The 57,671-nt window shown below is 38.1% G+C and carries 49 protein-coding genes, 1 tRNA gene and 1 pseudogene; 30 read left to right on the forward strand and 21 right to left on the reverse strand.

The window, feature by feature from the left end; genetic code table 11:
- Positions 1-98: 98 nt before the first annotated feature.
- A complete protein-coding gene (gene pdxH, locus FVQ77_00005; protein MBW8048732.1) occupies positions 99-749 on the reverse strand; it encodes a pyridoxamine 5'-phosphate oxidase in 651 nt (216 codons plus the stop codon).
- Positions 750-1,182: 433 nt separating this feature from the next.
- Between pdxH and FVQ77_00010 the strand changes: the two genes are divergently transcribed.
- The 4 genes from FVQ77_00010 (at position 1,183) to FVQ77_00025 (ending at position 2,940) form a co-directional block, all read left to right on the forward strand.
- Positions 1,183-1,542, forward strand: a complete 360-nt coding sequence (locus tag FVQ77_00010; GenBank protein ID MBW8048733.1) for a GxxExxY protein — start codon at positions 1,183-1,185, stop codon at positions 1,540-1,542.
- 51 nt (positions 1,543-1,593) lie between these two features.
- Positions 1,594-2,148, forward strand: coding sequence for a YqgE/AlgH family protein (locus FVQ77_00015; GenBank protein ID MBW8048734.1), 555 nt, complete (start codon positions 1,594-1,596; stop codon positions 2,146-2,148).
- Between the two features lie 39 nt (positions 2,149-2,187).
- Positions 2,188-2,261 (forward strand) — tRNA-Thr (locus FVQ77_00020).
- Positions 2,262-2,328: 67 nt separating this feature from the next.
- Positions 2,329-2,940 carry a hypothetical protein gene (locus tag FVQ77_00025; protein ID MBW8048735.1) on the forward strand — a complete coding sequence of 204 codons (612 nt, stop codon included), beginning with the start codon at positions 2,329-2,331 and terminating at the stop codon, positions 2,938-2,940.
- Between the two features lie 31 nt (positions 2,941-2,971).
- Here the strand turns inward: FVQ77_00025 and FVQ77_00030 are convergent, their stop codons facing one another.
- The 3 genes from FVQ77_00030 to queF form a co-directional block, all read right to left on the reverse strand.
- On the reverse strand, positions 2,972-4,228 hold the full coding sequence (locus tag FVQ77_00030; protein ID MBW8048736.1) for a serine hydrolase: 1,257 nt from the start codon (positions 4,226-4,228) through the stop codon (positions 2,972-2,974).
- Positions 4,229-4,270: 42 nt separating this feature from the next.
- The gene (locus tag FVQ77_00035; protein MBW8048737.1) at positions 4,271-4,801 is read right to left on the reverse strand and encodes a hypothetical protein; all 531 of its coding nucleotides are present in this window, start codon (positions 4,799-4,801) and stop codon (positions 4,271-4,273) included.
- Between the two features lie 61 nt (positions 4,802-4,862).
- Positions 4,863-5,300 (reverse strand): preQ(1) synthase, encoded by a 438-nt coding sequence (queF, locus tag FVQ77_00040; protein ID MBW8048738.1) that lies wholly within the window; start codon positions 5,298-5,300, stop codon positions 4,863-4,865.
- Between the two features lie 439 nt (positions 5,301-5,739).
- Between queF and FVQ77_00045 the strand changes: the two genes are divergently transcribed.
- Positions 5,740-6,285, forward strand: a complete 546-nt coding sequence (locus tag FVQ77_00045; GenBank protein MBW8048739.1) for a CopD family protein — start codon at positions 5,740-5,742, stop codon at positions 6,283-6,285.
- Between the two features lie 494 nt (positions 6,286-6,779).
- On the opposite strand, the gene FVQ77_00050 is transcribed toward FVQ77_00045, so the two are convergent.
- The 4 genes and pseudogenes from FVQ77_00050 to FVQ77_00065 form a co-directional block, all read right to left on the reverse strand.
- Positions 6,780-7,112 carry a T9SS type A sorting domain-containing protein gene (locus FVQ77_00050; protein MBW8048740.1) on the reverse strand — a complete coding sequence of 111 codons (333 nt, stop codon included), beginning with the start codon at positions 7,110-7,112 and terminating at the stop codon, positions 6,780-6,782.
- A 943-nt stretch (positions 7,113-8,055) separates the two neighbouring features.
- Positions 8,056-9,825 (reverse strand): annotated as a pseudogene (locus FVQ77_00055) (regulator).
- Positions 9,826-10,073: 248 nt separating this feature from the next.
- Positions 10,074-11,714, reverse strand: a complete 1,641-nt coding sequence (locus FVQ77_00060) for an AMP-binding protein (GenBank protein MBW8048741.1) — start codon at positions 11,712-11,714, stop codon at positions 10,074-10,076.
- Between the two features lie 229 nt (positions 11,715-11,943).
- Positions 11,944-13,767, reverse strand: coding sequence for a Na+/H+ antiporter NhaC family protein (locus tag FVQ77_00065; GenBank protein MBW8048742.1), 1,824 nt, complete (start codon positions 13,765-13,767; stop codon positions 11,944-11,946).
- A gap of 348 nt (positions 13,768-14,115) precedes the next feature.
- Here FVQ77_00065 and FVQ77_00070 point away from each other — a divergent pair, with 348 nt between their 5' ends.
- Entirely contained in the window at positions 14,116-16,911 is a 2,796-nt protein-coding gene (locus FVQ77_00070) for a tetratricopeptide repeat protein (protein ID MBW8048743.1), read from the forward strand.
- Positions 16,912-17,098: 187 nt separating this feature from the next.
- Entirely contained in the window at positions 17,099-17,332 is a 234-nt protein-coding gene (locus tag FVQ77_00075; protein MBW8048744.1) for a hypothetical protein, read from the forward strand.
- A 129-nt stretch (positions 17,333-17,461) separates the two neighbouring features.
- Here the strand turns inward: FVQ77_00075 and FVQ77_00080 are convergent, their stop codons facing one another.
- The 4 genes from FVQ77_00080 to FVQ77_00095 form a co-directional block, all read right to left on the reverse strand.
- Complete coding sequence (locus FVQ77_00080; GenBank protein ID MBW8048745.1) at positions 17,462-19,012, reverse strand: LysM peptidoglycan-binding domain-containing protein; 1,551 nt, start codon at positions 19,010-19,012, stop codon at positions 17,462-17,464.
- Between the two features lie 7 nt (positions 19,013-19,019).
- Positions 19,020-20,327: an RIP metalloprotease RseP gene (rseP, locus tag FVQ77_00085; protein MBW8048746.1), complete on the reverse strand. Its 1,308-nt coding sequence runs from the start codon at positions 20,325-20,327 to the stop codon at positions 19,020-19,022.
- Between the two features lie 106 nt (positions 20,328-20,433).
- On the reverse strand, positions 20,434-21,597 hold the full coding sequence (locus FVQ77_00090; protein MBW8048747.1) for a 1-deoxy-D-xylulose-5-phosphate reductoisomerase: 1,164 nt from the start codon (positions 21,595-21,597) through the stop codon (positions 20,434-20,436).
- A gap of 80 nt (positions 21,598-21,677) precedes the next feature.
- The gene (locus FVQ77_00095; protein ID MBW8048748.1) at positions 21,678-22,001 is read right to left on the reverse strand and encodes a 4a-hydroxytetrahydrobiopterin dehydratase; all 324 of its coding nucleotides are present in this window, start codon (positions 21,999-22,001) and stop codon (positions 21,678-21,680) included.
- 106 nt (positions 22,002-22,107) lie between these two features.
- Here FVQ77_00095 and FVQ77_00100 point away from each other — a divergent pair, with 106 nt between their 5' ends.
- The 3 genes from FVQ77_00100 to FVQ77_00110 are packed head-to-tail and all read left to right on the forward strand — an operon-like array spanning position 22,108 to position 23,319.
- Positions 22,108-22,773, forward strand: a complete 666-nt coding sequence (locus FVQ77_00100) for a NifU family protein (protein MBW8048749.1) — start codon at positions 22,108-22,110, stop codon at positions 22,771-22,773.
- A 26-nt stretch (positions 22,774-22,799) separates the two neighbouring features.
- Entirely contained in the window at positions 22,800-23,051 is a 252-nt protein-coding gene (locus FVQ77_00105; protein MBW8048750.1) for a DUF4258 domain-containing protein, read from the forward strand.
- A 10-nt stretch (positions 23,052-23,061) separates the two neighbouring features.
- On the forward strand, positions 23,062-23,319 hold the full coding sequence (locus FVQ77_00110; GenBank protein ID MBW8048751.1) for a DUF2283 domain-containing protein: 258 nt from the start codon (positions 23,062-23,064) through the stop codon (positions 23,317-23,319).
- Here the strand turns inward: FVQ77_00110 and FVQ77_00115 are convergent.
- Entirely contained in the window at positions 23,302-23,574 is a 273-nt protein-coding gene (locus tag FVQ77_00115; protein MBW8048752.1) for a hypothetical protein, read from the reverse strand. The genes FVQ77_00110 and FVQ77_00115 overlap by 18 nt on opposite strands.
- Before the next feature lie 135 nt (positions 23,575-23,709).
- Between FVQ77_00115 and FVQ77_00120 the strand changes: the two genes are divergently transcribed.
- Complete coding sequence (locus FVQ77_00120; protein ID MBW8048753.1) at positions 23,710-29,121, forward strand: alpha-2-macroglobulin family protein; 5,412 nt, start codon at positions 23,710-23,712, stop codon at positions 29,119-29,121.
- Between the two features lie 22 nt (positions 29,122-29,143).
- Here the strand turns inward: FVQ77_00120 and FVQ77_00125 are convergent, their stop codons facing one another.
- From FVQ77_00125 to FVQ77_00135, 3 genes are all read right to left on the reverse strand, one after another.
- Complete coding sequence (locus FVQ77_00125; protein ID MBW8048754.1) at positions 29,144-29,785, reverse strand: response regulator transcription factor; 642 nt, start codon at positions 29,783-29,785, stop codon at positions 29,144-29,146.
- A 336-nt stretch (positions 29,786-30,121) separates the two neighbouring features.
- Positions 30,122-30,301, reverse strand: coding sequence for a response regulator (locus FVQ77_00130; protein ID MBW8048755.1), 180 nt, complete (start codon positions 30,299-30,301; stop codon positions 30,122-30,124).
- Positions 30,301-32,220, reverse strand: coding sequence for a T9SS type A sorting domain-containing protein (locus FVQ77_00135; GenBank protein MBW8048756.1), 1,920 nt, complete (start codon positions 32,218-32,220; stop codon positions 30,301-30,303). Before FVQ77_00135 ends, FVQ77_00130 begins: the two co-directional genes overlap by 1 nt.
- Positions 32,221-32,894: 674 nt before the next feature.
- Between FVQ77_00135 and FVQ77_00140 the strand changes: the two genes are divergently transcribed.
- The 9 genes from FVQ77_00140 (at position 32,895) to FVQ77_00180 (ending at position 42,494) form a co-directional block, all read left to right on the forward strand.
- Positions 32,895-37,130: a T9SS type A sorting domain-containing protein gene (locus tag FVQ77_00140; GenBank protein ID MBW8048757.1), complete on the forward strand. Its 4,236-nt coding sequence runs from the start codon at positions 32,895-32,897 to the stop codon at positions 37,128-37,130.
- A gap of 199 nt (positions 37,131-37,329) precedes the next feature.
- Entirely contained in the window at positions 37,330-37,470 is a 141-nt protein-coding gene (locus FVQ77_00145; protein MBW8048758.1) for a DUF433 domain-containing protein, read from the forward strand.
- 18 nt (positions 37,471-37,488) lie between these two features.
- Positions 37,489-37,806, forward strand: coding sequence for a nucleotidyltransferase domain-containing protein (locus FVQ77_00150; GenBank protein MBW8048759.1), 318 nt, complete (start codon positions 37,489-37,491; stop codon positions 37,804-37,806).
- On the forward strand, positions 37,803-38,207 hold the full coding sequence (locus FVQ77_00155) for a HEPN domain-containing protein (protein MBW8048760.1): 405 nt from the start codon (positions 37,803-37,805) through the stop codon (positions 38,205-38,207). Before FVQ77_00150 ends, FVQ77_00155 begins: the two co-directional genes overlap by 4 nt.
- A gap of 93 nt (positions 38,208-38,300) precedes the next feature.
- Positions 38,301-39,116 (forward strand): hypothetical protein, encoded by an 816-nt coding sequence (locus FVQ77_00160; GenBank protein MBW8048761.1) that lies wholly within the window; start codon positions 38,301-38,303, stop codon positions 39,114-39,116.
- 121 nt (positions 39,117-39,237) lie between these two features.
- Positions 39,238-41,553, forward strand: a complete 2,316-nt coding sequence (locus FVQ77_00165) for an OmpA family protein (protein ID MBW8048762.1) — start codon at positions 39,238-39,240, stop codon at positions 41,551-41,553.
- Positions 41,554-41,757: 204 nt separating this feature from the next.
- Positions 41,758-42,003, forward strand: a complete 246-nt coding sequence (locus tag FVQ77_00170; protein ID MBW8048763.1) for a hypothetical protein — start codon at positions 41,758-41,760, stop codon at positions 42,001-42,003.
- Positions 42,000-42,326 (forward strand): hypothetical protein, encoded by a 327-nt coding sequence (locus tag FVQ77_00175; GenBank protein ID MBW8048764.1) that lies wholly within the window; start codon positions 42,000-42,002, stop codon positions 42,324-42,326. Before FVQ77_00170 ends, FVQ77_00175 begins: the two co-directional genes overlap by 4 nt.
- Positions 42,327-42,365: 39 nt before the next feature.
- On the forward strand, positions 42,366-42,494 hold the full coding sequence (locus FVQ77_00180; GenBank protein MBW8048765.1) for a hypothetical protein: 129 nt from the start codon (positions 42,366-42,368) through the stop codon (positions 42,492-42,494).
- 115 nt (positions 42,495-42,609) lie between these two features.
- On the opposite strand, the gene lpdA is transcribed toward FVQ77_00180, so the two are convergent.
- Positions 42,610-44,001 (reverse strand): dihydrolipoyl dehydrogenase, encoded by a 1,392-nt coding sequence (gene lpdA / locus FVQ77_00185; GenBank protein ID MBW8048766.1) that lies wholly within the window; start codon positions 43,999-44,001, stop codon positions 42,610-42,612.
- A 54-nt stretch (positions 44,002-44,055) separates the two neighbouring features.
- Complete coding sequence (locus FVQ77_00190) at positions 44,056-44,289, reverse strand: hypothetical protein (protein ID MBW8048767.1); 234 nt, start codon at positions 44,287-44,289, stop codon at positions 44,056-44,058.
- 123 nt (positions 44,290-44,412) lie between these two features.
- Between FVQ77_00190 and fabG the strand changes: the two genes are divergently transcribed.
- From fabG to FVQ77_00215, 5 genes are all read left to right on the forward strand, one after another.
- Entirely contained in the window at positions 44,413-45,159 is a 747-nt protein-coding gene (fabG, locus tag FVQ77_00195) for a 3-oxoacyl-[acyl-carrier-protein] reductase (GenBank protein MBW8048768.1), read from the forward strand.
- 128 nt (positions 45,160-45,287) lie between these two features.
- Positions 45,288-46,346 carry a peptidoglycan DD-metalloendopeptidase family protein gene (locus FVQ77_00200; protein ID MBW8048769.1) on the forward strand — a complete coding sequence of 353 codons (1,059 nt, stop codon included), beginning with the start codon at positions 45,288-45,290 and terminating at the stop codon, positions 46,344-46,346.
- Between the two features lie 46 nt (positions 46,347-46,392).
- A complete protein-coding gene (preA, locus tag FVQ77_00205) occupies positions 46,393-47,760 on the forward strand; it encodes an NAD-dependent dihydropyrimidine dehydrogenase subunit PreA (GenBank protein MBW8048770.1) in 1,368 nt (455 codons plus the stop codon).
- Positions 47,761-47,839: 79 nt separating this feature from the next.
- The gene (locus tag FVQ77_00210; protein MBW8048771.1) at positions 47,840-48,718 is read left to right on the forward strand and encodes an ABC transporter ATP-binding protein; all 879 of its coding nucleotides are present in this window, start codon (positions 47,840-47,842) and stop codon (positions 48,716-48,718) included.
- The gene (locus FVQ77_00215; protein MBW8048772.1) at positions 48,711-52,448 is read left to right on the forward strand and encodes a hypothetical protein; all 3,738 of its coding nucleotides are present in this window, start codon (positions 48,711-48,713) and stop codon (positions 52,446-52,448) included. The genes FVQ77_00210 and FVQ77_00215 overlap by 8 nt, the downstream gene beginning before the upstream one ends.
- Before the next feature lie 27 nt (positions 52,449-52,475).
- Here the strand turns inward: FVQ77_00215 and FVQ77_00220 are convergent, their stop codons facing one another.
- The gene (locus tag FVQ77_00220) at positions 52,476-52,955 is read right to left on the reverse strand and encodes a hypothetical protein (GenBank protein MBW8048773.1); all 480 of its coding nucleotides are present in this window, start codon (positions 52,953-52,955) and stop codon (positions 52,476-52,478) included.
- Between the two features lie 105 nt (positions 52,956-53,060).
- Positions 53,061-53,270, reverse strand: coding sequence for a membrane protein insertion efficiency factor YidD (locus FVQ77_00225; protein MBW8048774.1), 210 nt, complete (start codon positions 53,268-53,270; stop codon positions 53,061-53,063).
- A gap of 35 nt (positions 53,271-53,305) precedes the next feature.
- On the opposite strand from FVQ77_00225, the gene FVQ77_00230 reads away from it, so the two are divergent.
- From FVQ77_00230 to FVQ77_00245, 4 genes are all read left to right on the forward strand, one after another.
- A complete protein-coding gene (locus FVQ77_00230; protein MBW8048775.1) occupies positions 53,306-53,719 on the forward strand; it encodes a nucleoside deaminase in 414 nt (137 codons plus the stop codon).
- A gap of 411 nt (positions 53,720-54,130) precedes the next feature.
- A complete protein-coding gene (locus FVQ77_00235) occupies positions 54,131-54,760 on the forward strand; it encodes a superoxide dismutase (protein MBW8048776.1) in 630 nt (209 codons plus the stop codon).
- Between the two features lies 1 nt (position 54,761).
- On the forward strand, positions 54,762-55,058 hold the full coding sequence (locus tag FVQ77_00240) for a hypothetical protein (GenBank protein ID MBW8048777.1): 297 nt from the start codon (positions 54,762-54,764) through the stop codon (positions 55,056-55,058).
- Positions 55,022-55,717 (forward strand): nucleotidyl transferase AbiEii/AbiGii toxin family protein, encoded by a 696-nt coding sequence (locus tag FVQ77_00245; protein MBW8048778.1) that lies wholly within the window; start codon positions 55,022-55,024, stop codon positions 55,715-55,717. Before FVQ77_00240 ends, FVQ77_00245 begins: the two co-directional genes overlap by 37 nt.
- A gap of 39 nt (positions 55,718-55,756) precedes the next feature.
- Here FVQ77_00245 and FVQ77_00250 read toward each other — a convergent pair whose 3' ends face one another.
- Positions 55,757-56,347, reverse strand: coding sequence for a hypothetical protein (locus FVQ77_00250; protein ID MBW8048779.1), 591 nt, complete (start codon positions 56,345-56,347; stop codon positions 55,757-55,759).
- A 416-nt stretch (positions 56,348-56,763) separates the two neighbouring features.
- On the opposite strand from FVQ77_00250, the gene FVQ77_00255 reads away from it, so the two are divergent.
- Positions 56,764-57,303: a hypothetical protein gene (locus FVQ77_00255; GenBank protein ID MBW8048780.1), complete on the forward strand. Its 540-nt coding sequence runs from the start codon at positions 56,764-56,766 to the stop codon at positions 57,301-57,303.
- Positions 57,304-57,671: the final 368 nt, after the last annotated feature.

Below are 57,671 nucleotides of genomic sequence, written 5' to 3' on the forward strand. Positions count from 1 at the left end.
AACCATTTGTTGATTAATAACGAAAGAATCTATTTATTACAAATTAATGTTGCAAAACTAAATTGTTGCTACACTATATCCTACTGCCAACTTCTTATCTACGGTGCCAGCCTTTCAATAATCCATTTGTCATTTTCCAGCCTGTACCTGATCCTGTCGTGCAGCCGGTTGGGTTTTCCTTGCCAGAATTCAAGCATAGAAGGTATTAATTGGTATCCTCCCCAGTACTGTGGCCTTGGGATCTCTTCGTTTTTATATTTTTCTTCAAATTCTTTGAAATTTTTCTCCAAAAACGTTCTATCCGGGATTACCTCGCTTTGCGGAGATGCCCAGGCTCCCAGTTTACTGCCATTGGGGCGTGTTTTAAAATAATCTTCAGACTCTTTTTCTGCGATCTTTTCAATTTTTCCTTTTATCCTGACCTGGCGTTCCAGTTTTTCCCAATAAAAGAGCAGTGCACCGTAAGGGTTAACTTCTATTTCTTTTGCTTTACTGCTCTGATAATTAGTAAAAAAAATAAATTTAGAATCAATGACCCCTTTAAGCAAAAGAATTCTCACTGAAGGTTTACCATCCTTGGTTGAAGTGGCCAGTGTCATCGCCTCAGGATGTATCATGCTGGTTTTTTTAGCTACGCTCAACCATTTGTTAAATTGTTTAATAGGATCCTGGTCTATGTTTTTTTTGTTTAAATTTGTGTTTTTCAAATAAATTTTCAGTAATTGGAGAATTGATCGATAATTAGTCATTATAAAAGATGGTTAAGCGTTAAAAGGTTACGAAGCCCGTACCTGCCTGCTATCAAAAGGCAAGAGCGAGGCAGGCAGGTCGTTTACCCCGCACATAAATTTTTATTATAAAATGAAAAAATAATTTATATCAAATTAATAAATTTATATGCGGGGTTTAGCGGATACGTTTGGTAGAGACGACCAAATTGGGCGTCTCTACCAAACGTAACCGCTTTACGAAACGGGTCCCGCACTATGTGGGATAACCGTAACCATTCAACGGCTGACGGGGTAAATATACGAATGAAATTATCAAAAATATTAAGTTAGTTTGGAATTATGCTTAGCATGATATTAATTTGTGGGCTAAAAAAAATGTACAATTTATTTGCAGATGAAAATAAAAGCCACAGATTCACAGATTAAAAAATATGATAATACCAACTATCCAATGAAGCAAGAAACGTTTCAAATAATTGGAATTTGTATGGAAATACATAGAATTTTAGGGAGAGGGTTGCTTGAAATTGTTTACAAAGATGCTTTGGAATATGAAGCGAAATTAAAAAATATCCGCTATGAAAGAGAAAAGAAATATCAAGTTAAGTATAAAGGAATCATTCTTCCTCATTATTTTTATGCTGATTTTGTTATGTTTAATAATATAATAGTAGAAATTAAGGCACAAAAAGGAGTAATGGATGAACATTATAATCAAATGATAAATTATTTAGCAGTTTCAAAATGTAAGATTGGACTTCTGTTTAATTTTGGAGAAGATTCATTGAAGTATAGAAGAGTTATTTTATAAAATCTGTGAATCTGTGGCAATTATTATGTTATTACTTATAATTATTTCCAGATGGAACCAGAATTTGAAAAAGGTGATATTTTGATCTCGGAGCCATTTTTGCCCGACCCTAATTTTATGCGGTCTGTAATTTTGCTTTGTGAGCATAATGATAAAGGTTCCGTTGGTTTTGTATTGAATAAACCAACAAATATCAGCATGGAAGAATTGGTTGAGGAGATCAGTAATTATGATAAACCTGTTTATGCAGGGGGGCCTGTAGAACAAAACACATTGCATTACATTCATAGGCTGGGCGACCAAATGGAAGGCAGCATAAAGATCGAAGACGGGCTTTATTGGGGAGGGAATTTTGAGCAGCTGAAAGTTTTGATTGCCAACAACCAGGTCAATTCAAAAGATTTTCGCTTTTTCCTGGGATATTCCGGATGGGGGGAGAGGCAACTGTTTGATGAGTTTAAAGCACACTCTTGGATCGTAGGTTCGGCTACTTCCTCACAAATATTTGATATGGATCCTAATGAACTATGGAAAAATATTTTAAGGAATATGGGAGGAAAATACAAGGCTATGTCTAATTATCCGATCGATCCGAGACTGAATTAATTAACTAAAAACTAACAAACTAATAACTAAATTTGGTTTGCCGATGTAGCTCAGTTGGTCAGAGCAGCTGATTTGTAATCAGCGGGCCGGGGGTTCGAATCCCTCCATCGGCTCTTGTGAAAATTTCGTTTGACGAAGTACGAATGACATAGTACGAATTCGTACTTCGTAAATTCTATTATGACAGAACATGAAATAAAAATGTTGGCGGAAGATGAAAATATCCTTCAGGCAATTAACCATCTGAAAAAGGATTTTATCCAGGCTGAAGCGCAATTTCTTGAAATTAGTGACCAGGATTTCCTCGGATTGATACTTTTATCGCCATCAGTCGGAGTAGCGCTGGCGAATAAAACTATAAGCTTTGCAGAAGAAATGAAGCTTAATAAACGAGCCAGGAAGGCCTCCAAAGGAGGTTTTTTTCTGCAAAAAGACCCGGTAGTTCATGCAATGAAATATTTGATCAGCGGTTTTGATAAATGGGAAGACCGGTTTTATGATGTGGTCAAGGTAATAATATATAGTTGTTTCGGAAGCAAAGAAAAGTATCAGCAATTTATTAAATCATCAATAGCTTCATCCGGGGATTTTAATAAAAATCACTTCACAACGCCTTACATCCTGTTGCGTATCGTATCCACATTATTTTTAGATGAAGATGAAGATATCCTTAAAAAAAGAACAGTTTTGAGTGTTGAGTCTGATAAAATCCTGGAAATAGGCAAGAAATTAGACATTGCAGATCTGCCTGTATTTAAGCAATTTTTTGAAAATTTGGATGTGAGGGCATAGCGCATGGTAGAGACGCCCAATTTGGGCGTCTCTACCATGCGCTATTCGCTATGCGCAGAAACACCTTACCCCACTTAACTTTACCTCGTTTTTTACCAAGACGTACGATAATCACATTTTTCTGAGGGTAAACAAATATAAATTGCCCTAAATGCCCTTTTGCCCAAAAAGCTTTTTTACCTGGTGATTCAACTTGTTCGAAGGGCTCTCCTAAGGAGCCAGGAGTACTTTGGACCGGACTCTTTTGGAGAGGCTGATCTGCCTTTGGAGGAAAAGACATTATCCACCAACAATATTGGAAATTCCAGGCGCTACCATTGGTACTATCTGTTTTGGTTGATTCTTCTATCCAATGTTCTGGAATTATTTGCTTCCCGTTCCAGTTGCCTTTGTTCAGATAGAGTCTGCCAAATTTCGCAAAGTCACGGGCCCGTGCATTCAGACAACAATAAGTCTTTTCCATGCCGTTTTTCTTACTGTCTATGCTCCATGTGGCATCGTATTCCATCCCTAAAGGTATCCATATCTTTTCCTGGAGGTATTCCGAAACGATTTTTCCGGTAGCCCTCTGTAGTATCAAACCCAGAAGCTGCGAGTTTATGCTGATATAACGGTATTCTTTCCCCGGTTGTTTATCAATTTTAAGGCGGGTAATAATATTGAGGATATTGTTTCCATAATATAATTTATCAACGTTACTAAAGGGGTTGTAATAATTTTCGGTAAATTTAATACCGGAGGTCATCTGTAACAGATTCTCGATTTTGATTTTTTCAAACCCTTTGCCTTTTAATTCAGGTATGTAATCAGTAATAGGTTGATTGATATTTTCAATGAAACCTTCTGAAATTGCAATGCCAATCAAGGCTGAGGTAAAAGATTTTGCCATTGAAAAGGAAGTAGTCACTGATGCTTCGTCATATTTATGAAAATATTTTTCATACAGTATTGTATCATTTTTAATTATTAAAAAGGCTACGGTTTTTGTACTATTTAGCAATTTTTCTAATGGTAAGCCCCCCTTGCTTAGATCCTCCGCTTTAATGGTAAAAGGAAATTTTCCATTACCAAACGCTTTCAACTCTTCCAGGGAGAGGTTGAATTCCCTTTCTCTATTTCCTGCTACAAAGTTGAAAGATGGCTTTTGCGCTTCAATAGTGTGGTAAGGAAATTTTTTATAATCCTTTATATCGGCAAGGTTGTAGTAAATAGTTTTGACAACATAGCAGGAAGTGATCATAGCGGGGATGATCAACAGAATTATGAATATTGGTATATTTATTTTCATCTATAATAGCCTTGTATGTGTTCACGTGAACACCCGAATACATTACAAAACTCTTGTCATAAAAAAATCAACAGTATCTTTTTTCCCGTTTCTGATGCCTTCAATGCGGGCGTGTAAAGTGTCATCACCTTTCTTGATATAAATTATTCGGGTTGGGAAATCATGTTTGGTGTTTTCAAAAACCGCTTTATTAGTTGTAATTTCAATTAATTTAAATGAAACTTCTCTTTTATTATGTTCAACGTATACAGTATAAAAGATATTACTGTCAAGAAGTTCAATTCTCATCGTTTCTGAAAAAACAGTATCGCTTTTCGAAATACTATAACTCGCACCTTCCATTAACTGATCATTTATTATAGTCCAGTTTTCGTACATTAATCCTCCGTTGCCCTTGCCTGTCCATTTCCCTGTCAGCCAGGTAAATAACGGTTTTGCAAGTATTCCCTCGTATTGAGCAGCTTTAGAGAGGGAGCCGGCTTTGATGAAGTATATGTTGGCTAAAGAAGTATCAAGTAGGCTATATCCTAAGGGTGGAAGTAAAATTAATAGTACTATGATTTTATATTTCATTTATCTAAATAGTACGAATATTTAGTAAAAAAGATATAAAATTATTTTAGCCGCGTTTTCTTTACATCAACACATCCCATTCTTCACGAGCCACGGTCCAGTCATTGAATTTTTCTTTTCCACCCCGGGCTTTCCAATCTGAGTCTATGGTTAATTTCGAGCTGATACCACCACGGGGGTTACATATCATAACGATCCTGAGGCGTTCTGGTTGATATACATCCATCAGGTCATCATAGATGATATTTATTAAACGCTCGTATGAGACAATAATATTTCTGAGCTGGTAAACATACTCTTTGATAGACTTTAATTCAATGACCTTTTTTTGGGGGTAGAATGTCAGGTAAATTGTTGCAAAGTCAGGCTGTTTTTGAACGCCCAGGAATGTAAATTCCGGTATCTTTATTTTAATTTCATAAGCCCTTTGTGTAGGGTTTGGAATCGCTTTTAATACAGATTTGTCTATTTTTGTGTAAGTTTTGTTTTCAGTGTTCATAGTGTTAAGAGTTTAGTGTTCAGTATTGAGTTATATCTACGAGTTTTTATACGCTGAGACAATTCAAAAATAAAACCGTAGAAATATTTTCAAAAATAGGAGTTATTCTTTATTTACTCAAAAGATAGGGATTATTTTTTATTTTTACCTAAAAATCTAAATTGAAAAACCGGAATTACCTATAGAACGCGGATGACACTGATTTAGCTGATTTGCGCTGATTTTTTATCTGTGATTATCCGTTTTATCAGCGTCATCAGCGTTCTATTTATAAGATGCTTTGTGAAATACAAGTGTTAATTTTTTCACCCAAAGAGTGATGGTTTAAAGTTTTAATTTTTTACTTTTATTGTACTAAATTAAGGAAGTATCATAATATTTACATCACTTTTCTTTCTTTTTAATTTAGATTTTTAGGTTTTATACATTATTTAAAATGATGCTATTACTTTATCTAAAAGCGCTACACATCATAGGTTTTGTCAGTTGGTTTGCCGGTTTGTTTTACCTTGGCAGGTTGTTTATTTATCATCAAGAGACAAATAAAAAGCCTGAGCACGAACGTGCAGTATTGCAAGCTCAATTCATCATCATGCAAAAACGGCTCTATTATATTATTTGCTGGCCCGGTATGATCATTACCGTTGTTTTTGGAACATGGATGGTTGTTATTAATACCGGTTATTTGGATACCTGGCTGTATCTTAAGCTGGTATTTGTAGCAGCACTGCTTCTATATCATTTCTTATGTGGAATTATTATGAAAAAACTGATTAAAACACATTCACATGATAGCGCCTTCAAATGGACTTCTTTACAACTGAGAATCTGGAATGAAGTTGCTACTTTACTATTGGTAGCTATAGTCTTTATTGCCGTGTTGAAAAATACGCTGGGTTTCTTTTATGGGATCACCGGTTTTATTTTGGTGGGTATATTATTGTTTTTGGGAATTAGACTATATAAGAAAATGACTAAAAACTAGATTAACTCAAATACGATGATTTGAATTAAAGCCGTTTCCAACGGGAAATATGTAATGTAAAACACACTTATTATTCATTGCCGTTAATCTCCTACGAATTACGAATTTCCCGAATTACGAATGAATATTTACAAATATTCGTAATTCGTAGGAAAGGCGATTAATCGAATAATACAGTTTCTCGGTTCTCGGTTTTCAGTTACCGGTTTTTCGGTTATTCAGTTGTCGGTCATTCGGTTGTCTGCCATAAGTTTTTCAGCAACAAAACCGGTTATCTGATTAACTGAAAACCGCTAAACAGATAAACCGGAATCTGAAAACCGAGAACCGATAAACCGGAAACCGTAACGAAAAAAGAAAGTAATTGATGAAATTTAGTTACTAATAAAAAGCGCCAACTTTTGTCTATTAGACCAAATTTAATGACTTTGCTCTACTTCCCCAAGGCAAAAGCGATGGCAAAGTCCCCCCTTTGGGGGGATTTAGGGGGGCTCCTACTCCACTGCCACTTGCTTAATGATAATACCTTTACCGGTTGTGATTTTCAGCATGTAATTTCCGGCAGATAGCATCGCCATATTCATACTGAATGTTTGTAGTTTTTTGTTTACATCCATTTCATGAACCTTCTGCCCCAGGGTATTGTAAATCTCAATTTTTTCAATTTCCAACCCTAAGTTGCTCTCAATAGTGAGGCCGCCGGTGGCGGGATTGGGGAAAAGGTTGATTGATGATTGGAGATAAGCATTATTCTGATTTGGGCCCTCTCCTGTGCCGGTTATTTCACTTAACTGACGAGATCCATACCCCGCCACCAGTCCCCGCAAAAATGTCTGTGCCGCTTATGGCTAATGATTGGACAGTAAGATTTGTCAAACCGGTATTGACCGCAGTCCAGGAACTTCCATTGTTGGTGGATAAAAACACGCCATCACTATTAGTCCCCGCAAAAATGTTTGTGTCGCTTATGGCTAATGAATAGACATTAGTACTTGTCAAACCGGTATTTACCGCAGTCCAGGAACTTCCATTGTTGGTGGATAAAAAGACGCCTCCGCCCCAAGTCACCGCAAAAATGTTTGTGCCGCTGATGGCTAATGGCATGACAGTAAGATTTGTCAAACCGTTATTGACCGCAGTCCAGGAACTTCCATTGTTGGTGGATAAAAACACCCCTCCGCCACCAGTCCCCGCAAAAATGTTTGTGCCGCTTATGGCTAATGAAAAGACAGTAGTATTTGTCAAACCGGTATTTACCGCAGTCCAGGAACTTCCATTGTTGGTGGATAAAAACACCCCGCCATTAGTCCCCGCAAAAATGTTTGTGCCGCTTATGGCTAATGACCAGACAGTAAGATTTGTCAAACCGGTATTGACCGCAGTCCAGGAACTTCCATTGTTGGTGGATAAAAACACCCCTCCGCCACCAGTCGCAAAAATGTTTGTGCCGCTTATGGCTAATGAACGGACATTAAGATTTGTCAAACCGGTATTGACCGCAGTCCAGGAACTTCCATTGTTGGTTGATAAAAACACCCCGCCATAAGTCCCCGCAAAAATGTTTGTGTCGCTTATGGCTAATGACCAGACAGTAAGATTTGTCAAACCGGTATTGACCGCAGTCCAGGAACTTCCATTGTTGTTGGATAAAAACACCCCTCCGCCACCAGTCCCCGCAAAAATGTCTGTGCCGCTTATGGCTAATGATTGGACAGTAAGATTTGTCAAACCGGTATTGACCGCAGTCCAGGAACTTCCATTGTTGGTGGATAAAAAGACGCCTCCGCCACCAGTCCCCGCAAAAATGTTTGTGCCGCTTATGGCTAATGACCAGACATTAAGATCTGTCAAACCGGTATTGACCGCAGTCCAGGAACTTCCATTGTTGGTGGATAAAAATACCCCACCATTATTAGTCCCCGCAAAAATGTTTGTGCCGCTTATGGCTAATGATTGGACATCAAGATTTGGCAAACCGGTATTGACCGCAGTCCAGGAACTTCCATTGTTGGTGGATAAAAAAACTCCGCCACCAGTCCCCGCAAAAATGTTTGTGCCGCTTATTGCTAATGAGAGGACAAGGGTACTTGTCAAACCGGTATTTACCGCAGTCCAGGAACTTCCGTTGTTGGTGGATAAAAAGACGCCTCCGCCTCTCCCAGTTCCCGCAAAAATGTTTGTGCCGCTTATGGCTAATGAACGGACATTAAAATCTGTCAAACCGGTATTGACCGCAGTCCAGGAACTTCCGTTGTTGGTGGATAAAAACACCCCGCCCCAAGTCCCCGCAAAAATGTTTGTGCCGCTTATGGCTAATGACAGGACAACAAGATTTGTCAAACCGGTATTGACCGCAGTCCAGGAACTTCCGTTGTTGGTGGATAAAAACACGCCATCACCATTAGTCCCCGCAAAAATGTTTGTGCCGCTTATGGCTAATGAATAGACATTAGTACTTGTCAAACCGGTATTGACCGTAGTCCAGGAACTTCCATTGTTGGTGGATAAAAACACGCCACCGCCACCAGTCCCCGCAAAAATGTTTGTGCCGCTTATGGCTAATGAATTGACAGTAGTATTTGTCAAACCGGTATTGACCGCAGTCCAGGAACTTCCATTGTTGGTGGATAAAAATACCCCACCACCCCAGGTCCCCGCAAAAATGTTTGTGCCGCTTATGGCTAATGATTGGACAATAAGATTTGTCAAACCGTTATTTACCGCAGTCCAGGAACTTCCGTTGTTGGTGGATAAAAATACCCCACCAGAAGTCCCCGAAAAAATGTTTGTGTCGCTTATGGCTAATGACCGGACATAAAGATTTGTAATACCGGTATTTACCGCAGTCCAGGAACTTCCATTGTTGGTTGATAAAAAGACGCCTCCGCCCCAAGTCCCCGCAAAAATGTTTGTGTCGCTTATGGCTAATGAATAGACATTAGTACTTGTCAAACCGGTATTGACCGCAGTCCAGGAACTTCCATTGTTGGTGGATAAAAACACCCCGCCCCCAGTCCCCGCAAAAATGTTTGTGCCGCTTATGGCGAATGAACGGACACCAAGATTTGTCAAACCGGTATTGACCGCAGTCCAGGAACTTCCATTGTTGGTGGATAAAAACACCCCGCCCAAAGTCCCCGCAAAAATGTTTGTGCCGCTTATGGCTAATGAAGTGACAGTAGTACTTGTCAAACCGGTATTGACCGCAGTCCAGGAACTTCCATTGTTGGTGGATAAAAATACCCCACCATTAGAAGTCCCCGCAAAAATGTTTGTGCCGCTTATGGCTAATGAAGGGACATCAAGATTTGTCAAACCGGTATTGACCGCAGTCCAGGAACTTCCATTGTTGGTGGATAAAAACATGCCTCCGCCACCAGTCCCCGCAAAAATGTTTGTTCCGTCTGTAGCAATACTTTGGATATATCCACCATAAGGCCCATTGGTTTGCAGCCATTGGGCATTGGAGTTTATAGTTCCGAGTACAAAAATTAAACTGAGAAGGGAATAGATGGGAAGTTTTTTTATGTTGTGTGCCATACTATTGATAATTATTTGTTTTTGCCTACTCTGTTTTAAGGATTTTCGGCTTGATCCTTTTGGTTGCCCTGCACCCCGAGTACTCGGGGTGCGGGGTAAAGATACTAAATTTAGTTCCTAAAAATCTAGATTAAAAAGAAAGAAAAGTGATTGTAAATGTTATGATACTTCCTTAATTTAGTTGCCGTAAAAGTAAAAAATTAATAATTACACTAATTTAATTTGTGTAATTCGTGTAATTCGTGGTTTCATTCCCAAATTATTGACTCTTCCTGCTCATACCATGCCTCATACTTACCTGAATGAATTTTTTCCAGGTCATTTCTTTTAACCTTCATGGTTGGGGTTAATAGTTCGTTTTCGATGGTCCATTCTTCGTTCAGAACAATTAATTTTTTAATCAATTCATGGTGGTCAAGTCCGGAATTTACCTTTTCCAATGTTTCTTCAAGGCCCTTAGTTATTTCTTCTTTAGGCTTCTTTTTTGCATCTTCAGATAGCACTATCAAGGCGATTGGCTGGGGAATTCCTATACCAACTACGCAAACTTGCTCGATATTAATGTTGGCTGAAAGTTTTGACTCAATAGGGGAGGGAGCAATATATTTACCTTTACTGGTTTTAAATAAATCCTTAACCCTTCCAGTGATCTTCAAAAACCCTTCATCATCTATCTCTCCTTTATCGCCTGTTCTTAAATAACCGTCTGTAAAAGTTTCAGCAGTCATTTCGGGTTCTTTATAATAACCGTCCATCAATGCTTCATGTTTGATCAGTATTTCCCCTTCTTCACTCAATTTGACGTCACAATAAGGCAAGGGTGCGCCAACATACCCTATCTTTATCTTGTCATTTAAAGATACATGAGAATAACAGGTATTCTCGGTCATAGCATAAGCTTCCTGTATCCTGATGCCTATTTTTTCAAACCATTTTATTAATGAAACAGGGGTGGGTGCCGCGCCTGTAAAGACATTGGTTGCCTCATTCAATCCCAGTCCTGTCCTTATCTTCTTTTTTATAATACCTGACAAAATGGGAATTTTAAGAAATGTATCCAGTTTTTTCTGAGGCAGCTTGTTGAGAACTCCTTGCTGGAATTTGGTCCAAATTCTTGGCACACCGAGAAACACTGTGGGCTTGGATTCAGCCAGGTTTTTTGCAAATGTGTCTATTGATTCGGCAAAAGATACGGAGCCGCCTGTGTATATGCTGCCCATTTCTACCAATAATCTTTCAGCAATGTGGGCCAGGGGCAGATAGGAGAAAAACCGGGATCCATTTCCCATTCCCAGATATTTAAATGCATGGCTGCAAGTAAATGCAAAATTGTGAAACTTGTGCATAACGCCCTTAGGCATACCTGTTGTTCCAGATGTATAGATAATCGTTGCCAATTCGGCTGGGTCTCTTACTACGTTCTCTTTGACCGGCTCCACCTTGGCAGTAAGATCATCCCAGTTGTCGTATTCGGTGTGTGAATAAAAGGGGTATGTGATGCAATATACATCATCGGGCACGCCCGGTTTCATAGAGGGATAATCGTCTAATTTTCCCACGAACAACACCTTTGTTTCGCTGTGTTCGAGTATTTGTCTTACTGAATTGGCTGACAGGTTGGGATACAAGGGAACGGATATATGATCCGCCATCATAATGGCAAGGTCGGAGAGCATCCAATGCACACAGTTTTTGGATAAAATGCCGATCTTACTTTTTGGAGGCAGGTTCAAGCCCTTCAAGACAGCCGCCATTTTTCTTACTTCTTCACCTGTTTGCTTCCATGTGTATTCATGGTAAACATCATCAATAGGCTGGCGCATATATACCTTATCCGGTGTTTCGCTTTCCCATTGGTAAAGCATTTCAAGGGGTGATTTGAGTTCCATTATTATTGAGATTAATTTATTAAGAGTAATTTTGTGCAAAAATATGATTAATTTATCTAATAAAAAATGAGTCCACTCCAAAAAGTCAATTTTCGCCACAAAAGCACAAAAACACAAAATCCCACAAAAGTTATTTGATTGATTTTCAATGTTTTGTGGGATTTAGTGCTTTGGTGTTTTAGTGGCATTTTTTCTTTTTTAACTTTTTGGAGTGGACTCAAAAATGTATTTACAAACTTCTACCCAGATACTTCACAATCAAAAAAAGCATAACGAATCCTAATAAGTAATTAAAGTACCATGGAATGCCCATATTCACAAACACCGCACAAACCAATAAGCTTACCACAGCCACAGTGATTGCATAAGGCAATTGCGTTCTCACATGATCTACATGATTACAATTGGTTGCTAATGAGCTCAGGATGGTTGTGTCAGAAATGGGCGAGCAGTGGTCACCAAATACCGAACCGGCCAGCACTACGGAAATAACATTATAGAATATCGGCATTGATTGCCCGGTTTCAAAACCACTTTGCTGGCATAATAGCCAGGTAGCGGGAAGCATCAAAGGGTATAAAATTGCCATCGTGCCCCAGCTTGATCCGGTTGAAAATGAGATCAGCGCTGCCAGGATAAAAACTACAGTGGGCATCCATACGGGAGAAATAGCACCGCTGAACAAGGAAGTAAGAAAATCGGCTGTATGCAGATCCCCGGTTATTTTTGCCAGCGACCATGCCAGGATCAGGATCAGTACTGCAGGAAGCATGGTTTTGAAACCAAATACTAATGTATCCATTATTTTTCTTAGCGGCATGATCCTTTGAATGACGGTTAACAGAATGGCTAAAACGACACCTGATAATGACGCCCAGAGCAAAGCCACATAAGCATCAGCATTGCCGATAATGATCCCGAGTTTCCTGAAAAATGCTACATCCTGTCCGTTGTTAAGATGGTAAAGGTTTTCCCATACATTCATAAAGGAATAATCCTGTATGACAATTCCGGCCTCCAATAAATTATCAAAAGATTTGTGAGCGCCTGTAACCAAAAGCGCTGCTATTGTTACTAAGACTACTGATATAACGGGAATAAATGCATTGTACCACTTTTGTTTTACACCCTCGACAGGGTCCAAATCTTTAAGTGATTCATTATTTTCGAATTTCGAATTTCGAGTTTCGAGTTTCGAGTTTCGAGTTTCGAATTTCGAATTTCGAGTTTCGAATTTCGAGTTTCGAATTTTGAGTTTCGTCCCGAGTACTCGGGATCGAATTTCAGCCTTATACATTGACCCGAAATCCTTTTTAAAGTATATCAAAAAGAACATAAATACCAGTGTGAAAATGGGATAGAAAGCATATTGCAGCGAATTCAAAAACATTGAATAAGCATTTTCATTGATCCTTAAGTTAACCGAAGCATCCTGGATATAACCAAGCTCAGCTCCGATCCAGGTGGTAATAAATGCGATAGCAGCTACAGGCGCTGCAGTACTATCCACTATATAAGCAAGCTTTTCTCTGGATATCTTGAACTTATCTGTTACCGGGCGCATGGTGTTGCCAACGATAAGTGTATTGGCGTAATCGTCAAAGAAAATAGCAATGCCCAGAAACCAGGTAATAAATTGCGCACTTCTGGCAGACTTTGCGTATTTTGATAATTTGTCAACAACTCCTGCCATCCCTCCGTTTTTGGAAATGATCGCTACCATGCCGCCAATCAATGTTGAAAATAAAATTACCGACAAATGCCCTGTGTCCATCATTGCGTTAATGATATAATTATCAAGCACGTTGTACATGGCTGGGATCCAGTTTTTAGGATGAAAGCCAAGTAATATAAGCGCTCCTGAAAATATACCCAGGAAAAGCGACACCAACACCTCTCTGAATATCAGCGCCATGGCAATGGCAATAAGCGGAGGCAGAATGCTGAGCCAGGCAGGGATATGTCTGATTTTGAAAAATTTAGCTATTCCGGAGTCCGTGTCCTTTACCGTTATTTTCTTTGATCCGTCAATTATGACAGGTGCAATGCCCATCCCTTCTTTAAACAGGATGATCTTGTTTTTACCATCAAACTGAAATACAAATTTTCCTTTAATAGACCTGTCTCTGTTGTCGTTCCTGTCTAAAGCGGTTATTTTTACATCTACATTTTTCCTGAACACATATTCGGGCGCTTCTATTACAAAGTTTTTGATCCTGAGGGCTTGGACAGAAATACTGTATGTATCTTTGTTTTGCCGGGTAATTTTGATATTTTGTGCACAGGTAAAAATTGAGCATAATAACAGCAGGCTTATCAATTGTACCTTTTTCATATTAAAAGTCATTTAATAATTTGGTGCGGGGTAAAATTATTCTTTTTTTGAAAGATTACTATATTAATGTTGAGACAATTTACTACCTTTGATAGCTACATAAAAATAAGAGTTGGCAGCGGCAGCAGCAGGAGGCAGGACTGCCAACTGCCGCTGCCTACTGCTGCTTGTTTGTTTTGTTGTCATTTGTGTAGCTATTTTCCTACAATGAAAAAACCACTTATCATATTCTTATTAATTTTATCGGGACTGCCTGCTGCCGGCTTATTTTCTCAAACCCCTCCCGACAAATCGGGATCTCCGCTGCGCTCCGAAAAGATTGACAGCCTCCTGCAGGTCTTAAAAAATGCCAAAGAAGACACCACTAAAATAAAAACCCTCATTAATAAAGAGATTGGTAATAAGCAGGGCATTGCAGTTTCAAACATCAATATTGGAGTGATTTATACCGAGCAAAAGCAGTATGATAAAGCGATAGAACGAATTAGTGAAGGTTTAAAACTGGCAAAAAACATTGGCCATAAAGAATGGATGCAGCTTGCTTATAAGAGTTTTACAGATTTGTATGTAAAACAGAAGAATCATAAAAAAGCTTTAGAGTATCACCAACTTTATGTGCAGACAAAAGACAGCCTCTTCAACGAAGAAAAATCCAAAGACATAGGCAGGGTGGAAGCAAGGCACGAGACAGAAATGCAGATGATGGAAGAGCAGGCAAAGGTGAAGGCTGAAGCGGATAAGATAGAAAAGGAAAAAAAACGCAGGAATTACTGGCAGTATTCGGCTATTTTTATCGTATTTGTTATTTTGTTTTTGAGTTTATTCCTGCTGACAAGGTTTCATATTCCCATAACTGTTGCAGAAGGGATCATTTTCACTGTATTTCTGCTGTTTTTTGAGTTTATCCTGGTATTGGCTGAGCCATGGATAGAAGCTATCTCACACGGAGAACCGGCTATTATCCTTGCATGCAATGCAGCGCTTGCAGGAATGATTTTTCCCTTTCACAGTTTCTTTGAAGCTAAGGTGAAAGAAAGGATAGTAAAACAGTCGGCAGTTGGCAATAGGCAGTTGGCAAAAAGAAAATCCAATATTACAAAACTTACCATGTTGTTGATGATTGCCTTTACTAATAGCTTTTACAGCTATTCTCCTACTTACACAGAGTCGAACTTTTCTAAACCTATGAAGTTTAGGAAAGTTATTGTTAAGGGAGCGCTTAGTTTTTCCAATTCAGATAATCAAGCAAAAACCCAATTCGTAAATCGTAAGTCTGAAATCGTAAATCCTACCATTGATTCTCTTGAAAATATGCTCAAAGCCCTTTCTGTTGGTGAGGGACGGGGCAAAAATGAAATTTCCAGATTAAAAATTCTAACCCGACTCATCCTGGAATACGAATTAACTGACCCTAATAAAGCCTTGCAATACGGAATGGAGGGTTTGGCTTTAGCAAAGCGTATGGCAAATTTGCCTGATGCATTTTTAGCAAAAGAAGGTAAAATAGGTGTAGCATCTTGTTTAAATAATATGGGGCTGGTTCATCAGGCACAAGGCAGCTACCAAAAAGCTACGGATCAATTCCTCTATTCATTAAAAATTAAAAAAGAATTATTTAACTCCCTCCCTACTGGTAAGGACAGTGAATGGATTAAACATGGAATTGCCAACAGCTTAATCAATCTCGGAGAAGTAAACAGACTTCAGGGAAATTACGACAAAGCCATTGATTATGATCTGCAATCTTTACAAAATTATGAGCAGTTAAAAGAATCATCTTTCAAAGCTCTGGCAAGGTCTGGCCAAATAGGGATTTCAAATTGTTGGAATAATATTGCTATAATTTATTATTACCAGCGTAACTATGAAAAAACCCTGGATTATTTCTTTCAATCTATAAAAATTAAAGAGAAACTAGGCAATAAAAGATTAATTGCAGAAAATTTAGGTAATATAGGGGTTATTTATAAAATTCAGGGTAAAATTGAAAAAGCAATGAAGTATTATATGAAATGTTTAACACTAAGAAAGCAATTGGGATCAACTGGAGGATTTTCCAGCATTTTGATTAATATCGCAAATATTTATACCATGCAGGGTAAATATAAAAAAGCCCTAAACTACCACTTTCAGGCATTGAAAATTACTCAACAGTTAGGTTATAAAGATCAATCTGCTTTATGTCTGGATAATATTGGGGATATATATTCAAAGCAAAAGTATTATAAAAAGGCCATCTTATACTTTCACAAAGGTATAAATATTGCAAAGGAGATTGGATCTAAAATAGTACTCATGGATAGCTATAAACACCTTTCTAATACGTATGCCCAACTGGTAGAACACCCTCTTGCTCCTATTACCAGGGCAGTTGCTTACAAGCAAGCTTTTGAATACCACAAATTATATGCAGCTATTAAAGACAGCCTGTTTAATGAAGAAAAATCAAAAGAGATCGGCAGGTTGGAAGAGCACTACCTGATAGAAAAGAAAATAGCGAAAGAAAAAGCTAAAGCCAAAGTAGAGGCGGTGATAAAATCCGAAAAAAAAGCGCAAAGGCATAGACTTCAATTTATGGGCAGCTTTATTGTCATTGTAGCATTGTTAATAGTTGTATTCACACTTGCCGGGGTTTATATTCCGATTGGTTTTGCAAAAATACTGATTTTCATTATCTTCGTGCTGTTATTTGAATTTATCCTGGTGTTGTTAGACCCAATGGTAGATGAATTTTCCGGTGGAGCACCGGCAATAAAGCTTGCTTTCAATGCCATGGTGGCAGGGATGATGTATCCTTTACACAGGTTTCTTGAGTCTAAACTTAAAAGTATGATATTAAAAAAGAAAACGAAGAGAACATAACTTTGTAATCCGATAGCTATCGGATTGATTTAAAAATTATTATGGATGTTATTTTTTGGATAAAATTGATCGCTTTCTGGGCATTTGCTCTTGTTTTCTGTTTATTATTTGCCCCGGAAGGTGATACACTTATATTTGGAAATAAGCTAAAACGTGGGACAGTAATTAAAATTATGTATTTATTCTTTTGGATTCTCTCAAGCTTGTTAATTCTTTGGGGCGTCATATAAATATAGTTGGCAATCGGCAATCGGCAGTCGGCAGTCCACAATCGACAGTCCACAGTCGGCAGTTGGCAGTTGGCAGTCCACAGTCCACAATCGGCAGTTGGCAGTCCATCCCGAGTACTCGGGAGCAGTCGGCAATTGTTTTTTGCCGACTGGGGACTGCCGACTGCCGATTGATTAAGTTAAGTTTCTAAATCCAGTTGCCATATTGTTTTAATGGTTTGATTGTTATTTTCTTTTTTGTCGACTGTGGACTGCCGACTGCCGACTGATTTTTTTGCCGACTGGAGACTGTAGATTGCCGACTGCCGACTGCCAACTTTTTATTCACTTATTCCCTTTCCCGGGAGTGCAGCAATTATTCTATTGGCCATCTTCTGTATATTATCACCGATGATCCGTTGGATGTTATTTGAGTTTGAGTTATAGAAGATCTTTATTTTGCTGCCTGCAATTTGTTTGCCCTCCCTGTTATAAATGGAGTAATGAACTATAAAATCCCGTTCATAATCCTGCCTCGTCCTGTCTAAACAATGCTCATAATTGGTATTTACTTCAAATTGAGTAACGAAGATATAATATCCCAGGTCGTATTTTTTGTTGAAGTATTCAAAAAATTTAGGGTCTTTGATCTTTGCTCCAAAATATTTATTTTCAAACTTCATCTTGCCAAACCTGCCTGAAAAAGGAGATTCAGGGCTTTTTTTTAATTTTCTTTTCACTGTTTCGAGAGATACAGGCAAAGCCTTTTCTTTTGGAGGGGCATAATTATCTACATAATCCGGTTCATTGACCAAATCCTGGTAATTATAAGTTAACGACCTGTATATTTTATTCAGATCAGTTACCGAATCTTCAATGGAGCCTCCCATAAGATGCACGGTTTCATAATCAGGGGACTGGATCATTGTATTTAAGTTTTTACGGAAAACCTGCCTTACTTTAGTTCTTGGAATACCAGATGCAGCAGCGATCTCATCATCAGCATCGGAAAAATATAAATAAGGGTCAAAAGGTACGACTAAAACTTTTTTCTGGGTTCCGGGAACTGGGTTCTTGTCGGAGCGAAGCATAGATCCCCCCGAGTACTCGGGGGGGGTATTGGTTTCTGGGTACTGATCATCTATTCCCTCTATTTCCCCTTTTACTTCTATTTCCGTATTTACTTCTTTTTCCTCTATTTCCTCTACATCCTCTACTTCCTTTACTTCCTTTATTTCCTTTACTTTCTTCATATCTTCTTTTTTGCGTGACTTTATATATTCCTTTGCTAACACTTTTTCCACTGTTTCAACTTCACCCTTTGCCTTATATCCAACAATAAGTTTCTGGCCTGCTTTTATATGCAGGTCATTCAATCCCATTAATTGATCAAGAGATATATTGTATTTTTTTGATAAACTCCAAAGGGTCTCTCCTGGTTTTACAATATGAATTATAGCTTCTTTGAATGTTTGTTTTTCTACCAGTATTGTAGGTTGATGTTCTCCGGTTTCCACGATATGTATGATAATACCTTTTTCAGAAATTCCGGATCTTTTGATGACATCAGGATGATATGGAATGTTGATGACCTGCCCTGTTTTCAAACCGTTTTCCAATGCAGGATTAATTTCCAGTAGCCCGGCAATGGGTACGCCATGTTTTGTAGAAATTCCATAGATGGTCTCACCGGCAGAAACCAGGTATATGAGATGGAGCTTGCCTTTGATCTTCTGGACACCGATCGAATCGCAGGAAGGATATGGGGAAATAGAGGAATAGGGAAATAAGGATTTCGAGTTTCGAGTTAAGGGTATAAGAGTATGTGTTATAGCAGAATAAACTATTGAACTAAAAAAAAACAATAGAAAAATAACAGAATTGTATTTCATTGTTACTTTAAAATAATTTCACCACATCATTTCCAATAACAAATGCCATAAAAGAGAATAATATTACCATTCCTATGACCTGTGCATTTATCATAAATTTATCACTGAATTTTTTCCCCGAAACTGCTTCAATACTTAAGAAGGCGGCATGCCCTCCGTCTAAGGCAGGTATGGGCAGTACATTGATAAAAGCCAGGATCATAGATAACATACCGGTAAGTAACCAAAATTTATACCACACCCATACCCCACCAAAATGTTTAGCAATGTCAATTGGGCCAGACACAGATTTTGAAAATGATAATTCACCTCTGATGATCTTGCCAAAAGCTATTATATTTGCAAATAAAATATCCCAGGATTTAGAGTTTCCCTTTACAATAGATTCAAGAAGTCCGTATTCAATATGTTTAAATTTAAAATCATCAGTTATTTCGGGGATGAACCCCAATTTACCATCATCATCAACTTGTGCTGATAATTTTATCTCTTTACCCTTTCGGTCAATTATTAAATTAGCCTTCTGGGCTTTATAATGTCCCAAAATCTCAACAATTTCATCGAAGAAATTAACAGGTTTGCCATTAACGGAAATTATCTTATCATTCGCTAATAATCCTGCTTTTTGGGCATTACTACCCGGTATTACTTCTTTCACATAAAAAGTAAAGCGGTAATCAATAAATTTAGTTCCTTTGGTTTCTTGCATTCTTTCAAGAAAATCAGCAGGCAGAGGGACATCAATCATTTTACCACTTCTCTCTACATTCAGTACAACATTATCACCCAATAGAACTTTAGTGCTTGTCAGCTCACTAAACCGGTTAACCTTTTGACCATTTATTGCAATTATTTTATCTCCTGTTTGTAAACCGATTTCCTGACCAAGCTTATGGGCAACAATACCATATTTTGCCTGGTCAATCGGTAAGTAATTGTCGCCATATCTAAAAGTCATTAGTGAAAAAATGACAATGCCAAGGATCACATTGACCGTAACTCCGGCCAACATAACTATCAGCCGCTTCCAGGCTGGTTTGGATCGAAATTCCCAGGGCTGCGGAGGCTTTTTCATCGCGTCAGTGTCCATAGATTCATCGATCATTCCGGCAATTTTAACATATCCACCTAACGGTAGCCAGCCAATGCCATATTCAGTATCTCCTTTTTTAAAACTAAAAAGCTTTACTCCCCAGGCATCGAAAAACAGGTAAAATTTTTCGACTTTAATTCCAAATATCCTGGCAGCTACATAATGACCTAATTCGTGCAAAATGACCAAAATTGATAAGGCCAGAAGCAACTGGGCTATCATAGTGGTGACACTTATGACCTTATCAAAATTCAATATTGATATGTCAAGTAATAAGTAAGTGGTATTTATTATTAGTTCCATATTTATTTAAGTTTTTCAAAGATGCCTACGAATTTACTAGTTCCAAGGCTTTATTCCTGGTTTCAGTATCTGTCTCTACATAATCTTCCAAAGACGGGCTGGCAATATAGGGTACTTTATCCATACAACTTTCAATAATTTCTGAAATTTTCAGGAAATTTAATTTTTCCTTTAAAAAGGCGCTGACCGCGATTTCGTTGGCTGCATTTAATATACAAGCCGCGTTACCCCCTTTATTGAGTGCGAAATAAGCAAGGTCAAGGTTTTTGAAAGTATCCAGGTCTGGTTTTTCAAAAGTCAAATTGGGATATTCTGTAAAACTGAACCTCGGAAAATCTGATTTTAGTCTGTATGGAAAACTTAAGGCATATTGTATAGGGATCCTCATATCGGGTAGTCCCATTTGAGCTTTCATAGAGCCGTCTTCAAACTGGACTATGGAATGAATAATTGATTGGGGATGAATGACTACCTCTATCTGGTTCGTTTCCACGTCAAACAACCACTTTGCCTCGATCACCTCAAAGCCCTTGTTCATTAATGTTGCCGAATCTATGGTGATCTTGGCGCCCATATCCCAATTAGGATGAGCCAAAGCCTTTTCCTTTGTTACTGTCTTAAGATCGTTTAATTTTTTCCCTCTGAACGGGCCGCCTGATGCGGTTAGAATGATCTTTTGTATGGGGTTATGATCTTCGCCTACTAAACACTGAAAAATTGCTGAATGTTCTGAATCTACGGGTAAAATTTTGACTTGCTTTTCTTCAGCAAGTTTGGTAATGAGCTCGCCTGCCACTACCAGCGTCTCTTTATTGGCAAGGGCTATTGTTTTACCTGATTCTATTGCTTGTAAGATAGGTTTTAAGCCTATATAACCTACAAGCGCAGTCAATACAATATCAATAGAATCAAATTCAACTATTTGTGTCAAAGACTTTTCGCCTGCAAATACTTTAATCCCTTTTGGATCAAGGGCTTCAAAAACCTGTTTGTATTTTGTTTCATTTACTATTACAACAGCGTTAGGGTTAAATTCAATCGCCTGCCTGATGAGCAGCTCAGCATTATTATTGGCGGTTAATATTTCTATCACAAAAAAATCAGGATTATTACGAATAACATCCAATGCCTGTGTTCCGATAGAACCTGTTGAACCAAGGATGGCGATATGGCGTTTTTTGTTTGTCATTTGTAATTGACGAAGTACGAAACACGAATGATCCCGAGCACTCGGGATACTTCTTAATTCGTCATTAGTAAAATGTTGTGTTATAACGCATCAATTTTTGCGGCTAAAATAAAATCATTTTCAGACAAGCCACCGATAGCATGCGTCCATAATACAATTGTTACTTCATTATAATGTATATGAATATCGGGATGATGTCCTTCTTTTTCAGCTAACTCAGCGAGTGAATTTACAAATTTCATCGCTTCAATGAAATCTTTAAATACAAAGTTGCGTTGAATTTTGGTTTCATCAATCACTTCCCACAGATTTTTAAGCTGCGAAAGATATTCCCGGATCTCTGTCCCTTTAATAGGAGGAATACCTCCTTCGCATGCCACACATTTTTTTTCAATAAGTTCCATGATATTTGAAGTAAAAAGTAATTTATCCAGAAAAGAAAACACAAAATTATAAAAAAAAAGTTTGGCATAGGGGTAAAAAATATTATATTTGTAAAAAAAAATAAAAATAATGGAAACTCAACAAAAACCCATAACGATTTACACAGAAGCCAACCCCAATCCAAACTCGCTGAAGTTTGTCGCTGATTTTATGTTGGCGCCTGAAGGCAGCAGCTTTGATTATCCCGATGTCAGCAGCGCTGCTGACGCACCATTGGCATTGGCGTTATTTCAGTTCCCGTTCGTAAGGCGTGTGTTTTTTGCATCCAATTTTGTTACCATCACAAAGGATGAGAATACAAGCTGGGAAGATATTGCTCCTTCGCTTAAAGATTTTATTAAGAGTTATCTTGAAGCAGGAAAGCCAATACCGCGCAGCAGCCCCCCTCTAACTCCCGGCCCACCTGAATCGGAGAAACGGGGAATCGGAGAAACGGAGAGAAGGAAAACGAAGCAATTCACCGATTCGGTAAGGAATAGTGGAGGAGGGGCTCCTGATTCTGAAATAGTAAAGAAAATAAAGAATGTTTTAGAACAGTATGTCCGTCCTGCGGTTGAAATGGATGGCGGCAATATTAGTTTTGACTCATTTCAGGATGGTGTTGTTAAGGTAAACCTGCAGGGCGCCTGCAGCGGCTGCCCTTCTTCTGCAATAACATTAAAGCAAGGGATAGAAAACCTTTTTAAACAGATGGTTCCGGAGGTGAAGGAAGTGGTGGCTGAGGGGGTTTGACTACCCTTAGATGAAAAGTCAGAGATATGTCTGTAAATTTACATCCTCATGCGCTGGAGCGCATGCTATTACGCGGTGCTAATAAGAAAGAGGTAACAGCCACGGTTGAAAAAGGAGAAGTATTTCCTGCGAAATTAGGAAGAAAGGGTTTCAGGCGTAATTTCTCTTTTAAACAGCAGTGGAAGGGAAGATTTTATGAAACAAAACAAGTCGAAGTTTTTGCCGTAAAAGAAAATGATGATTGGCTTGTTATAACTGTTATTACCCGTTATTTTTAAAAAAAATATTATGAAATTAACATATGATCCCCGATATAATATCGCTTATATTTACTTCAAAGAAAAAAAAACAGAAGTTGAGTCTATAAAAATTAGTGATGAAGTAATAATAGATATTGATACTGATGGTAGTATATATGGTATTGAACTACTCAACGCTAATAAACAATTATTACAAAATGGGGATAGGGGTAAAGTTCTTTTCGAGAATGAAGCTACAGGTGAAAAAAAAGAATTATCTATCCTGCCTTCAAAAATTTATTCCTAAGGTACCTTCGGAAATTTCAGATGGAATATGGGAGGGAATTTCCGAAGTTTTCTTATTCCCAACACAAACTTCGGAAATCTCCTCCCTGCAGGCCACCTGAGATTTCCGAAGGTTTCCTGTCGAAACGTTTTTTTCTTTAACTTCTACCAAAAAATGAAAATGATTAGGCATCAGACAATATGACCATACATCCAGGTAATTTGAAAAATATTTATTACAAATACTTGTTTTTAAAAGAGATTTCTTACCTTTCACCCATTATTAACCTTCACTCCATTAGGGCATCTCTAAAAACTACACCATACATTCCCCTCTATCAAGAGGGGCAAGGGGTGTGTTTTAAAAAATATGTAGTTTTTAGAGATGCCCATTAGATAATTTTTTATAATCATGAAAAATTCTATTAAAAACTTAGCAATTGCAGCCACCATGATCCTTGCTGCCTGCAGTGGCGGCAGATTAAAGGTCACTGATAAGAACTTTGCCGAAGAAATCGAGCTGCGGCAAAACCTGGTCTTTATTTTTAATAAAGACCTGATGCCCGATTCATTGTGTAACCTCTGGAATAAGACCGAATACATAAAATTTACACCTCCGGTGTTAGGTAAATTTCAATGGACCAGCCCCAGCGAATTAGTATTCTCTCCTGATCTTGGATTTGCTGCCAGCACAGAATATAAGGGTGAGTTTACTGAAAAATTATTGAATTTTGCAACGAAAGTCAATTCCTTACCGTCTGAACGGATTATTCCCTTCCACACTCCTTACCTTGACTTATTGGGTACAGATATCTTTTGGGCAAAAACTTCAGGAAAAATACAGGCGCGTATCAACCTGAATTTTAACTATAAGGTAAACCACCAGGAGCTTGCCCGGTTATTACACATAAAGGTTGATGGCAAAGAAAGGGATTTTATTATGAACAGCTCCTCCATCGCACATACGATAGAAGTTGCGGTGGATGAACCTGCGGATAAGAAGTTTGATAACCTTTCATTGAAAATAGTCATTGACAAAGGTTTAAAATGTATTGAAAGTGATTGGATAAGCAAGGAAAAGATTGAGCTGACAACCAAAATACCCGACAAAGGCAAATTCCAGATCACACAGGTGACCACCGAACACGATGGCGAACGGGGGATCATTCATGTTTATACCAACCAAGGTGTTGAAGATAAAAATATCAGAAGCCGGGTCACTTTTCAGCCATACATTGCCTTCAAAATAGAAAAACTTGAATATGGCTTCCTGGTAAAAGGCGATTTTAAGACAGAAACTACGTATGAATTAACAATTTCTAAAGATATAAAAGGGATCTTCGGAAGCCGGTTAGGCAAAGACCATGAACAGTTCGTTGTTTTTGGTGAAGTGGAGCCTGACATAAGATTCACTGCTAAAAAAGCGATCTACCTTACCGGCAAAGGAACAAAAAATGTGGGGATCAAGATCGTCAATATTCCCACGGTTAATGTAAAAATTTACAAGATATATAAAAATAATATCCTGGCCTTTCTGAAAAGTTCCGGCGCCTTCAATTACCATGACGACTATTATGATGATTATTATTGGTATGGCAGCTCAAATCTTGGTACATGGGGCGATGTGGTGCTCGACAGGGACTACAAAACTAAAGACCTCAAAAAGTTAAATGCGGCCAGCTTATTAAACCTGAATTTCCGTGATATTAACCAATTTAAGGGAATATTTGTAATAGAGGTAAGCTCCAAAGAAGACCGCTGGCTCAAGGCGTCCCAAACTGTTGCCATTTCTGATGTCGGGCTCATTGTTAAAGAAACAAAGAACGCCATCCTGGTATTTGCCAATTCAATTTTAACGGCAGAACCGTTGGCAGGCATTGATGTTGGATTGGTGAGTTCAAACAACCAGTTTGTTTACAATCTAAACACAGATAATGACGGGGTGGCTGTTTTTAAAGACATCCGCAAAAAAGCTGCCGGCTTTAATATTAAAATGGTAACAGCCAGGGATGGCGAAGATTTTACCTACCTGCATTTCAGGCAGTCAAAAGTTGAAAATTCAAGATACGAAGTGGGTGGCAGCCGGGAAAATCCTGCCGGCTACCAGGCGTTCATCTATGGCGACCGCAATATTTACAGGCCGGGAGAAACCATCCATGTCAACACAATTATCAGGAATGAAAAATGGGAACCTGTGGGGAAGATCCCCATCAAGCTGAAATTGCTTTTACCCAATGGGAAAGAGTATAGATTGATCAAAGGCAAATTAAACAGCCAGGGTGCATTTGAAACTTCCATTGAGCTGTCTTCATCTACCGTTACCGGAACCTATACGTTAGAAGTTTATTCTTCAAATGATGTATTGCTGAATTCCGAATATATCAGCGTAGAAGAATTTATGCCCGACAGGATCAAGGTCAATGTTACCCTCAATAATGTTGTGGACGGGCGTGTGCGTCCATTACATCCGGGTGAAGACCTTGAAGTATCAGCAACTGCCTTAAACCTGTTCGGCCCGCCTGCTGCGAACAGGAATTATGAGATGGAAATGGTATTTAACAGGAAATATTTTTCGCCTAAAGGACTGCGGGATTATAACTTTTATATCAGCGGCACGGATAATACCTCTTTTGACCGGGAATACCGGGAAGGTAAAACAGATGAGAATGGGGTAGCTATTGAGGAATTCCATATCCCTGAAGTATATGAAAACATGGGAATGCTTTCAGGCAAAGTATATGTAACCGTATTTGATGAAACAGGCAGGCCTGTTAACAGGATCAATAGCTTCGATGTGGTCACGCAGGATGTTTTCTATGGTATCAAATATTTTGATACTTATGTTGCCACTAATAAGGCGTTGAGAATACCGCTCATTGCAATTAATAATGATGGAACGGTGTTGCAGAATATTCCGGCAAGGGTACAGATCATCAAAAGAACGTGGCATACCGTAATTGAGAAGCGAAGATCAGGAAAGTACCGTTATGTTTCTCAAAAGAAAGAAGAAGTGATGGAAGAGAGAATGATGGATATCAGCGGTATAAAAACATATTTTGCTTATAAGCCCACTATTTCCGGTGAATATGAAGTCAGGATTAGCAAGCAGGGAACAGATTCCTATGTAAAACAATATTTCTATGCCTATGGCTGGGGACGTACCGAATCCACATCATTTGAAGTTGACAAAGAAGGGCAGGTTACCATTGAGCTGGATAAAGACAAGTATAAGGTTGGTGACGATGCAAAGATACTGTTTAAAACGCCATTTTCTGGAAAGCTGCTGGTAACTGTAGAAAGAAATAAAGTTTTTGATCATTTCTACGTCAATACGGATAAAAAATCGGCCTCCATATCATTGCCGGTCAAAGAGGAATATTTACCCAATGCTTATGTGACTGCTACCTTGATCAAGCCGGTAACAGATGACGCCATACCATTGACAGTAGCCCACGGCTTTGTTCCTTTGTTTGCAGAAAAGCAGGTTCATAAATTGCCGGTAACGATCCATGCCGTTGAAAAATCGCGTTCAAAAAGAAAACAAAAGATATGCATTAAAAGCCTTCCCAAATCCAATATTGAGCTTACTGTAGCGGTTGTTGATGAAGGAATTCTCCAGATCAAGAATTATCAGACTCCCGACCCCTATAAATTCTTTTTCCGCAAAAAGGCCCTGGAGGTTAATTCCTATGACATATACCCGAAATTATTCCCTGAGCTGAGGATCAGCAAAGAAAGCTACGGAGCCGGGGGCTATGACCTGGAAAAACGCGTCAACCCGCTGACCAGTAAAAGGGTGAAGCTGCTGGCGTTCTGGAGTGGTATTTTGAAAACGAACAGCAAAGGAGAGGCATGCTATACGATAGATATCCCCCAATTTTCCGGTGATCTGAGGATCATGGCTGCTGCCTGGAAAGATAATGCTTTTGGGGCTGCTGACAAGCATATGAAAGTAGCAGACCCTGTAGTAGTAAGCGCTGCACTGCCAAGGTTTTTAAGTCCTGGTGACACGGTGCTGGTACCTGTAACGATCACGAATACAACAGCCAAAAATACCAGTGCAAAAGCAACAATCAGCGTGAAAGGCCCGCTAAAAATAATCGGTAAAAAAGAACAAAGCGTGAACCTGAAGGCAAACAGTGAACGCCAGGTACAATTTAAAGTTTTTTCAAAACGTGAGATCGGTGCAGGTGAAGTAAAAGTGATTGTAAATGCATTAAATGAAAAATTCACAGAAAAAATTGACATCACTGTCAGGCCGGCCGCTTCTTTATTGAAGTTGAGCGGATCGGGTCTTGTACCTGCAGGAAAAAGCCAGACCATAGACCTGGGAAACGACTTCATTCCCTCCACCGTGGAAGCTAAGCTGATCATCAGCAAATCGCCTATGATACAATTTACGGAAGACCTGAATTACCTGCTGGGCTATCCGTATGGCTGCATAGAGCAAACGGTTTCCAAAGCATTTCCCCAGATCTATTTCCATGACCTTGTGAAGTCAATAGGAATTAAGAAAATGCAGCGTTCCAATCCGAACTATAATGTACAGGAAGCGATCCGCAAGATACAGACCATGCAGTTGTACGATGGCTCATTAGCTTATTGGCCGGGAGGCAGCAGGGCAAGCTGGTGGTCAACGGTGTACGCAGCGCATTTCCTGTATGAAGCCAAAAAGGCTGGTTTTGAATTAGACGCCAAAATATTAGACAGGATATACAGCTATCTTGAAAAAAAGGTAAAAAATAAAAAAACAGAAAAATACTATTATTATGATGAGAGTGGCGTCTATAGAAGTAAAAAGATCGCACCCAAAGAAATTTTTTATTCTTTATATGTATTAACGATGGCCGGCAAGCGTGATCTTTCTACTATGAATTATTATAAGTCGCGCACGGATCTGATGGCGCTTGATTCAAGGTATATGCTGGCCTGCAGCTATTTGTTATCCGGAGATGCATCGGGCTATAGAATATTGTTACCAAAAAATTTTTCGGGCGAGATATCCAAGCCTGTATTCGGTGGAAGCTTTTATTCTTACATAAGAGACGAAGCGATTGCCTTGAATGCGCTGCTGGAAGCTGACCCGCAAAATGTACAGATAGGGATCATGGCAAGGCATTTATCACAGCAAATGAAAAAGAGCAGGTATTTATCTACCCAGGAAAGGTCTTTTGCTGTTCTTGCCTTGGGTAAATTGGCTCAAATGGCAAGTAAACACAATATCACGGCAGATGTGAAAGTTAAAGGAAAACAGGTTGCAGGTTTCAGTGGTGAAGATTTGCATTTAAGTAAAGGTATAAAAGGGCAAAAAGTTACCGTTGTTGCCAAAGGAGAAGGCAATCTTTATTATTTCTGGGAAGTTGAAGGCCTTAGTGCGAGCGGAGAATATAAACAGGAGGATAGCTTTATCAAAGTGAGAAAATCTTTTTACGACAGAAATGGCCGTATGATCACCAATAATAGTTTCAGGCAAAATGACCTGGTTGTGGTTAAATTAACCATTAACTCTTTGGATGGTTCTACCATAGACAATGTAGTGATCACAGACATGCTGCCCGCAGGGTTTGAGATCGAAAACCCGCGCATCAACACCATGCCCGACCTAAAGCTGCCAGCTACAGCTTCGTACCCCGAACACTTTGACATAAGGGATGACAGGATCAATCTGTTTACTACCGTTAGAGGGACTGCCCGGAACTATTACTATGTGGTGAGAGCAGTTTCCAAAGGTGTTTTCCAGATGGGCCCTGTTGGAGCCGATGCGATGTATAACGGGGAGTATCATTCTTATCATGGGGCGGGAACGGTGAGAATTTACGAATGATGAATTACGATTACAGAAAGGTTTAAGGAATTTCTTCAAGCAGACTATGCTGGATCACATAATGTGTTAATTGAGAATTGTTCTTTAGGTTCATTTTTTCTAAAATGCGGGCACGAAAAGTACTGATCGTTTTTACACTTAAAAATAATTCTTCAGCAATCTGAGAATTTGTTTTACCAGCCCCGATCAAACGTAGAACCTCAAACTCTCTGTCGGATAACAGCTCATGGGGTGGTTTATCATGCTCCCTATTCAGTTCATAAACTAATTGTTCAACAATTTCATTGCTAATATATTTCCTCCCCGTAGAAACAACCCTGATAGTTTCTATAATTTTGTCAAGCTCCATATCTTTTGAAAGATATGCTGAAGCACCCGCCTTAAGTGAACGAACGGCAAACAGATCTTCACCATGTATGCTAAACATTATAACATAAAGTTTAGGAAAGTCTTTTTTTAGTTGTTTCAGTATTTCTATACCATTTAATCCAGGCATTAATATATCCAAAATAAGAATGTTAGGAGCCAAAGACTGCACTTTTTCTATTGCCTCCATTCCGTCTACTGCCTCTCCTATTACTTTCATATCGAATTGCTCTCCAATCATCTGCTTTAAACCTACACGTACAATAGTATGATCATCAGCTATTAATATCTTTATCATAAACAGACTATTTAAATATATAGTAATTTCTATTATTTTATATTGAGTTTAAACTTTTAAATTCATTTTCAATTGCCACATTGGTTAACAATAATTTTATTAATGAGTTTTACTTATACTTATAAATATAGAAAAATGTTTCAATATTTAGATAATATTTAGAAAAAGTAGTATTTTTTATAGTAATAAAAATAGAAAAGTTGTATTTTTTATAGAAAAAAACCACTGTCAGACTTTTTTGTTGTTTTCTTTTTTTCTTTTGGGCTTTTTAATTAGATCAGAAATGTTATTTTCCAATATATCGTTGATCGCTGCCAACAGAATGTATAGCAGTGATTAATTCTTCTTTATCAGTATCTTTGACAAATATCCGGAAGTACCTGTATCAATAGCCTTTATAACGTATTCCCCTTTATTGTGAATTGACAAAATCAATACTTTAGTCAAGGGATAATTTTTGCTTATAGTTTTAGTAAGCTCTATTCCTGAAATTACAGGTATAGAAATATCACTAATTAATACTTAACTAATTTTGATCGAATGCTATTATTAGTCTCATTTTCCAACGCAATGAAATACATACCTTTTTGATAGCTCGAAACATTTATAACAATTTCATTAATTCCTTGCGTTGTTTCAAATGGATTATTCAACATAACTTCTCCATTCAGTTTATAAATTTTTAAAATTACTATTCCGGTAGCGTTAGAATTATAGGAAATGACTGCTATTGCCTCAGTAGGATTAGGTTTCACATTTATAAGTTCAAATGATTCATTTGTTAATGTTACTGATACTATCTGAGAGTAGGAAAAATTACCATCAAAATCTGTCTGTTTAAGACGATAATAAGATATTCCATATAGAGGGTTTTCATCTCTGTAAGTATAATGCTGTTTAGTGTTGCTATTACCTGCCCCTTTAATTTCAGCGATGGATTCAAACGCTGCACTATTGTTACTTCTTTCGATCGTAAAGTAGTCATTATTTGTTTCCGTGTTAGTTTCCCATGTTAATAATACAGCATTGGGGTTGATGGTAGAACCAGAGAAAGAGAGCAGTTCTATCGGTAAGACTACATCCTTATTTAACGAGAGCACCCATACTGCTCCTCTACTGGTATTACCTGTACCAGTTCCATCATCATCGCCATACGCACCTACAGCAATTTCAGGGAGACTGTCTCCATTCAGATCTCCGAGTGAGCCAACAGACCATCCCCAAAAATCATCATTATTAAGAATGTCGGTAAAATTCCCCTGTGTAGAACTAATTTTTTGAAATGATTTTACACTACCGTCTGTATTTAAAAATAATACCCATACAGCACCCCTGTTATTTCCCCCATCATCATCTCCGAGAGTTCCTGCAAGGATATCGGTAACTCCATCTCCGTCCAGATCTCCGAGTGAGCTAATAGAATAACCCAAAAAATCATAATTATCCATGATCCCGGTAAAATTTCCCTGTGTATTGCTAATTTTTTGATGAGATTTTACCGTGCCGTCAGGATTCATAAATAATACCCAGATTGCCCCCCTGTTATAACCGCCATCATCATCCTGGTAGGCTCCTATTATAATGTCTGTAACTCCATCTCCATCCAGATCTCCGATTGAGGCAACCGAGCTGCCGTAACTATCGGTATTATCAAGTATACCGGCAAAATTCCCCTGGGTATCACTGATTTTTTGATGTGATTTTACTGTTCCGTCTTGATTTAGAAATAATATCCAAACAGCGCCTCGGTTAGTGCCTCCATCGTCATCATTTTGTGCACCAACAGCAATATCAGTAATACCATCTCCATCCAGGTCTCCTAATGATGTAACTGAATTTCCGAATAGATCTGTATCATCTAATGTTCCCGTGAATCCTCCTTTAGTATCACTGATCTTTTGATGTGATTTTACTGTACCGTTACTATTTAGAAATAATATCCAAACAGCTCCTCTGTCATTATTACCGCCAGGGCCGTCATCGTCAAACCTTGCGCCTGTTGCAATATCAGTAACTCCATCACCATCAAGGTCACCCAGTGAGGTAAGAGAACTTCCAAATCTGTCCGAGTTGTCTAAATTACCGGTAAAATTTCCCTTGGTATCACTGATTTTTTGATACGAGTTTACTGTTTTATCTGCGTTTAAAAATAGTATCCAAACAGCGCCTCTGTCATTGCCACCATCTTCATCGTCTAATGCTCCTATTGCAATATCGGTAATACCATCTCCATCAAGGTCTCCTATTGAAGTGATAGAATAGCTAAAATGATCAGCAATATTTAGGGTACCTGAAAAATTTCCCTCAACAGCACTGATTTTCTGATAAGAGTTAACCGTACCGTGCTGAGCATAAGAATTAAAGATGAGCAGGACAAACGTAATGACCTGTAAGTACATCTTTTTTAAACCGGATTTGATCTTTGTTGTTTCCATGATTAGTAGATTTTAGTTAATGTTAAATAATTTGTTTACGGAAAATTGTTTTGGCAGAAGGACTAAAACAGTCAGAGAGATTCTCTTTTTTTTGTGTAATTTAAATTGCCGGATTGTGTGATTTAAACTCTGATATTGTAGGATTTTGTTTTAATTTTTTGTAGGTTTTTATCCTACAATGATGATAAGAAAGATATGTATAACAAGGATGAGAAGAAGCGTTTAGAGAAGTTTAAGCTTTAATCAGAAAAGTTTTAGAAGAGTTGTTAAAAGAGATGGTTGATCATGATTCTGGTTTCAGTGCTGTCAGGTGTTACCACCTGCCACCAAATCCTCATTGAACACTAAAATATTTTTTTACCGTATTTTAATTTTTTAAATTTTAATAAAATTAACGGATCTACAAACGGTCATAAACAATAACCTGCCAAAATAATGTCTTATGATAAAAACATCTTTTAAAGCCATTTTTTATGATCAAATGCTTCCGTTTGACAGCAACAAGTCATAATTCGCAGGTTTATTACGTACGCATATTTACGTATTTTCAAAATTACGTAAACTTTTTGTCAAAATAATCGTAATTTAATTTGTATTTTAAAAACATTAATTTGTACTTTTAGGAAGATTTTTACTATTTGCATTTTTATCAAAGCTATTTGCATTCTATCAAAATGGAGTATTTAAGTTTTCTTATGTGCCTGATATCATCCCAAGCTGCAAAATGCAGCTGTTTTTTTCTGAATAAAATTACCTGTCTGCGTCCCGGGCACTCGGGACAGGCAGGCAAGATCAGGAAATCTTCTGCTGATTATTCTTTTGGCGCATACGCATGGTATGGAGCAAAGGCCAAAGCGTTGAACGCCATGCTCTATGCGCTATGCGCTATGCTCTTACTCATCTCTACCACTTCGGTTAAAGCAGCAGTTCTAACTTCTATACAAACCGGCAATTGGACTGATGCTTCCACCTGGGATCTCGGCTATGTGCCTTTAGCCACTGATGATATAGTGATTGCAGCCGGCCATACGGTATCAATTCCAAATTCGGCAGGCAACCAAACCATTACCAATTTTACTATAAATACCGGAGGAATTTTTAATAATAGTAATAAGAGAGTTATAGTGACAGGGAATTATACCAATAACGGCACCCATGCAGGCAGCATTGCAGCCAGAACCACTTTGAATACGCCAGGAGCTAGTGTAGATGGTATAGGAACCATACACTTTGGTGATTTTGTATTTGAAAACGGAGTTAAAACGATCTTATCAACCGCTAACCTTACCAAAGCATTTGGCGATTTTGTGATTGGAAGCGGTGTTACCGTTACCAATAATGGTACCATTACTTCTGCTGAAAGATTGGATGGTGTGGATGCCACTACTTCTATATGGGTCAATGCAGTTGGTAGTACATTGAATTTTGGGGGTGATACCTTGCTGCCTGTTGGAGTATTAACCGCATCAGCTCCAGGCAATACGATTAATTACTATAGCTCAGGTGACCAGCCAATAAAAATACCAACTGCCAACACCTATTACAATCTTTCCTTATCAGGGACAGGTATCAAAATCTTAATGGGTAATCTTATCATAGCCGGTAATTTAGCCATTAACAGCGTTACTTTAGATGTTGATGTCACTAATAATTACAGCTTAAATATAGGTGGAGACTGGACAAACAGCGGAGTATTTGATGAACAATTAGGTACGGTTACTTTTGATGGTACTGCAGATCAAACAATTACAAATACCCTGGGAGAAACTTTTTATATTTTAAGAATTGATAAAACGGGCGGAAATTTGATCCTCAACGATAATATCACTGTCACCACAACACTTATTATGAACCAGGGTAATATTGTTACCGGTACAAATGTTATTACAGTTGGTACCAGCATTGCGAATATCGGAGCGCTTGCTTACACTTCCGGAACCGTTGTTGGCCAATATAAAAAATGGGTAAATGCTATAGGTGTTGGCTACAATTTGCCGTTAGGTACAAGCGCTGATTACCGGCCTTTTAATTATACACTCACCAATTTGATGGGGGGAGGCGGTACCATTACCGGTGAGTTTATTTCATCTGCCCCTGGCAACAGTGGTTTGTCTTTAAGTGATGCAGGCGTTACAATTTACAATACTTTTGTAGAAGGATACTGGAGCTTAACAGGCGGTGATGGATTAAACACCAACAGTTTTGATATTGAAGCTACCGGTAATGGTTTTACCAGCTTTACTATTGTTGCTTCTACCCGCTTATTAACGCGTGCCGATGCCGGAAGCCTCTGGAGCGCAGAAGGTACCCACGTTGCAGCAGTTGGCAATACTGCAAAACGTACCGGCACTTCCACCCTGCCAGCTCATTATGCCTTTGGTGATACCACAAATTGTACAGGACCAGCTACATCAACGATTACAGGGCCTGACAGCGTATGTACCGATGTTACCGGTGTCCTTTATTATGTAACAGACAATCCGCCAAACTTTTATAGCTGGACAGTTACCGGAGGAACAAAGGTTTTAGATAATGGTGACAGCATCACTGTTGACTGGGGCTCTGCCGGTATGGTTGGAGATGTTACAGTGATTGAAACCAATACCTGTTCGGAGGGCGCTCCGGTCAGCCGTGCTGTAAATATTCATTCATTACCTACTTCTGTGATCACAGGTAAAGCAAACGTTGCTGCTTTTACCACGGGTGTACCCTACTCTGTAACTGCAAGACCTGGTTATTCACCTTATACCTGGAGTGTAACAGGTGGTGGCACAATAGTATCCGGACAAGGTACAAATAGTATTACAGTTGATTGGGGAGCTGCGGGTGCAGGTAATGTCAGCGTGGTTGCCAGCAGCGGGTGTGGTGATGCCCCCTCCGTTGGTCTTGATGTAAATATTTATATAGTAATAAACAGCATCGTAAATGGTGCCTGGAACCTAACCGCTACGTGGGATTGCAATTGTGTTCCTGATTTTTTTGATAATATACGAATTCAGAATACGCATACCGTAACCCTGACCACAAATGAGGTAATAAATCATTTTGAAGTAGTAGCAGGAGGGGTCTTTGATGCTGCGGCTAAAAGGTTGGAAGTTACAGGCGATTTTAACTTAAATGGAGAATATAATGGTACTAATAACCTCACCTTAAGTGGTGCAGGTACAAACATTGATGGCGCCGGTAACATTTTCAATACAGGAACATTGATAATATCAGGAGGGGCTAAAACTATATTATCAACGGCTGTGTTAACAAAATCTTCAGGAAGTTTTCAGATAGGCAGTGGTATTGCCGTTACAAATCAAGGAAATATTACACTTGGTGGTGATATTACAGGTGCAGCAAGCACAACAACCTGGGTAAATGATACACGCTCTACATTAAACATTGGTGGCATTATGTTAAGTACAGGAACGTTTTTTGCATCTGCTGCAAACAACTTAGTAAGTTATTATGGTGCTGTTGCTCAAAGTATAAAACTTCCAAATGCATCTACTTATCATGGTCTTTCAATTACAGGTTCGGGCATAAAAACCTTAACAGGCAATACCATCATAAATGGTGATGTGAATATCACAAGTACTTTTGATGTAGATGCTGCCAGCAATTATAGTATTGACATGCTGGGAAATTGGACCAATAGCGGAACTTTTAATGCTCAGATCGGCAAGGTAACTTTCAGAGGCTCTGCTGCACAATCAATTACAAACACCACTGGCGAATCCTTTTATGACCTGGTGATTAATAATAGCAGCGGGATCAATTTGGGCGGGCCTGTAACTGTAAACGATTCCCTGATACTTACCAATGGAATAGTCAATACCACATCTGCCAATATTTTGATCATTGCTGATAATGCAACCTCTACGAGCGGCTCATCTACAAGCTTTGTGGATGGACCTATGCGAAAAGTTGGTAATGATGCATTTGTTTTCCCTGTGGGGGACAGCATAATCTGGGCACGCATTGGAATTTCAGCGCCTGCTACGCTAACTGCTGCCTTTGAGGCACAATATTTCAATGCTACGTATGCCAATACTGTCTCAGTAGGCACGCTTAACAATGTGAGCAAATTAGAACACTGGATATTGAATCGTACTGCAGGAGTAGATGCTGTTACAGTTACCTTATACTGGGAAGATGGTACGCGTAGTGATATTAATGATCTGCCGGATTTAGTCGTTGCCAGATTTGATGGTACCAATTGGATTGATGAAACACAAGCCGGTGGTGTGACCGGAACAGTAGTAGCAGGTACTGTAACGAGCCAGGTTGTTTCTTCATTCAGTCCTTTTACGTTTGGGTCAAATAGCGCTGCTGTTAATGCATTACCTGTGGATCTGGTATTCTTCACTGCAGAGCTGGAAGGCGACAAAGTAGTGATTGAGTGGGCAACAGCAAGTGAAATTAATAACGATTATTTTACAGTGCAAAGAAGCGCTGATGGGGATATTTCACTAAGTTCAGTACAAGGTTTTGAAGATCTTGTTAATATAGATGGTGGCGGCACCAGCAATATGACGTTGTATTATACCGTAATTGACAATAATCCGATTTTCGGAACTTCTTATTATCGGCTCCTGCAGACCGATCATGATGGACAGAGAGAATATTTTGATGCAATAAGAGTAAGTTATCTGCCTGAAAATCAAATTTTTAGTATATACCCTAACCCAACTAAGGGTGATGATCTGCATTTGACTATAAAAACAAGCAAGGATCAGCATTTACGAATAGTAATAACCGATGTAGTCGGCAAAAAATACTTCTTACAGGTAGTTGTATTGAATGAAGGTGAAAATTCTATTGAAATTGATGCTGCTGGTAAATTATCTCCGGGAGTATATAATCTCACCGGTACAATTGATGATAATTTTTTGTTTTTTAAGAAATTTGTGGTTGAATAAGTTTTCTTGCCACGAAGACACGAAGACACTAAGGTGTTATAAAAAAAATAACTTTGTGATTCTTTGTGTCTTAGTACCTTTGAGTTTGTTTAATCTTTAACAAAACGATGTCATCGCTATATCTTTGAATATTAACTTTAAAAAAAATAAAAATGAAAGAAATGAGATTTATGAGCAAATTTCTTCTGATCCTGAAATTATGCACGGAAAACCTTGTATTAAAGGAACAAGAATTCCAGTTCAATTGATAGTTTCAATGCTCGCTGATGGAATGTCTGAACAAGAAATTATTAAAGAATATCCTTCATTGACAATCAATACTGTTTTAATTTTGCAGTAATTTCTTTATCTTTGAAGCATGGATAAAATTGAAATAATAAAAGAATTAAAAGAATTACTCATCAAATATTTCCCTGGCGAAATTGCTCAGGTAATATTATTTGGTTCCCAGGTAAACGGAGATGCGCGGGAATATTCTGATTATGATGTGCTTATTGTTGTAAATCGTAATTATGATTGGAGATATGAAAGGAAAATATTAAGGGTTGTCTATAAGAATGATCTTAAATACCATATCCTTACTGATTTCACACTTATTTCAAATAAAGAATTAAATACCCTTAAAGGTAAACAACCGGTCGTGCTTGAAGCATTTGAAAACGGTATTGTAATATGACACTTAAACATGAAGATAGAGAGAGTTTGATCAGATACAGAACTGAGCAGGCAGAAGATGCCATTGAAGATGCTCAAATTTTGATCGCAAAAGACAGGTTGAAAGCGGCAGTAAACAGAATATATTATGCAGTGTACTATATTGTTTTTGCTTTAGCTCTTAAGCACAAATTTAAAGGTACAAAACATTTGCCCCTGATAGCATGGTTTGATAAAAAGTTTGTAGAAACAAATGTAGTTGATGTAAAGTATGGCGAAATGTACAGGGAAGCATTTAAAAAACGTTCTGAAGCTGATTATGGAACTTTTACAAAATTCACCAAAAAGCAGGTTCTGGATTTGTTTGATCAAATGATGGAATTTGTTAAAAAAATTAAACATCTCCTTTATTCTGATGATTGATTTAAATTTTAAATCTTAGTGAAACTTTGTGTCTTAGTACCTTTGTGGCATGAAGGCAATTTTAAGTAGTAGCTTTAAAAAATGTTCTATTTATTGAGAAAATTAATTAGGTGTAGTATTATCATTTTGGTGTGGTGTCAGGTGTTTCCACCTGACACTCCTGTATTTGCACAGGCTGATAAAACAGCCCGGGAAAATACAGATATGATCCCACTTGCTAATGATATGTATAATTTCAGGCATTTTAAAGATGCTCAGGATATCTACCTTAAAGTTCTGGAATTTGGTCCTGATAATGCTGCGGTCAACTTGTTGGCAGGTTTATGTTATCTTAAAACAGTGAATAAAGTAAAAGCCATCCCGTATTTAAAAAAAGCACACCAATTGAACCCCGAAATATTGAAGCTAATGGTTGATTATATTGAATTTAGCGATGAAGAATTAGCGCGGATCAATTCAACTGATTATATTATATATTTGATAGCAAAAGGATATCACCTGACTCATGATTTTAACAAGGCGATAGAATATTATGAGCGTTACCATGATAGTGTTTTGCAAAGAGATTTTTTTAAATGGGGATACAGGTCAAGTGAAAAAAATGAGCTTATTAATAAGATAAAGAGAAATATCTTTGAATGTAATAATGGAAAAGAATTTGTGAAGTACCCCGTAGGTGCGTTAATTGACAATATAGGAGTGCTGATCAATACGCCTCATTCGGAATATGTACCCTTGATCTCTGCTGATGATTCTGTGCTGATCTTTACATCCAGAAGAATGGGAAGCACTGGCTGGAACAGGTCCGAAGATCATGACTTTTTTGAAGATATTTATATATCCCGTAAAAGAGGGAATTACTGGGTAAAACCGAAATATAGGCAGCGATATAAATTCTGCCTTACATGATGCCTGTATTGCTTTATCCCCTGATGCTGCGCAGTTATTTGTATATAAAACCAAAAGGAGCGGAGACATTTTTCTTTCTAATTTTAAAAACGGTCAATGGTCAAATCCTAAAAGTTTAGGGTTGCATATAAACAGCAATTGTACCGAACCATCCGTATCTGTCACTGCTGACGGTCAAACCTTATATTTTTCAAGTACAAAACCCGACATATACGGAGACCTTGATATTTTCGTCAGTCATAAAAAAAAGAATGGAAAATGGGGAAAATCAACCAGATTAGGACCTGAAATAAATACAGAATATGATGAAGATGCGCCTTTTATACTTCCTGATGGGAAAACATTATATTTTAGCTCCAGAGGTCATAAGGGTATGGGCGATTATGATGTTTTCAGAACCATATTGGATGAGAACGGAAAGTGGTCAGAGCCGGAAAATATAGGCTACCCGGTGAATACTGCAGAGAATGATATTTATTTTGTTTTTTCAAATGATGGCAAGCGAGGGTATTTTTCTTCTTACAGAAAAGAAGGATATGGTGAACAGGATATTTACGTTGTTAATCTGCCCGATTTATTTGCACTTTTTCAACGATTTGATAATGATTCTTTAGCTTTAATAGCTATGATAAGATCTTATGGCGTTGAAAGTAATCGGCTGACCAACGAAATAGTTTTAAATGACATATTGGGCGCTGAAAAAGCAAAAAAAATGGCACAATACCTGGAAATAAAAAGGCTTACCCAAAGCGAAGCGAGGGAACTCGAAAAAGAATTTCTTCAAAAGGATTCAACAGAAGTTTTAGCTTTAGTAGTATTAGAGGAAGAGGGTAAAATAATAGTGATGGAAGAAGAAGAATTTATGCCTGCCTTTGATCCGCAGGATACAACTGCAACGATCAAAGATACTTCTGTTGTAAAAAGTATTACTATTACTACTGACAGCATTGCTGAACAATTTAATGCTGGATTTATGTTCAGTTGTTATTATCGCCTTAGAATAGTAGATAAATCAAAGATCACAGTTGAAGGCGGATACATCGTAGATGGAATTACCATCGGATACTATGACCAGGTGGGAGCATTTAACTTTGTTAAACTTTCTCCCGATGAGCTCAGGAGACTTTCTGCTCCTGTAGGTTCAATGCTGACTGCCGACAGGGAATTGGTGGTTAATGATATTACTATTGGATACTACAGTGAAGATGGTGAATTTCACTATTCTAATCTTTCACCTGATGAGATCAGGAGGCTGAGTTCACGTAAGGGACCAGTGCTTACAGCAGACCGCAAATTAATGTTTGAGGGCGTTACTATTGCATACTACGATGTAGATGGTAAATTTCAGTTTGTCAATCTTTCACCTGATGAGATCAAGAGGCTTAGCTCACCTGAAGGCACGATGCTGACGGCAGACAGGAAATACGTAGTGGATAATGTTGCTATCGGTCACTACGATAAAAAAGGAACATTTAAGTTTGCCAAACTTTCTAGTGATGAGATCAGGAAACTTACACCACCCCCTAAGAGCTCCTTGTTAACGGCAGATAGAAAATTGGTTGTTTATGGAATTACTCTTGGATATTACAATGAGCAGGGAGAATTTAATGTTTCAAATCTTTCTGCTGATGAACTGGACGAACTTAGTTCAATTGTCGCTGTTTCCCGGAATCAAGTCGATGAGATCACTGTTGGCTGCTATGATGACCAGGGAGAATTTAAATATGTAGTACTTTCGCCTGATGAGATCAGATGGCTTACTTCAGTTGCAGGTGCAATGATCACAGCAGATGGAAAATATGTAGTTGATGGCGTTACTATTGGATATAGCGCCAGTTCCCAGCCACCTGGCGGGGATAGTATTCCACCGCCTGATTCTCTCTATGGCCCATCTCTCTCTCCCGCACCCCCTGACCCTCCCGACCAAAGGTACGGGACAGGCCTGAAGGGGGAACGGCCTTCTAATGACTTAACAGTAATAGAGCTACACGAAACAAAAGACTCTGCTGAAACTGAAATTGTTTCTGTCTCATCAGAATCTCCCGAAGGGGACCCTGATGATTTTAGCGGTAAAAGTATTGCTTGTGCCGAAGTAGGAAAAAGTATTAAATTTAAAAATATCCTTTTCAATTTTGACAACTATGCTTTAAGGTCTGCAGCATTTAAAGGATTAAATTATTTGAAAGATGTAATTGAGCCTTGCGATGAAGTAAAAATTACCATCATCGGGCATACAGATAATGTTGGTCCTGCTTCCTACAACCAGGCCTTATCAGAAAAAAGGGCAAAATCAGTATATGATCAATTAATAAAAAAAGGTGTCCAGTCAAGTAAATTAACTTATAAGGGATATGGTGAAGAAAAACCGGTCGTGCCCAACGATACAAAAGAAAAACGGCAGCTTAACAGGAGGGTGGAGTTTGAAATTTTAAATTAAAAAGGTTTTCGTGGTGTCGGGTGTTTCCACCCGACAATCTCACAGGTACGATTGATGATAATTTTTTGTTTTTTAAGAAAATAGTGGTTGAATAAGTTTTTTTAACACCTTAAAATTTGGATATTTGCAAAAACTTTTTTGTAAGAAATACGTAGCAAGAACAACGAACGGAAAACTTAAATACTATATTAGATTAATACTGATATGAAACCAGAAACTTTAGAAGATATTAAAGAATACAAATTTGTTGATATTTTCAAATTGACATCTAACGGCACGTTTGAACCAAGAAGGGCAATCAAGATAGAAGGATTGACAATTTATCCAGGACAATCTTTCCGGAAACTTGGAGGCGTTGATTGGTATGATTTTGTTAGCTATGACATTGGGGCGCTTGAAAGGGCTGATGGGATTTTGGAATTAAAAGGAATTTACGACTTCATTAAGTGAAACAGAGAAAGCTTTCCTCGCTTAAAAATTTATTCAAAGATGCTCCTTCTACCAAGAACATTGTTGACTTACACAAACGTATTGTCCGGACAGATACACTTGTTTATGTTGTCCTTATTGCTTTCTTTCTGGCTTTCTTAATGTTTGCATACGATTACTTCAAATTTACCTCTGAGAGCAGACAACGGCTCTACGATAAATTAGAACAAATGGAAGACACATTACAACAACAGAAAGACGACAGGCAGGACCAAGAAATTAAGCATCTAAAGGAACAAATAGACAATCTCCAACTTTCCATCGACACTACCCAACTCCCGTAAAACAAAAATAAAAAAACTGGGCATAACAATTATCAATTAATAAAAAAAGGTGTTCAGTCAGGTAAATTAACTTATAAGGGATATGGTGAAGAAAAACCGGTTGTGCCCAACGATACAAAAGAAAAACGGCAGCTTAACAGGAGGGTGGAGTTTGAAATTTTAAATTAAAAAGGTTTTCGTGGTGTCGGGTGTTTCCTTGTAGAGACGTTGCATGCAACGTCTCTACAAGGAAACACCCGACATCCCTATCAGGTGGAAACACCTGACAGCACTGTATTAAAAATCACAAATGTATCACCTCCCCATAAGCCGCTGCTGCAGCTTCCATAATTGCCTCTGACATAGTAGGATGCGGATGCACTGTCTTGATTATTTCATGGCCTGTTGTTTCCAGCTTACGGGCAGCAACCGCTTCAGCGATCATCTCTGTTACATTGGCACCGATCATGTGTGCACCGAGCCATTCGCCATATTTGGCGTCAAAAATAACCTTTATAAAACCTTCTTTTGTGCCGGCAGCGCTTGCTTTTCCGGAGGCTGAAAATGGAAATTTGCCAACTTTTATTTCATAGCCTGCTTCCTTAGCTGCTTTTTCGGTATAACCTACGGATGCGATTTCCGGCTGGCAATACGTACAATTAGGCAGGTTATTATAGTCTAACGGTTCAGGATCTTTCCCGGCAATTTTTTCAACGCAGATAATTCCTTCAGCAGACGCTACGTGGGCTAAAGCCGGCCCGTGAACGATGTCCCCGATTGCATATATCCCGGGAATATTGGTTTGATAAAAATCATTCACCAATACTTTACCATTATCTGTTGCAACGCCACCTTCGGCTAACCCCAGGTTTTCTAAATTAGAGGTGATACCAACAGCCGAGATCACTATTTCGGCTTCAATATTTTGTGTACCTTTTTTAGTTTTTATTGAAACCTTGCAATTATTACCTTTCGTATCAATTTTTTCTACAGATGTGCTGGTTAGTACCTTCAACCCTGATCTTGTAAATAATTTTTCCAGCTCTCTGCAAATATCTTCGTCTTCTACGGGAACTATACGGTCCATGTATTCTACCATGGTAACTTTAGTTCCGATCGCATGATAAAAATAAGCAAACTCAACACCAATAGCCCCTGCCCCTACTACAACCATGGATTTGGGCTGTTTTTCAAGTATCATTGCTTCGCGGTATCCTATGATCTTTTTTCCGTCAATTGGTATAGAAGGCAGTTCCTTTGAGCGAGCTCCCGTAGCCAGGATGATGCTTTTGGCTGTTACTTCACTTTTTTTCCCATTCTTATCGGTAACTTCAATAGTATGATCGTTTTTCAAAGCCCCAGCTCCATTAATATGGTCTATCTTATTCTTTTTAAATAAGAATTGTATTCCTTTACACATATCACCAGCCGACTGCCGGCTTCTTTTGACCATTGCCTTAATATCAGGCCTAACATCCTTCACCGATATGCCATAATCACTTGCATGTTTCATATATTCAAATACCTGGGCGCTTTTTAAAAGCGCTTTGGTAGGGATACAGCCCCAGTTCAGGCAAATACCTCCCAGCTCGGCTCTCTCCACTACGCCTACTTTCATTCCTAATTGTGAAGCTCTGATGGCAGCTACGTAACCGCCTGGACCGCTGCCGATTACTAATAAATCGTATTGTGACATATTATTTGTTTTTTTTTCTAAAATAATCGATTATAATAGAAGTGTCTAACAATATCATTCTGTTCTCCATTTATTAAAATGGTCCCTTGAGTCATTAAAAGCTTTTAATTCTTCCTCACTCCAGGTTGGCCCTTTCAATAAAAGTTCCGTTAACTCTTGTTTAGAACTTTTTTTTTCTTCTTCTGTGGGTAATATAATTATTTGTACTTTCTTTGAAGTAAAATTTTTTGGTATTTTAATAACAACTTGTCCATTTTTTACTTCACTGTATTTTGATATTGCTTGCATTTCAAATAAATTTAGATTGTTTCATGCTGCAAATTTAATGATTTTCTTTACAGAAAAAATCTTATTTTAAAAAAAATCTGTGTAATCTGTGTAATCTGTGGTTAAACTTACTACTTTTGAATCATGAATTTATTAGAAGGTAAAACCACGCTCATCACGGGCGCTTTCAGAGGTATTGGAAGCGCCATAGCCCTTAAATTTGCGGGAGAAGGAGCCAATGTTGCTATCTCGGATATTGCACGCGTAGATAATGCAAAACCTTTGGAAAAGGAACTTCTGAAAGCCGGTATCAAGGTAAAATGTTACTCCTCTGACGCATCAGATCTTAGCGCATCTGAAAAATTAATTGAAAATGTAGTATCGGATTTTGGCTCTCTGGATGTATTGGTCAACAATGCCGGCATCACCAAAGATGGCTTACTGATGAGAATGACAGAAGAACAATGGGATGCTGTGATCAGTGTAAATTTAAAATCTGTTTTTAATTTGACCAAGGCCGTATTACCCACCCTCATGCGGCAAAGATCCGGATCAATCATCAATATCTCGTCTGTGGTAGGAATAAGAGGTAATGCAGGGCAGGCGAATTATGCTGCTTCAAAAGCTGGTATTATCGGGTTCACTAAATCGGTAGCTTTAGAGCTTGGTTCAAGGAATATCCGCTCAAATGCCATAGCGCCCGGCTTTATAGAAACAGAAATGACAGCGAAACTTGACCAAAAAGTGGTTGAAGAATGGAGAAAAGCCATCCCTTTAAAGAGAGGAGGCACCCCCGAAGATGTAGCCGATTGTGCTGCTTTTTTGGCTTCTGATTTGAGTAAATACATTACCGGGCAGGTTATACAGGTTGATGGTGGAATGTTGACCTAGCGTTATGATTTCCTAAAGCGATATAAATATCGCGCTACAAGTAAAACGAAATTTTTTTGTAGCACGAAATTTATTTCGTGGAACAGTTATATAATAGTTACAATTTGCCTCAATAAATAATAAATAGAATGAACTCACTGAAAGCATTAGGACTGATTTACGCTGTTGTCATCTGGACAATTGTGGTGATATTAATAGGATTTTTGATTTATAGAATTTATAAAGTTTTCCTTAAAAAATCAGACAGAAAACCTATCGGACAGATTACCGGAAATTGGTATCCCAAAGTCCTAAAAATTCTATTCGGACTTTCAATGTTGCTAACAATTGTATACGCTCCGTTTTATGCTTATGTTGGCTCAGCATTTAAATTTATTATACCGAACTACCTAAACAACCTGCTTGTAATCATTACTTTCTTGGTTGCCGGTTTGGAATGTTTTCTCACTTTGACCATTTCAGAAAAACTTATCCAGAAAATCTACAAAAAAGTCATCCTGACAATTATTGTAATTATTATGCTTCCTCTTTCTGTCTATCTGACAATCTACATACCTCACATGTTTGCGTATCTTTCAGAAAAGGAGTGCTATCTCGTTGACTTACCAGTAAAAGGCATATGGACAGCAGGACATGCAGGTGGTTCAGAAATTGTAAACTATCACTGTGCTGTAAAAGCTCAAATGTATGCAATGGATATTGTTAAAGTAAATAATAATGGACAATTCTTTGAGGGAGAAGGAAAAGATATAACGGATTTTTATACGATGGGAGAAAACATATACTCACCGGTATCAGGAATAGTAGTAAGTGTTGTTGATAGTTTACCAAATGCTGGTATTACTTTTATGCCAATGGACACTTTGAATCCAGCCGGAAACCATGTTGTAATAGAATTTAAAAAAGACAGATATGTTTTCCTTGCACACCTTGACAAAAAATCTGTTAAAGTTAAAGAAGGTGATCGAGTCAAAGCAGGTAACCTAATCGCACAAGCAGGTAACTCAGGAAATACTTCATGGCCTCATTTACACATGCACATCCAGGACAAATCAATAATTGATAACGAAAACGCAATAGGATTTCCATACAGATTTAAAAAAATGGAAAGAAAGCGTTGGTTGACTTGGACGACAGTAACGAATGATTTTTTAGTGAGAAATGACTTTTTTAAAAATGCTGAATGACAATGAATTACTACTAATCCAAAACACTCACAAACTTTAATAAACCATGATTGACTTAACAACAAACCTCGCAGGAATAAAATCCCCAAACCCCTTTTGGCTGGCATCTGCGCCACCGACCAATTCCGGATACCAGGTGATGAAAGCATTTGACAAGGGCTGGGGTGGAGCCGTATGGAAAACGGTAGGCGTACCCATTGTAAATGTCTCCAGCCGTTATGGTGGCGTGAATTACAACGGACAGCGCCTGATCGGGCTAAACAATATTGAATTAATAACAGACCGCCCGCTCAAAGATAATTTGAAAGATATGGAAGAAGTAAAAAAGCACTTCCCCGATAATGCCGTTGTTGCTTCCTTAATGGTTGAATCAAAAGAAGAATGGCATCAAATAGTAAAAGATGTTGAGAATGCAGGGGCAGATGGAATAGAGCTGAATTTCGGCTGCCCTCATGGCATGTGCGAACGCGGGATGGGCTCGGCTGTGGGCCAGGAACCTGAAGTGTTGACAACCATCGTATCCTGGGTGAAAGAAGCAGCTACTGTACCTGTAATTGTTAAATTAAGCCCCAATATTAGTTTCATCACAGACCCTGCTGTTGCTGCCAACAAAGGCGGAGGCGATGCGATCTCATTAGTAAATACTTTTCAGAGTCTTGTTGGCGTTGACCTGGATAAATTTGTTCCTTACCCGGTAGTGAATGGGCAAAGTACAAATGGTGGTTATTGCGGTCCCGCAATTAAGCCCATTGCTTTAAATATGGTTAAAAATTGCGCCCTGCATCCGGATGTGAGGCTGCCCATCTCCGGGATCGGTGGCATTTCAACCTGGCGGGATGCGGTAGAATTTATGCTTTTAGGCGCTTCTAATGTACAGGTTTGCACTGCTGTGATGCATTTTGGTTTTGGAATAATAGATGAACTGATCAGCGGTTTGAAGATATACATGCAGGATAAAGGATTTACCAAAGTAACCGATCTTGTGGGCAAAGCTTTACCTAATGTATCGGAATGGGGTGACCTGGATCTAAGCTACAAGGTTATTGCTGAAATTAATAAAGATAAATGTATTGGCTGCCAGCTTTGTTATATCGCTTGTGAAGACGGGGCACACCAGGCGATTGGATTAGTAGAACAGAATGATGTTCCGTTTAAAAAGGAGGATGGCAGCGAAGGCATTGGCAGCGACAGGGTTCCTTATATTATTGAAGAGAATTGTGTGGGATGTAATCTGTGCTCATTAGTTTGTCCTGTAGAGGATTGTATCACCATGGTTGAAAGAGACACAGGCAAACCATCTGAAACCTGGAACCAACGGATTGAAAAAGGAACCATACCTACTGAATTTAATGATAAGCTTGCAGGGGGGATTGGGCATTTTACTCCCAAACCTGCGGATGCGTTGAAAAAGTAAGAAAAAAATGCCACAAAGACGTACTAGATACACAAAGGTAATTTTACATATTTTGTGCCTTAGTTAGTGGCAAGAAAAAATGGAATTAAAAATCAATAATCTATCAAAAACTTATCCGAATGGTGTAGAGGCGTTAAAAAATGTCTCCTTAACGATTCCTACTGGCATGTTTGGTTTACTTGGGCCGAATGGCGCAGGTAAATCAACCTTAATGCGCATCATTGCTACTTTACAGCAAGCAGATACGGGTTCTGTTTATCTTGATGATCTAAACGTATTGGACCAAAAGGATGAAGTTAGAAAATTATTGGGATATCTACCGCAGGAATTTGGCTTGTACCCAAAAGTAACTGCTGAAGGTTTGTTGAATCATTTTGCAGTATTAAAAGGTGTTTCTAATCCTAAAGAAAGAAAAGAAGTGATCCATGGTTTACTTCAATTAACCAATTTATATGAGGTGAGAAAGAAAAATCTGGGAACTTTTTCCGGAGGTATGAAACAACGGTTTGGTATTGCACAAGCACTTTTAGGCGACCCAAAGTTGATCATTGTAGATGAACCTACGGCAGGGTTAGACCCTGCTGAGCGCATACGGTTTCATAACCTGCTGAGTGAAATCGGGGAAAATGTCATTGTTATACTTTCTACGCATATTGTGGATGATGTAAGTGATCTATGCAGCAGCATGGCAATCATTCATCTTGGAGAGGTGCTCTTAACCGGAAGCCCTTTGCAGCTTATGAATGATCTGAAAGGCAAAGTGTGGGAAAAAGTAATTGAGAAAGATCAGCTAAAAGCGTATAAGGATAAATTTAATGTTATCTCTGCCAGGTTGTTTGCCGGCAAGTCCCTGATCCATGTGTATAGTGAACAAAAACCGGATAAATCTTTTGAGACGGTACCACCTGAATTGGAAGATGTATATTTTTCTACTATTACAAAAGATATTCATGTTTAAAGAAATTTTCTTTTTTGAACTTAAATACCGCTTCAAGCGCCCTGCCAATTACATATATTTTGGCATTTTCTTTTTGCTGACTTTCCTGGCAGTGAATGGAATGGCCGGGGGTTTCAAAGGAGTGGTCATCAGTGTTGGCAGCGGAGGCGGAGGGAAAGTACTGGCAAACTCACCATATCAAATTTATCTCCTGATAACTCTTCTAAGTTATTTTGGCATTTTGGTGACTTCAGCCATTATGGGCAATCCTGTTTACAGGGATTTTGAACACCAAACGCATTCTTTATTCTATTCAAAACCTATTTCTAAATTCGGATATTTAGCGGGCAGGTTTTTGGGTTCATTGGTAATTGCTTTTTTGGTTTTTTTAGGTCTTGGAATAGGGATTTTAACTGCTTCATGGATGCCGTGGTTAGACCAGGATTATATTGGTCCATTTTATGCAATGGCTTATGTGCAGCCCTATTTAGTTACAGTACTTCCCAACCTGATATTTACAGGCGCTATCTTTTTTGCATTAGCCACGCTCACCAGGAATATTCTTTCTACTTATGTTGGAAGTGTTGTTTTCTTAGTCTTGTATTTTATGGGGCTCAGCCTTCTTTCTGACCTGGAAAATGAAACTATTGCAGCATTATTAGATCCATTTGGAGAAAGCGCTACCGGATTAGCAACAAAATATTGGACAGTAGCTGAAAAGAATACATTGATCATTCCATTTACCGGGCACTTATTTTTCAACAGAATTATCTGGTTAAGTGCCGGTGTATTGATCTTTGCTTTTGCATATAAAAAATTCAGCTTCTCTTATTTTATTTCAGAAAAGAGATCTAGGAAAAAATTGAAGCAGCAAACTTTAGAAACTGAAACAATAGATTGGGCAGGGAAATTTTTAATACCACGAGCAACCAGGATATTTTCCTTTTCTACAAATTTAGTACAATATATTAAACTTACAGGGCAGGAATTAAAAGGAATTGTAAAGAACGTTTACTTTATAGCCATACTATTTGCCGGTGTAGTGCTGATGTTTGTTAATGGAAGCCAGGTTGGAAAGTTTTATGGAACAACTACCTATCCCGTTACCTACCAGGTTATTTCAATAATAAGCGGCTCTTTCGGCTTGTTTTTTCTTATTATTATTATCTTTTATGCCGGTGAATTGGTTTGGAGAGAACGTACAACCAAGATCAATCAGATTTTTGATGCCCTACCCATCCCTAACTGGGTGCCGTTTAGTTCTAAATTAACTGCTTTGATCCTGCTTCAGGTCGTATTACTCTTAGTAGTAATGCTGTGTGGTTTAATCATCCAGGTATTTAAGGGGTATTATCATTTTGAGACCGGTCTATATGTAAAATCATTATTCGGATTACAATTTATAGAACTTGCCTTGCTTTGTGTATTAGCCATGCTGGTCCAGGTAATCGTAAATCATAAATATCTTGGACATTTTATCATGGTTGTATATTTTTTGGTGAGCATTTTTATGGCGCAATTTGGTTGGGAACATAAACTATATGATTACGCTGATGATCCGGGATATACCTATTCTGATATGAATGGCTTTGGACATTTTATCTTGCCGATTGGGTGGTTTAAAATTTACTGGACGGCTTTTGCAGTATCATTAGCGATATTGTCTAACCTTTTCTGGGTACGGGGGTTGGAAACAAGCCTTAAATGGCGGACTCAACTTGCAAGAAGACAATTTGTTAAGCCCACAAAAATAGCTTTTATCTTAGCTTTATTGGTATTCTTTATTTCCGGTGGTTTTATTTTTTACAATACCAATATCTTAAATGAATATATGACCAGCAACGAAAGAGAAGAACTAAGTGTAGAATATGAAAAGCGATATAAAAAGTTTGAAAATTCACCACAACCGCGTATAACAGATGTAAATGTCAACGTAGATATCTACCCACTTAGCAGAGATGTTGCATTTAAAGGACATTATATTTTAAAAAATAAAACCAACGAGGCTATTGATTCTATCCATATTGATATAAATCGCAACATAACTATTAATGATATGTCTTTTGACAGGAATCATAAAATGGTTTTGGAAGATGAGAAGATAGGGTACTACATAGTTGAATTATCAAAACCATTATTGCCGGGTGAAAATGTAGTGCTTCAATTTGATTTAGCTTTCACTACGAAAGGGTTCAAAAATAGCGGCTCCAATACAAGTATCGTTGAAAACGGGACATTTTTACATAGTAACAGCTATTTACCCGCTATTGGCTACAACGAAGGCGGAGAATTAAGTGATGATGATACCCGTAAAAAACATGGCCTGAAACCTAAAGAACGTATGGCTTTAGTAAATGACAGCAATGCAAGGTTGAATAATTATATCTCACATGATGCTGATTGGATTACTTTTGAAGCTACTATAAGTACCAGCCCGGATCAGATTGCTATAGCGCCTGGTTATTTACAACGTGAATGGACAGAGGGTAACAGAAGATACTTTCATTATAAAATGGACTGTAAAATTTTGAATTTTTATTCTTTCCTATCTGCAAGGTATGAAGTTATAAGAGATAGCTACGGCCCTACCAGCCCCCCTAACAGCCCCCCTAAATCCCCCCAAAGGGGGGCTGTTAGGGGGGCTATTGAAATTTATTACCATAAAGGACATGAATACAACCTGGATGCTATGGTAAAAGCTATTAAAAGATCTTTGGATTATTATACAGAAAATTTCTCACCCTACCAGCATAAGCAAGTCAGGATACTGGAATTTCCCCGCTATGCTTCATTTGCACAATCATTTCCTAATACCATTCCTTATTCAGAAGCAATAGGTTTTATTGCACAGGTAGATGAGGATGATGAAGATGATATTGATTATCCCTTTTATGTTACAGCCCATGAAGTAGCGCACCAATGGTGGGCTCACCAGGTGATAGGAGGGAATGTACAAGGCGCTACGGTGATGTCTGAAACCATGTCTCAATATTCAGCCTTGATGGTGATGGAAAAAGAGTTTGGAAAGGAAAAAATGAAGAAATTTCTTAAATATGAATTGGACAGATATTTAAGAGGTAGAAGTTTTGAACGAAAAAAGGAACTGCCGTTGATATTGGTAGAAGGACAGGGATATATTCATTATCAGAAAGGTGGGTTGGTAATGTACGCATTGCGTGATTACATAGGAGAGGATTCATTAAATGAAGCGTTAAGAAAATATATCAAAGCAGTAGCTTATCAACAACCCCCATATACCAATTCACTGGAATTTTTAAGCTATATCAAATCAGCTACCCCCGATTCTCTGCAATATATAATAAAGGATATGTTTGAAACGATTACCTTGTATGAAAACAAAACCAATGAAGCTGTACTTAAAAAACGCCCGGATGGTAAGTATGCTGTTAAGATTAAGGTAGCGTCTAAAAAGTTACGGGCTGACAGTTTGGGAAATGAAAAAGAGATCCCTGTTAACGACTGGATAGATATTGGGATATTTGGTAAATCCGAATTGAAAGCAGAGACGCCCAATTTGGACGTCTCTGCTTTCAATTCGGAAAAAAACTCTAATTCGGATAAATCCTCTATTGGTAAGCCTTTGTACCTGAAAAAACATAAAATTAACCAGCCGGAAATGGAATTTGAAATTATTGTAGACGAGCTTCCCTGGAAAGCCGGCATAGATCCCTATAATAAATTAATTGACCGTGATTCGGGAGATAATGTAAAGAAGGTAGGGGCTGGTTGATCTGTTTAGAAATTAATAATGATAATTTTAGTAATTTCTATCAACCAACTCAAGCAGCTCAATAAATTTTTTGCTTCTCAGAGACACGATCTTTCTCTCTGCCCCGATCATTGCTTTCATATAACCGCCTTTATAGTAGCGCCTGAAGAAAGGGCCGGTAAAAAGTATTGCATCTAAAACGGTGTATTCAAACGCGAAGTACACACCGGCAGCTACAAGCAGTCCATTTAAAACAAACGAGTTGATCCCATTTTTAATATCACCATAGTAAATCTGTCCGGCACCGGGCAATAGCATACTTAAATTCTTTGCTGCTCGGGGCCTGATCTTATTGACCTTATTTATTTCACTAAATATTTTGACGATTTTGGCGCTGTCTGATCTTTCTGTGAGCTGTTTGAAATAACGTTCAGATGAGTTAAGCGCTCCGATTTTAAAATTAATGACAGCCAGATAAAAAAGTTTTTTCCTGTAAAAATATCCGGAGAGTGAATCATTGATGTCCAATAAACGGAGGAGTGCATAGTGATAGTCATTTTGTAAGGGAAATATTAATGATCGTCAACAATAATAGCTTCAATTTCATTGTTTAGATTTTTTTTAAATATGGAATCAACATGTGGATAGAAAAAGGCAAGTCGTTCGTATTCCCTGGAAGCTAACAGGTGCTTTTGTGAAGCAGACAAATGTTTTGCATATTTTAATGGATAAAATTCCATATTCACTGCAGGAAGGATGAAAATTACATATACCTGTCAGATCTTGTGATGAAATAAAATATTTATAGTAATATTGTTTTGACCAAATTGTTTGTAAAAAAATACTTTTTTATTTTGAAACCAAGTAATGAATATTTCATGAAAGAAGCATACAAGCAGGCAAAGTATGCTTTTGATGAGGGAGAAATACCTATCGGAGCTGTGATTGTGTGTAATAATAAAGTGATCGCACGGGCACATAACCAGTCTGAAATATTGAGGGATTTTACTGCGCATGCTGAAATGATCGCTTTTACGGCTGCTTCGGATTACCTTGGTGGAAAAAATCTCAGCGATTGTACTTTATACGTAACCCTTGAGCCTTGCCTGATGTGTGCAGGCGCCTGCTATTGGGCCCAGATAAAAAAACTTGTAGTTGGCGCTCCCGATCCAAAAAGAGGTTTTAAAAAGGTCAAAGCAAATATTTTACATCCTAAAACAGAAATTGTTTCCGGAATAATGGATAGAGAATGTGGGAAACTGATCACTGATTTTTTTGATAAAATAAGGTAGTTTATCACTATTGTCCGGGAAAATTTAGAACATAACTTTCCCTGTCTGTCTCAGGCAGATAAGTTGTTTAAAAATAATAGTTGGTCCCGCCTCAGGCGGGAGCAGCAAGCAGTTGGCAAAATGGTAGTTCGCAACAAGAAAACAAAGAACTTCGCAACAAGTCAGAAGAAGTAGGACGAATGTTGAATCACATGATAGAAAATCCTGAAAAGTATCGATCAAGATAGTAGGCAATTTTGCCAATTGCCCATTGCCAACTGCCAACTTCTCTATAAAGCCGACTGCTCCCGAGTACTCGGGATGTATAATTTTTTTTAATCTATTTTCAAAGTATATGTTCTTTTGTGGTTTTGCTATATAGTTCTTATATTTGCAAAATTAAATATGTACCACCTCTAAAAACAGAAAATTATGGAAAATGTAGCTGCAAAAACAGCATTCGAACTGCCGGCTTTGCCTTATGCACCTGACGCATTGGAGCCGCATATCGATAAAATGACCATGGAAATACATCGTGGCAAGCACCACAATGCTTATACCACTAAATTAAATGACGCTATTGATGGCACTGAATTGGCTGATAAGTCTATTGAGGAGATATTGAAAAATATCAGCAAACATTCCGGAGCGGTCAGGAATAACGGTGGCGGTTATTATAATCATAGTCTTTTTTGGACCATCATGTCTCCTAACGGTGGCGGACAACCTTCAGGCGACCTGTTAAACGCAATTAATGGTAGCTTTGGTTCTTTTGATAAGTTCAGGGAAGAATTTTCAAACGCTGCTGCCACCAGGTTCGGTTCCGGCTGGGCATGGCTGGGTGTGAAAAATGATGGCAATCTTTGCGTTTGCTCCACTCCCAACCAGGATAATCCACTGATGGATATTGCTGAATGTGCCTGCACACCCATTTTAGGTTTGGATGTATGGGAACATGCTTACTATTTAAACTATCAGAACAGACGACCTGATTACATTGCAGCCTGGTGGAATGTGGTGAGTTGGGAGGAAGTATCCCGAAGGTTTGCAGAGGTTAAATAAAATGAACTACTCTAAAACCATAGACGGATTAAGTGACCAGGCATTCTGGGATGTGCATTTTGATAAGCTGGACCCGAAGCGACATAATAACTTTATCGTGATGAAGGTTTTTGATTATGGTAATTGGGATGACGTATTATCGGTTTTGGGTTATTATGGAAAAGATAGAGTGCGAAAGTGCTTGATTAATGCAGATTACTTGCAGGAGCATTCAATTGATTTGGCCAGATGGCTTTTAGATGTAAAACCTTCCGATTTTAAATGCTTTACGAAAAAACAGTTACATCAGACATCCTAAGAGTGCTGGAAAAAATAAGTGGGATAGATGAATTAGAAAAATTCCAGCTTGTAGGGGGAACGGCTCTTGCCTTGCAACTAGGTCATCGTCAGTCGTTTGACCTTGATTTTTTTGCTGAAAGGGGCTTCAATAAAGAATACCTGGAATTACGGCTTAGAGCGCTGTTCCCTGAAAAAAAAGATTTAAGTCAGTCAATTAATGGCTTCTCCTGTAAGTTAGACGGAGTGAGATGTGATTTTTACGATTGGAAAACGGGTTATATAAGGGAGCCGGTAGATTTTAAGGGAATAAAAATCGCGTCAACAGAAGATATTGCTGCTTTTAAATTGGATGCTATAACCAGGCGTACAACAATCAAAGATTTTTGGGATATTGCTGAGTTATTGGATAGGTATTCTATCAAGGAAATGATAATGTTTTACAAAGAAAAGTACCCATACCAGGATATAAGAATTGTTATGGATTCGTTGCCCAAAGTTGAAAAAATAACAGAAAAGCCAGAGTATAAGATATTTAAGAATTGCACTTTAAAAGACGTAAATAAAAAGATAGAAACAGCAACGAAAGAATATATTGCAAATCAAATAAAGCAGAAAAAGGAAAAACAAGAGGAGCGGGTAAAAAAAGCAGAAAAACTTATAGAGCGAAAACAGTTGTGATTTGCTTTCAAAATGTATCTTTGACGTATTGATAAACTTTTAAGACACTTTTTTCTTTTTAATCTGCTCCGCTATTCTTACAATAAAATTCTCTATCGTTTCCCCAGCTTGTATTTTATTGTTTTCCAGTGCTCCGGAGAAACTGTCTAAAAGGCCCTTATATTCCGCGAATGTCTTTTCCAGCAGTTTTTCATCTCCGGTTTCCCAATAGTGGCCTTCATCGGTTAAAGAAAAATCCTGCAGGTATTTTTTGCTGACATGACGTAAAAAATTAATGATTGTTTTATGAACATCCACCCCTGCATACTGTGTTTTAGTGAAGATTGAATAAATAAGTTCTTTATCCTTTTCATTTCCCGTTTTCAGGTAATACTCCAGCATGAAAGGGTTTGCCATAATCCCGTTGGAAAGGAAACAAAGCATCACCGGTTCGCTTTGAGGAGGAGAAAAGAGGCAGCCGTAGATGTCTTCATTAAAAGACTTCTTTCCAAAACATTTCACAGGGAATGTCCTTTTAAAAATGTGATACTTCCATTTGTGTATTTCCGCGGTATCTTTTACTTCGTCTATCATTTTTGAAAGCGAAGCGTTGCTGCGAAACTTGCCTTTGTAATAAATGCTTAGTCCCATTGATTTTGGTTAGTTGGAAAGTGTTTTTTGCCACAAAAGCACAAAAGCACTAAATCCCACTAAAAATTAACTAATTGATTTTCAGGGTTTTGTGGGATTTAGTGCTTTGGTGTTTTAGTGGCATTTTTATTTTTTGGACTTTTTAGAGTGGACTCAAATAGTAAAATTAAATTCATGGCAAAAGTACTTCATCTCTCACAGAATATCAACCAAATTTATTTTATAAAAAAAACATCACTAAAAATTTGTATATTAAAAAACCATCCAATACCTTCGCCCGCAATTTTTGATCCACGCCTGTAGGCGCGGGATCAATATTTAATTTATTATTTAAACAAACACGGAACACGGAACGTACAGACGCCCAAATTGGGCGTCTCAACATTCCTCAAATTCCTCAAAACAAATTAATTATCATGAACAAGACAATAAAAAAAATTTTAGCAATTACAGCAATAGCTTTGATTGCTATGCCTTTGTTTTACAGTTGTAAGAAAGGCGAAAATGACCCGTTTATTTCTTTACGTTCCAGGGATAAACGAATTACCGGGGAATGGAAATTGGTTTCAGCTGAAGAAACTTCTACTTGGAGTCGTGACTTTGGATTTGGCGCTACTAGTGGTTCAACTACTACTATTTATGATGGTAAGACATCAGTTACAACCGGGGGTGGTTCTTCCTTATACACATTAACCATAACTTTTGAAAAAGATGGAACTGCCACTTATAAGGAAGATGATGATGGTGATATTGAAGACGTCACAGACGAATGGTTTTGGTTAGATTCGAAGAAAAACAAAACGACCATTTCTCATCCATTTGGATTTTTTGTAGTTGATCAACTTAAGAACAAAGAATTAATTTTAAAAGATTCCGGAACAAATAATCAAAGTGGGTCTGGATGGTATGACAATAATTCATGGGAAGAAACCTGGACTTTTGAAAAACAAAAGTAAATTTCTTCATAAAGGAATATAATAAAAAAGCCCTGCTCCCGAGTACTCGGGACGGGGCTTTTTTTCAACTACATGAATGTTTTTTTAAAAGAATAAAAATCGTTAAATTTGATTAGTACAATCAGAGTCTCCCGGAAATCCTAAATTCAAACATATTACTATCTTAAAAAGGGGACTCTGATGGGACTCCTTAAAAATATTAGAATATATTTTTCGCACACATCAGAGTCCCCTGTTCAGGTTTTTGGTATGACTGCCTGCAACGTGTAGGCTTTTCGAAAGGCAAGCAGGTACGAAGTTTGTATTGGCGGGAGACTCTGATGGGACTGAAATTTATTTTATAAAAAAACATCACTAAAAATTTGTAT

The sequence above is a fragment of the Cytophagales bacterium genome, assembly GCA_019456305.1.
In the GTDB taxonomy this organism is placed as follows: Bacteria; Bacteroidota; Bacteroidia; order Cytophagales; family VRUD01; genus VRUD01.

Bases quoted from the DNA above. Each gene is read 5' to 3' on its own strand.
- FVQ77_00105 (MBW8048750.1), top strand. From the start codon at position 22,800: ATGTCTGTAAATTTACATCCTCATGCGCTGGAGCGCATGCTATTACGC.
- rseP (MBW8048746.1), bottom strand. From the start codon at position 20,327: ATGATAGCCCAGTTGCTTCTGGCCTTATCAATTTTGGTCATTTTGCAC.
- FVQ77_00125 (MBW8048754.1), bottom strand. From the start codon at position 29,785: ATGATAAAGATATTAATAGCTGATGATCATACTATTGTACGTGTAGGT.
- FVQ77_00170 (MBW8048763.1), top strand. From the start codon at position 41,758: ATGAAACCAGAAACTTTAGAAGATATTAAAGAATACAAATTTGTTGAT.
- FVQ77_00045 (MBW8048739.1), top strand. From the start codon at position 5,740: ATGCTATTACTTTATCTAAAAGCGCTACACATCATAGGTTTTGTCAGT.
- FVQ77_00025 (MBW8048735.1), top strand. From the start codon at position 2,329: ATGACAGAACATGAAATAAAAATGTTGGCGGAAGATGAAAATATCCTT.
- preA (MBW8048770.1), top strand. From the start codon at position 46,393: ATGATTGACTTAACAACAAACCTCGCAGGAATAAAATCCCCAAACCCC.
- FVQ77_00015 (MBW8048734.1), top strand. From the start codon at position 1,594: ATGGAACCAGAATTTGAAAAAGGTGATATTTTGATCTCGGAGCCATTT.
- FVQ77_00030 (MBW8048736.1), bottom strand. From the start codon at position 4,228: ATGAAAATAAATATACCAATATTCATAATTCTGTTGATCATCCCCGCT.
- FVQ77_00245 (MBW8048778.1), top strand. From the start codon at position 55,022: ATGCTTTACGAAAAAACAGTTACATCAGACATCCTAAGAGTGCTGGAA.
- FVQ77_00035 (MBW8048737.1), bottom strand. From the start codon at position 4,801: ATGAAATATAAAATCATAGTACTATTAATTTTACTTCCACCCTTAGGA.
- FVQ77_00065 (MBW8048742.1), bottom strand. From the start codon at position 13,767: ATGGGCATTGCACCTGTCATAATTGACGGATCAAAGAAAATAACGGTA.
- FVQ77_00250 (MBW8048779.1), bottom strand. From the start codon at position 56,347: ATGGGACTAAGCATTTATTACAAAGGCAAGTTTCGCAGCAACGCTTCG.
- FVQ77_00215 (MBW8048772.1), top strand. From the start codon at position 48,711: ATGTTTAAAGAAATTTTCTTTTTTGAACTTAAATACCGCTTCAAGCGC.
- FVQ77_00155 (MBW8048760.1), top strand. From the start codon at position 37,803: ATGACACTTAAACATGAAGATAGAGAGAGTTTGATCAGATACAGAACT.
- FVQ77_00010 (MBW8048733.1), top strand. From the start codon at position 1,183: ATGAAGCAAGAAACGTTTCAAATAATTGGAATTTGTATGGAAATACAT.
- queF (MBW8048738.1), bottom strand. From the start codon at position 5,300: ATGAACACTGAAAACAAAACTTACACAAAAATAGACAAATCTGTATTA.
- FVQ77_00090 (MBW8048747.1), bottom strand. From the start codon at position 21,597: ATGACAAACAAAAAACGCCATATCGCCATCCTTGGTTCAACAGGTTCT.
- FVQ77_00120 (MBW8048753.1), top strand. From the start codon at position 23,710: ATGAAAAATTCTATTAAAAACTTAGCAATTGCAGCCACCATGATCCTT.
- FVQ77_00145 (MBW8048758.1), top strand. From the start codon at position 37,330: ATGCACGGAAAACCTTGTATTAAAGGAACAAGAATTCCAGTTCAATTG.
- FVQ77_00135 (MBW8048756.1), bottom strand. From the start codon at position 32,220: ATGGAAACAACAAAGATCAAATCCGGTTTAAAAAAGATGTACTTACAG.
- FVQ77_00190 (MBW8048767.1), bottom strand. From the start codon at position 44,289: ATGCAAGCAATATCAAAATACAGTGAAGTAAAAAATGGACAAGTTGTT.
- FVQ77_00150 (MBW8048759.1), top strand. From the start codon at position 37,489: ATGGATAAAATTGAAATAATAAAAGAATTAAAAGAATTACTCATCAAA.
- FVQ77_00060 (MBW8048741.1), bottom strand. From the start codon at position 11,714: ATGGAACTCAAATCACCCCTTGAAATGCTTTACCAATGGGAAAGCGAA.
- FVQ77_00235 (MBW8048776.1), top strand. From the start codon at position 54,131: ATGGAAAATGTAGCTGCAAAAACAGCATTCGAACTGCCGGCTTTGCCT.
- FVQ77_00200 (MBW8048769.1), top strand. From the start codon at position 45,288: ATGAACTCACTGAAAGCATTAGGACTGATTTACGCTGTTGTCATCTGG.
- FVQ77_00080 (MBW8048745.1), bottom strand. From the start codon at position 19,012: ATGAAATACAATTCTGTTATTTTTCTATTGTTTTTTTTTAGTTCAATA.
- FVQ77_00110 (MBW8048751.1), top strand. From the start codon at position 23,062: ATGAAATTAACATATGATCCCCGATATAATATCGCTTATATTTACTTC.
- FVQ77_00255 (MBW8048780.1), top strand. From the start codon at position 56,764: ATGAACAAGACAATAAAAAAAATTTTAGCAATTACAGCAATAGCTTTG.
- FVQ77_00240 (MBW8048777.1), top strand. From the start codon at position 54,762: ATGAACTACTCTAAAACCATAGACGGATTAAGTGACCAGGCATTCTGG.
- FVQ77_00230 (MBW8048775.1), top strand. From the start codon at position 53,306: ATGAAAGAAGCATACAAGCAGGCAAAGTATGCTTTTGATGAGGGAGAA.
- pdxH (MBW8048732.1), bottom strand. From the start codon at position 749: ATGACTAATTATCGATCAATTCTCCAATTACTGAAAATTTATTTGAAA.
- FVQ77_00210 (MBW8048771.1), top strand. From the start codon at position 47,840: ATGGAATTAAAAATCAATAATCTATCAAAAACTTATCCGAATGGTGTA.
- FVQ77_00095 (MBW8048748.1), bottom strand. From the start codon at position 22,001: ATGGAACTTATTGAAAAAAAATGTGTGGCATGCGAAGGAGGTATTCCT.
- fabG (MBW8048768.1), top strand. From the start codon at position 44,413: ATGAATTTATTAGAAGGTAAAACCACGCTCATCACGGGCGCTTTCAGA.
- lpdA (MBW8048766.1), bottom strand. From the start codon at position 44,001: ATGTCACAATACGATTTATTAGTAATCGGCAGCGGTCCAGGCGGTTAC.
- FVQ77_00140 (MBW8048757.1), top strand. From the start codon at position 32,895: ATGGAGTATTTAAGTTTTCTTATGTGCCTGATATCATCCCAAGCTGCA.
- FVQ77_00070 (MBW8048743.1), top strand. From the start codon at position 14,116: ATGTTGAGACAATTTACTACCTTTGATAGCTACATAAAAATAAGAGTT.